General features: G+C 55.0%; 40 protein-coding genes (1 of these 40 running past the window's edge). 32 read left to right on the top strand and 8 right to left on the bottom strand.

Annotated features, from left to right (window positions below; translation table 11 throughout):
• Positions 1–646: 646 nt before the first annotated feature.
• From NHH03_RS16070 to NHH03_RS16100, 7 genes are all read left to right on the top strand, one after another.
• The gene (locus NHH03_RS16070; protein WP_253157953.1) at positions 647–1,141 is read left to right on the top strand and encodes a hypothetical protein; all 495 of its coding nucleotides are present in this window, start codon (positions 647–649) and stop codon (positions 1,139–1,141) included.
• A 101-nt stretch (positions 1,142–1,242) separates the two neighbouring features.
• Positions 1,243–1,629 (top strand): hypothetical protein, encoded by a 387-nt coding sequence (locus tag NHH03_RS16075; RefSeq protein ID WP_253157955.1) that lies wholly within the window; start codon positions 1,243–1,245, stop codon positions 1,627–1,629.
• Positions 1,630–1,867: 238 nt separating this feature from the next.
• Positions 1,868–2,254, top strand: a complete 387-nt coding sequence (locus tag NHH03_RS16080) for a hypothetical protein (RefSeq protein WP_253157960.1) — start codon at positions 1,868–1,870, stop codon at positions 2,252–2,254.
• A 498-nt stretch (positions 2,255–2,752) separates the two neighbouring features.
• On the top strand, positions 2,753–3,133 hold the full coding sequence (locus tag NHH03_RS16085) for a DUF6896 domain-containing protein (protein WP_390895575.1): 381 nt from the start codon (positions 2,753–2,755) through the stop codon (positions 3,131–3,133).
• 526 nt (positions 3,134–3,659) lie between these two features.
• Positions 3,660–4,574 (top strand): tyrosine-type recombinase/integrase, encoded by a 915-nt coding sequence (locus NHH03_RS16090; RefSeq protein ID WP_253157964.1) that lies wholly within the window; start codon positions 3,660–3,662, stop codon positions 4,572–4,574.
• A gap of 14 nt (positions 4,575–4,588) precedes the next feature.
• Positions 4,589–5,977, top strand: coding sequence for an IS91 family transposase (locus NHH03_RS16095; protein WP_449339329.1), 1,389 nt, complete (start codon positions 4,589–4,591; stop codon positions 5,975–5,977).
• Positions 5,978–6,147: 170 nt separating this feature from the next.
• Positions 6,148–6,600: a hypothetical protein gene (locus tag NHH03_RS16100; protein WP_253157968.1), complete on the top strand. Its 453-nt coding sequence runs from the start codon at positions 6,148–6,150 to the stop codon at positions 6,598–6,600.
• A 942-nt stretch (positions 6,601–7,542) separates the two neighbouring features.
• On the opposite strand, the gene NHH03_RS16105 is transcribed toward NHH03_RS16100, so the two are convergent.
• The gene (locus NHH03_RS16105; RefSeq protein WP_253158113.1) at positions 7,543–8,121 is read right to left on the bottom strand and encodes a transposase; all 579 of its coding nucleotides are present in this window, start codon (positions 8,119–8,121) and stop codon (positions 7,543–7,545) included.
• A 1,054-nt stretch (positions 8,122–9,175) separates the two neighbouring features.
• Between NHH03_RS16105 and NHH03_RS16110 the strand changes: the two genes are divergently transcribed.
• Positions 9,176–9,787, top strand: coding sequence for an RNA polymerase sigma factor (locus NHH03_RS16110; RefSeq protein ID WP_253157970.1), 612 nt, complete (start codon positions 9,176–9,178; stop codon positions 9,785–9,787).
• Positions 9,774–13,304, top strand: a complete 3,531-nt coding sequence (locus NHH03_RS16115) for a serine/threonine-protein kinase (RefSeq protein ID WP_253157971.1) — start codon at positions 9,774–9,776, stop codon at positions 13,302–13,304. Before NHH03_RS16110 ends, NHH03_RS16115 begins: the two co-directional genes overlap by 14 nt.
• A gap of 103 nt (positions 13,305–13,407) precedes the next feature.
• Here NHH03_RS16115 and NHH03_RS16120 read toward each other — a convergent pair whose 3' ends face one another.
• Positions 13,408–17,403, bottom strand: a complete 3,996-nt coding sequence (locus NHH03_RS16120) for a redoxin domain-containing protein (RefSeq protein ID WP_253157972.1) — start codon at positions 17,401–17,403, stop codon at positions 13,408–13,410.
• A complete protein-coding gene (locus NHH03_RS16125; RefSeq protein WP_253157974.1) occupies positions 17,400–17,846 on the bottom strand; it encodes a BlaI/MecI/CopY family transcriptional regulator in 447 nt (148 codons plus the stop codon). Before NHH03_RS16125 ends, NHH03_RS16120 begins: the two co-directional genes overlap by 4 nt.
• A gap of 487 nt (positions 17,847–18,333) precedes the next feature.
• Between NHH03_RS16125 and NHH03_RS16130 the strand changes: the two genes are divergently transcribed.
• The 3 genes from NHH03_RS16130 (at position 18,334) to NHH03_RS16140 (ending at position 20,290) form a co-directional block, all read left to right on the top strand.
• Positions 18,334–18,888 (top strand): RNA polymerase sigma factor, encoded by a 555-nt coding sequence (locus NHH03_RS16130; RefSeq protein WP_261364308.1) that lies wholly within the window; start codon positions 18,334–18,336, stop codon positions 18,886–18,888.
• Complete coding sequence (locus NHH03_RS16135; protein ID WP_253157975.1) at positions 18,885–19,334, top strand: hypothetical protein; 450 nt, start codon at positions 18,885–18,887, stop codon at positions 19,332–19,334. The genes NHH03_RS16130 and NHH03_RS16135 overlap by 4 nt, the downstream gene beginning before the upstream one ends.
• A gap of 149 nt (positions 19,335–19,483) precedes the next feature.
• Positions 19,484–20,290, top strand: a complete 807-nt coding sequence (locus tag NHH03_RS16140) for a hypothetical protein (RefSeq protein WP_253157977.1) — start codon at positions 19,484–19,486, stop codon at positions 20,288–20,290.
• Between the two features lie 26 nt (positions 20,291–20,316).
• Here the strand turns inward: NHH03_RS16140 and NHH03_RS16145 are convergent, their stop codons facing one another.
• The 3 genes from NHH03_RS16145 to NHH03_RS16155 all read right to left on the bottom strand — a co-directional run bounded on the left by NHH03_RS16145 (position 20,317) and on the right by NHH03_RS16155 (position 24,893).
• A complete protein-coding gene (locus NHH03_RS16145; protein WP_253157978.1) occupies positions 20,317–20,994 on the bottom strand; it encodes a pesticin C-terminus-like muramidase in 678 nt (225 codons plus the stop codon).
• A gap of 141 nt (positions 20,995–21,135) precedes the next feature.
• Positions 21,136–24,510 (bottom strand): M56 family metallopeptidase, encoded by a 3,375-nt coding sequence (locus NHH03_RS16150; RefSeq protein WP_253157980.1) that lies wholly within the window; start codon positions 24,508–24,510, stop codon positions 21,136–21,138.
• On the bottom strand, positions 24,510–24,893 hold the full coding sequence (locus tag NHH03_RS16155; RefSeq protein ID WP_253157981.1) for a BlaI/MecI/CopY family transcriptional regulator: 384 nt from the start codon (positions 24,891–24,893) through the stop codon (positions 24,510–24,512). Before NHH03_RS16155 ends, NHH03_RS16150 begins: the two co-directional genes overlap by 1 nt.
• A 171-nt stretch (positions 24,894–25,064) precedes the next feature.
• Here NHH03_RS16155 and NHH03_RS16160 point away from each other — a divergent pair, with 171 nt between their 5' ends.
• From NHH03_RS16160 to NHH03_RS16185, 6 genes are all read left to right on the top strand, one after another.
• The gene (locus NHH03_RS16160) at positions 25,065–25,499 is read left to right on the top strand and encodes a BlaI/MecI/CopY family transcriptional regulator (protein ID WP_253157984.1); all 435 of its coding nucleotides are present in this window, start codon (positions 25,065–25,067) and stop codon (positions 25,497–25,499) included.
• Positions 25,496–30,859 (top strand): M56 family metallopeptidase, encoded by a 5,364-nt coding sequence (locus NHH03_RS16165; RefSeq protein ID WP_253157985.1) that lies wholly within the window; start codon positions 25,496–25,498, stop codon positions 30,857–30,859. Before NHH03_RS16160 ends, NHH03_RS16165 begins: the two co-directional genes overlap by 4 nt.
• 9 nt (positions 30,860–30,868) lie before the next feature.
• On the top strand, positions 30,869–32,170 hold the full coding sequence (locus NHH03_RS16170; RefSeq protein WP_253157992.1) for a DUF1800 domain-containing protein: 1,302 nt from the start codon (positions 30,869–30,871) through the stop codon (positions 32,168–32,170).
• 29 nt (positions 32,171–32,199) lie between these two features.
• Positions 32,200–33,453, top strand: coding sequence for a DUF1501 domain-containing protein (locus NHH03_RS16175; protein WP_253157993.1), 1,254 nt, complete (start codon positions 32,200–32,202; stop codon positions 33,451–33,453).
• A 155-nt stretch (positions 33,454–33,608) separates the two neighbouring features.
• Entirely contained in the window at positions 33,609–33,995 is a 387-nt protein-coding gene (locus NHH03_RS16180) for a BlaI/MecI/CopY family transcriptional regulator (RefSeq protein WP_253157994.1), read from the top strand.
• The gene (locus tag NHH03_RS16185) at positions 33,992–37,486 is read left to right on the top strand and encodes a M56 family metallopeptidase (RefSeq protein WP_261364309.1); all 3,495 of its coding nucleotides are present in this window, start codon (positions 33,992–33,994) and stop codon (positions 37,484–37,486) included. Before NHH03_RS16180 ends, NHH03_RS16185 begins: the two co-directional genes overlap by 4 nt.
• Positions 37,487–38,272: 786 nt before the next feature.
• On the opposite strand, the gene NHH03_RS16190 is transcribed toward NHH03_RS16185, so the two are convergent.
• Positions 38,273–38,677, bottom strand: a complete 405-nt coding sequence (locus NHH03_RS16190; RefSeq protein ID WP_253157998.1) for a hypothetical protein — start codon at positions 38,675–38,677, stop codon at positions 38,273–38,275.
• A 760-nt stretch (positions 38,678–39,437) separates the two neighbouring features.
• Between NHH03_RS16190 and NHH03_RS16195 the strand changes: the two genes are divergently transcribed.
• The 7 genes from NHH03_RS16195 (at position 39,438) to NHH03_RS16225 (ending at position 47,226) form a co-directional block, all read left to right on the top strand.
• On the top strand, positions 39,438–40,604 hold the full coding sequence (locus tag NHH03_RS16195) for a hypothetical protein (protein WP_253157999.1): 1,167 nt from the start codon (positions 39,438–39,440) through the stop codon (positions 40,602–40,604).
• Positions 40,605–40,699: 95 nt separating this feature from the next.
• The gene (locus tag NHH03_RS16200; protein WP_253158001.1) at positions 40,700–41,281 is read left to right on the top strand and encodes a hypothetical protein; all 582 of its coding nucleotides are present in this window, start codon (positions 40,700–40,702) and stop codon (positions 41,279–41,281) included.
• 46 nt (positions 41,282–41,327) lie between these two features.
• Positions 41,328–41,627, top strand: coding sequence for a hypothetical protein (locus tag NHH03_RS16205; RefSeq protein ID WP_253158003.1), 300 nt, complete (start codon positions 41,328–41,330; stop codon positions 41,625–41,627).
• Positions 41,628–41,764: 137 nt separating this feature from the next.
• A complete protein-coding gene (locus NHH03_RS16210) occupies positions 41,765–41,929 on the top strand; it encodes a hypothetical protein (protein ID WP_253158005.1) in 165 nt (54 codons plus the stop codon).
• An 865-nt stretch (positions 41,930–42,794) separates the two neighbouring features.
• On the top strand, positions 42,795–43,274 hold the full coding sequence (locus NHH03_RS16215; RefSeq protein ID WP_253158007.1) for a hypothetical protein: 480 nt from the start codon (positions 42,795–42,797) through the stop codon (positions 43,272–43,274).
• 292 nt (positions 43,275–43,566) lie between these two features.
• Entirely contained in the window at positions 43,567–46,830 is a 3,264-nt protein-coding gene (gene drmD, locus NHH03_RS16220) for a DISARM system SNF2-like helicase DrmD (protein ID WP_253158008.1), read from the top strand.
• A gap of 39 nt (positions 46,831–46,869) precedes the next feature.
• The gene (locus NHH03_RS16225) at positions 46,870–47,226 is read left to right on the top strand and encodes a four helix bundle protein (RefSeq protein WP_253158015.1); all 357 of its coding nucleotides are present in this window, start codon (positions 46,870–46,872) and stop codon (positions 47,224–47,226) included.
• A gap of 415 nt (positions 47,227–47,641) precedes the next feature.
• Here NHH03_RS16225 and NHH03_RS28395 read toward each other — a convergent pair whose 3' ends face one another.
• Entirely contained in the window at positions 47,642–48,004 is a 363-nt protein-coding gene (locus tag NHH03_RS28395; protein ID WP_253158016.1) for a hypothetical protein, read from the bottom strand.
• A gap of 529 nt (positions 48,005–48,533) precedes the next feature.
• On the opposite strand from NHH03_RS28395, the gene NHH03_RS16235 reads away from it, so the two are divergent.
• The 7 genes from NHH03_RS16235 to NHH03_RS16265 all read left to right on the top strand — a co-directional run.
• Entirely contained in the window at positions 48,534–48,854 is a 321-nt protein-coding gene (locus NHH03_RS16235; RefSeq protein ID WP_253158115.1) for a four helix bundle protein, read from the top strand.
• 734 nt (positions 48,855–49,588) lie between these two features.
• Positions 49,589–51,928: an Eco57I restriction-modification methylase domain-containing protein gene (locus NHH03_RS28205; RefSeq protein ID WP_390895577.1), complete on the top strand. Its 2,340-nt coding sequence runs from the start codon at positions 49,589–49,591 to the stop codon at positions 51,926–51,928.
• On the top strand, positions 51,928–52,839 hold the full coding sequence (locus tag NHH03_RS16245) for an ABC-three component system protein (RefSeq protein WP_253158020.1): 912 nt from the start codon (positions 51,928–51,930) through the stop codon (positions 52,837–52,839). The genes NHH03_RS28205 and NHH03_RS16245 overlap by 1 nt, the downstream gene beginning before the upstream one ends.
• On the top strand, positions 52,836–53,081 hold the full coding sequence (locus tag NHH03_RS16250; RefSeq protein WP_253158022.1) for an ABC-three component system middle component 6: 246 nt from the start codon (positions 52,836–52,838) through the stop codon (positions 53,079–53,081). The genes NHH03_RS16245 and NHH03_RS16250 overlap by 4 nt, the downstream gene beginning before the upstream one ends.
• Before the next feature lie 221 nt (positions 53,082–53,302).
• The gene (locus NHH03_RS16255; RefSeq protein ID WP_253158024.1) at positions 53,303–54,829 is read left to right on the top strand and encodes an ABC-three component system protein; all 1,527 of its coding nucleotides are present in this window, start codon (positions 53,303–53,305) and stop codon (positions 54,827–54,829) included.
• 199 nt (positions 54,830–55,028) lie between these two features.
• A complete protein-coding gene (locus tag NHH03_RS16260) occupies positions 55,029–56,306 on the top strand; it encodes an SIR2 family anti-phage-associated protein (protein ID WP_253158025.1) in 1,278 nt (425 codons plus the stop codon).
• Positions 56,299–57,671, top strand: the 5' portion of a protein-coding gene (locus NHH03_RS16265; RefSeq protein ID WP_253158027.1) for an ATP-binding protein. The gene runs 373 nt beyond the window's last position; 1,373 of the gene's 1,746 nt are visible here — the first part of the coding sequence; its start codon is at positions 56,299–56,301; its stop codon lies off the right edge, out of view. The genes NHH03_RS16260 and NHH03_RS16265 overlap by 8 nt, the downstream gene beginning before the upstream one ends.

Raw genomic sequence — 57,671 nt, forward strand, 5'->3', positions numbered from 1 at the left:
AGCGGCTTTCTTGAACCATCGGATGCACGGGAGACCTCGGCGCAGTCGATCCTGAAGTCAGGGTCAACTGCTCGGTCCCCGTGATCCGTAACGTTCGCGGTATCAACCAACGCCTGACTCGCCACGTCATCTTTCGTGTTTTTCGTGTCTTTCGCGGTTGCTCTCTTCTGCGTTGTTGCCGGTTTTGTCGGGCGCCTGACATCCCGACCGCGATTGTTGCGCTCCAGCGGCGACCATCGAAATTCATCCGGCCTCAGTTTCCTGGGATTCACATTTGATGTCACGGTTTGATTGGTGCGCGGTCGACTCGGCTGAGGAAGACAAACCGGCGCCTGAGCATCGAGTACGAGTACCGCCATGCTGAGTACGAGTGCAAGTACGACTCCCGACAGTCCGACGCCTGAATGCCGACTGCTCATTGGGACGCAGGATTTCCTTTGGCGATTCCAATCAAGTACATTGGCAGTCCGCGACGATGGTTCATGCCGACGTTCCTGCCGGATGCGCGAACCACACGATGCACGCCCAGTTCGCTCATCGTTGCGATCCACAAACTTTCCCCCGTGACTACGATCACTCCGCTGCCAACCCAAACCCAGTTGGACCGCGAACGGGGTGATCGTCGACGTTACCCGACATAAGAATCATGGCTCCAGCTTCACGCGATGATTGGAACACGCTTGATCCACCGGCGATTCGTGAACCGCTGGACTACTCCGCGAGCTTTGACATCGGCCGCGAAGGCGAACTGTCAGCCGGGCTAATCCCGGAATGCATGGAGGACAAATGGTTCATCTACCGCGATGGTCACTGGCTATACCTTCACCGCAGTTGGACTGGGGCTTTGATCTACTGGCTGAGGCTCGACTACGACGCGCAATCCATTTTCGTCTCTGAATCGTGGGTCAACCGCGAATCTGAGCAATATTCCTCGACTGACGCTGCGTACGACCGGGCTTTAGTTGACTACCTGATCCGTGGGTTGCTGCTCAAAGAGCAAGTTCCATTTCCAATGCCGAAGATGCGGGGAATCCGTGGGTTGCTTTTTAAGCTTGCTGGGAAGGCTATGATGTTTCAGCATTCGATCGTGGGGTCTAGCAACGTACCGACTCGCACGGTCGATGACTCAAACGGCGGGTAACCATGCGATGATACGGAGCGGCGGTGGTCGCCATTTTCGCAATGGTTGAGTCGCTCGCCGCCGCCCGCATATCGCTAACGTTCCCAGCAAGACTACGACCAATGATGAAACGCCGCCGATTGAAAGTTTCGATACTCACCGTGCTTGCTCTCGTTGCGCTTTCTGCGATCGTCTTTGCTACTTTAGCTGCTCGACCTTCGGAGACGATCCGTATCATGGCGCATGGGAATGGCGACTTCACATTTGAATCTCAAACGTACTCATCGAGCGAACTAAAGGATGCCATTTCGGATGCAATAGAACTCCGGAAACGTTGGTTCGTTAATTCCAGGACTCAAATCAATTTTGAGCCTGGGGTCGAGTTTGCCACCGTCCCACAGGTAATGAGCCTCGTGGCTTCAGCGGGTTGCGAGGATGTTCAGGTTGGCCTTCCGCCTGAAATGTCCGGTAGACTTTCGCACCCGGAACTCACCTCCGAGCCATGGTAAACTGCATTGCGGCAACCGAAGAGCTGGGAACCATGCCGTGCACCGAAGGACGGCTTGCGCGGTTTTTGAAGTTGAAAATCAATCGTCCGTCCTCGGTGACGGCTACCGTTCTGGCACTGTGGAGACACTCGTGTATCGTCTGCTCACCTTTTGTACGTTGCTTGTATCGGCCGTGCTTCAATGCAGTGCGACCGGGGTCGAGGGAGGCAAACCGAAATTCCCGGCTACGATTCGCATCGTGTCAAATATGACAGACGACGAAGGGCGACTTCGGATTCGAGTACGTCTGCTGATAGAGGATCACGTTGCGATTTACGCGCATCCCGTTCGCGCTCCCGGCATGGACCATGCTTCGGCACGCGTTACGGTTTTCAATACGAACCGAAAGCCGCAACATGCGGTCGTGACCTATCCTGCTGGCGACAAGCTCCAAACTGAGTTCATGGGCGACTGGTACTTGTACCGTAATTCCGTTGACATAGAGATAGTGCTAGCGGACAATCCACCGCTGCCGTTGATCGTCCGCGCCAAGATTGCCGGGTTTAACGAGACCCGTTCGTTTTGCCTCGGATCAGCTGTGCTTGAATCGCAACTCAAACCTGTGGACAAAAAGCCAGAACCATGAAATGCACGTGAGAACGGGAGTTGTGTTATTTGGTCTGCTTGCGAGTCATTCGCCCGTTCCCCGTGATTTCTACCGTTCCCGTGAATGGTGAGTGGCGAAACGAGCTGGACGTGGATGCTGCCGCTGGCGGTGATGGGTTTGCTTTTATCTGCGACCGAAGCATTGTTGCACCACGGCTGCCCGATGCACGTCCACGAACCCTTCGTAAACAGGCTGAAGACCAGCGCGGAGGTTGTTGCTCGATCCAGGCTGGGGTTGCGACTTGAGCTGAGGCTGCTGCCCAAGCTGAAGTTGCGACTGCGGACCAGGCTGGAACCCGACTCGATCAAGCGATACGCTGGGGACCGTTGTACTATAAAGAAGACGGGAACCAGACGATGTTCCGGAATCGCGAATCAGGTTTCTGTCTGAGTTCCAAATCAATCGTCGCGATCTCGGAAATCGCTAACGTTCTGTCGATTAGGAGACGCTTGCATCGACCCCACTACAATACGTCAGTTGATCGCTGATTGGATGTCGCATCGCGACGCTGCGGTGAAGCTACTGCTGGACGAACTCAAGCTTGAATGTCCACGCGACGTATTGCGTCCTGAACATCGGGGGCGTCACGACCTCGTGGGCACGGGATGGTCCTACCGAACACACGGCAGAGGTGTTGACGTCACTCGAACAAACGGGCATGGCGGAATCGATTTTGATTTCTCAACATTGGATGGGCAACTGTTTGATCCACCAGATTTTTGGCGACTCGTATTGTTCGCAAAACGATCCGTTCATGACCGGGCCATTGATTCCGACAAATACAAACCGATAATTGACGATGCGGAACTTTACCGCGACCTGATTGAAGCCGAACTCGCACACCAATTCCAAACGTAACGAACGCGACAGAACAAATGGATGCACGACGAGCGGCGAAGTCAGGTGTTTTGAAGTGGTTGGTCGGTCGTCGCCGCCGCGTGATCCTGAACGTTGAACTTAATCGAAGTGCTTTCCGCTGCGTCGTTGGAAGTGTGTTCTCGTAGGCTGGAGCGGGTAGGTGGAACGCTATTGGCCAGCGTCGCATCCTTGCCGACCCCAATGTTGATCCCGCCTGGTTCTTCCCCCGGGATCGAGCAAGTCTTCTGACTATCCCGACTGCCTCAGCGCCCGCTGGCAGTCTTGCGATTGCAGCGCCCGAGCAGCGGAGTCTTTCAAACGTGAATGATCGGGCTTCGCCCGCAGCTTTTTTCATTCTTTGTTGTTGCGCTGACGCGACAGGTTTAGCACCACTGCTCGGGTCCGGTTGTAGCGAACGTTTCGATTAAATGGCTCTTGCGCTTTTGTGTTTTGCAAGCACTGTAGGAGGTCTATCGCCCACCCATTGTTGCGTGAGCGTTTTCCTGACCCCCACCAAGGTTTGACCATGACGCCTTACAAGAATCGAAAATGCAAGATCACAAAACGTCTCGCAGAAGACATGCTGATACGGCATTTGGCCGAGGCAACCATCGATGCCTACACCTACCACGTGCGAAGATTTGCCGACTTTATCGAAAAACCGCTCGAAAGTGCAACCGTCGAAGACGTTAGAACCTTCCAGCTTTACCTGATCCGAGAAAAGAAGCTCGCCTACAGCACGTTCAATCAAGCTGTCTGCGCGCTACGGTTTCTCTACACACACACCATCCGCGTCCCCTGGCCGGTCGTCATGGTCCCCTTCGGCAAACGTCCCAAGACTCTGCCGACAGTGCTCAGCCGGCATGAAATCGATCAGCTCATCCAGTGCACAGCGAACCTCAAACACCGAACCTTTCTGATGGTCCTGTATTCGGGCGGACTGCGGTTCTCCGAAGCAGCCAATCTCAAAATTCACGACATCGACTCACGCCGGATGCAAATTCGAGTCGCCTGCGGGAAGGGGAAAAAAGAGCGGCTCGTACCACTCTCGCCGAGGCTCCTGAGCGAGCTTCGGATCTATTGGAAGCAGTATCGTCCGAGCGACTTCCTCTTTCCCGGCAAGTCAGTCAACAAGATTTACGCGGGCACGACCATTCAAAAGGTGATGAAAGTGTCGGCCAAGAAAGCGGGGATCCATCGTCGTGTTTATCCCCACGTTCTGCGCCATTCGTACGCGACAGGACTTCTCGAAGCGGGAGTGGACTTGTTGACGATCAGCAAACTGCTCGGTCACGCCAGCTTTGTGACCACGATGGTCTATCTGCACTGTCGCCGCGAACATCTGGTCAATGCGCCGAGTCCGCTGGACTGGTTGCCGGTGCGGCAACTGCCGACTCTGACACCGCCACCGGAGAACGATTCCAATCCGAAGAAAAGCTAACCCTTGATCAAATTTTGCGGATTGGTGCCAATCAGGCCGCAGATGAATCGATGTGCGTTCAAGTTCAAAGCGTGCTGGCAAAGTTATCGGTTTGCCGCACGCACGTGATGGGAGGCCGCAAGTTTCAGTGTGCCGACTGTGACAAAACAAGCTCACTGTACAACTCCTGTGGCGATCGGCATTGTCCTCAGTGCAGTGGCAGCAAACGAATCGACTTCAACGAGAAAGCTTCGAAGTTGTTGTTGCCAGGCGTTGTCTACTACCAAGTTGTTTTTACTCTGCCAAGCGAACTCTCCGAATTGGCACTGGCCAACCAAAAAGAGATGTCAGAGCTGCTTGCCACGTCGGCGTGGAAGGGTCTTTCGAAAAACATCAAGGACGAACAAGGCTACGAGCCCGCTGGGATCAGCGTGCTGCACACATGGAATCAGAAGCTAGAAGCGCACTGGCATGTGCATCTGCTGGTTCCCGGCGAAGGCCCCGGGATTACGACACAAGCTTGGACGCGGGCCGCAGCGCCGCCAGATGCAAAGAACTCCGACGGCTACTACTTGGTCGATGTCGAGCGACTTCGAGAAACGTATCGCAAACGAGCGATTGCCAAATTGCGTCGTCTTCGTGCGTCAGGCAAGTTGAAGTTCGGTGGCAAGTTCGAGTCTCTTCGGAGCAGCGAGAACTGGGAGGTGTTCGTCAAGAATTTAGAATCGAAATCATGGGCGGCTCATATTCAACCGCCACCGAAAGAGACAAGCCATGGCAACGAAGTCGTCAATTATCTGACACGGTACTTGACCGGTGGTCCGATCAGCAACCATCGCATCGTCGCCGCAGATCGCACGCAAGTGACTTTTATGGCGCGTGAAGGGAAGCGGGTGGGCGGTGAACGGCAGCAAGTTCCAATCACACTCAAGATCGGCGACTTCGTCCGTCGTTGGTGCTTGCACATCCAGCCTGAGCAGTTGACCAAGACTCGGTACTTCGGTGGCTGGAGCAATCAGCTTCGCGAAGCCTACATGTCGCATTGCCGAGAAACTCTGGCATCATCGGATCAGTTGACCACGCCTGAAGCCGCTGATCAGGAGTCTGAGTTGGAAGACCCCGTGCATGCCTGCCCACACTGTGGCAGTGACCGGTTGCAGTTGATCTCTCAGACGGCACGCCCCAGTTGGCGGGATTTATTTCGGCGTGAAGATCCGCGGTGTCCGTCGTGGTATGCGGAGCTTCAGTTGCAGGAGTTCCGACAGCATTGGGACGAGGCAATGGGTGCGGGATATAGCGATTGGTACCTGGAAACCCAGGTAGAAGGTGCAAAGGAATCCTCGCCCGCCGCAGCCTCTCCCCCGCTGCAGCTGTCTCTTGTGGGAATGACATCACAGCGATCCTTTGCGATAGAATCATTCTGACGCGGGTCGCTCCCCCGCCCACCCGACCCACGTGATGGTCGACAAAGTTCAACGCCCGATCTATCCGTGTACCTTCGGTACCCGGATAGATCGCATTTCGTTTATCCCACTTAAGAAACCTCGATTGACATGCAACCATGAGCACTTCCGAAGACCCGCTTCCTGAATCAATGGCTGCCAATCTTCACGGCGCGGCTACCGAAGGTGCTGAACTCGTCGGTACATCCGTTGACGCGGAACCTGCCGTGATCGTCGAAGCGATCAACAGTTTCTTGGCAAAACCAAAGAAAGCGGGGTGGTTCGCCAAGGTTGATAACTGGGATGACCGCGCCTTGCCGATCGGCAGCCTGTGGGGACATGCAATTGCACGCAAGTTCGGATGGCAATGGGCTAGCCTGACGCAACACGACCATGACGACTTCAAGGCAATTGCTATCGTCAACGACGACCGTTCGCTTGCCGTGTTTCCGTTTCACTACTGTTTTGGCTGTCTTGAAAACCACGTTCCACCAACCGTCTTGCTTGCATACAATATGCTAGACGCTGCAAAAATACCGCAGCAACCACCTGGTGGGTACATGAATCTGATGGATGGCGTTCACCATATCATCCCGCCTGCGTGAACAATGCTCGACACCGCGTAGGGGATAACCAGAGAATTGCACGCGAGTGGCGGTGGCGTGTTTTTCGAAGTGGATGATCAACTCCCGCCACCGCGTGAATTCCAAAGTTCCCCGACTGAATCGTTGTGACCGCAAACACTCACGTTCTCGATGCTGTTAGACGGTTTGCGTCCGAGCAGTGGACCATCCTACAGGAGCGTGCGTCAAACAACGCAATCGACAGTCTTGCCCGATTGGTACTCGCTGAGCACACAGGATTTGACACAGATCGACTCTATACATCTGGAACTGCAGTCCGCGCTTGGACCTCCGATGATTTGTTCATATCAACTGTTGATGCCAACGTTGTCGCGTCGACCTGCGTGGACAAAAATCATTTTTACATCATGTACGAAAACCCGCTAATTTCGTTCTTCGCCCCCGACGAACCCGCTGTCGTGTTGGTAAACTGTCGTTACGGTCCGCGATGGGGCCGAGGCGGATGGTTTGATATTGCAACTGATTCAACGCCGACATGCTTGCTCGAACGAGACTCCGGCGGATGGACCAAGTAGCGGGGAACCAATAAGAATTTGACATCGCGTGAATGAACAGCGGTGTTGGCGTCGGTTCTCTATCAAGCCTGAAGAGGGGCGGGAGATTTGAGCGGGCGAGCCGATGCTCAAATTCTCTGTTCAAGAAGGCCGGAGTCGGCGATGCACCCTTGGGATTTACACTCGATGCTGCAGCTCGAAGAGTGACTTTCTATATCGCTTGGGAGTGGATTAGCAGGAACTCGCTCGAGTGAACCCAGGCATGTGGGAGCGGGTTGTGGCGTTTTGAAGCGAGGTGACTGCCCCTTGGAAGTCCGTTTCACGCTGATCGACCAGTCTCTGCGCAGACCGGTTGCGTGATGCCGACGGGCGGCAGTTTCGCAGGCTCGGTGGATATGGATCATCTGGGTCATGACAACGGTGGACCTCGTGTGGCGAGCCGAATGTGCCAGATCCATTGGCCATCACTGCCGGTGATCCCTTGCAGCTCAAGCTCGCCACCACAGCGAGTGCACTTCGGTGGTTGGCGACGTGTCACTTCTGGCGGTGTCATTGGATTGGACAGCCAATACGTCCAGCCAAGCCAAAGCCACACCAGCCAGCGCGCATCGGCCAACTGCAGTTTGCAGTTGCCGCTCATGAATCCGTAGTAGCGGACTTTCCGAAAACCGGGCGGCAAGATGTGCTGGGCGAAACTGCGGACGAACGATTCGCCATCAAGCCAACGTGTTTTGTACTGACGCTCCCCTGACGGTTTGACCTTGTAGGTCACTCCACGGTCATCCACCGCCGCGATCCGGTTGTCACAGATCGCGACTCGATAGACGTAGGGTGCCAAGTATTTTAAAACGGCCCCGCCGTCACCGACCGGTTTGATGTTCACCACCCAGTCGAACTTCAACACCCCGGCAGGCAACTGATCATAAAGCTCGGCCTTGCGGAGCGCCTTTACCGCAAGACAGTTTGCCCAACTCGTTGATCCGACCATTGCGAGCGAAATATGGAGCAAGGAAAAAGCGACTGGTGCTCTCAAGTAGGAGGTGCCTGATATGCAAACCGAGGCACCAAATAATGCGACCCAGCCGATGAAGCCAGCTTGTAACTAGGAAACGCAAGCGTCTTCCGGCGTCGGCCGCCGGAGCATCGACCAGAATCGTGAAAACCCGTTTCGGTGTCCTGCACCTCCTGCAGATTGAGATCGCCCAACCTGCTGAGGTTGGTCCAACTGACGGCACTTAGATCAACCTCTAAGTCGCATCGGTCGACCTAATCGATGCGGCGAATGACCGGGCCATTCATAACCTCGCAGTCTCCGCTTCGAATTCCATTCCCACAACTTCTCTGAAAGTTCCAAAAGCTTTCAGACCCACAAGTGAACGAAAGGTCGGCATGAATTTCATGCCGGCCTTTCTTCGTTCTTACGCCGTGTTTTGCGGTGTTTGCGAGTTCGCCGCCAGCAGATCGCGTTCTTCGTTTCTTTGTCGCTGTGGTTGGTGGGGCGACCGCAGGGTTATGGGATAGCGGCGTTTTGGGCCGTTTTCTTTGTTTCTTCGTTTCACTGTCGGTCCGGGTTAAGAGTCGTCCGACTCTCCCAGACGGTCCGGATACGGAAAGGATTCACACGGCAAAACTCTGGGTTTCTAAGCGATTCTCGATTGAGGGGGTAACTGCCGGCTCATTCTGCGGCGGAGAAACAGAGAAACGTCGGGTAATGCGGTTTGGAGAAACGGAGAACGGGTGGTGCAATCACCTAGCGGTTCGTTCGGCGTCCCATCTGCAAACCCAGACGATGAAGCCTCTGGGCCTGACCGCATTGCTCGACTCGTTCGTTCGATGCCTCGCAAACCCAATTGACTACAACGCAAGGCGGTAAAATTGCGTTGCGATTCGCCACTGGCGATTACCCCGCAAACGTCGAGTTGCCAACGCGAATTCCGTGTTCAAGTTATTTGTCGCTTCCTGTGAAAGGTTTTTGAACGCGGTGAGTCTTCTTTGTAGAGGAGCACCGAAGTGTTCGAATCCTTGCCTCAGTCGGATAGCAGATGACCGCCAGCCCACCCGAAACGCGAGCCAGCCTCATTCTGCGATTGCAGAATGCGGGCGACATCGCGGCTTGGGATGAGTTCGCGGAAATCTACGCCCCGGTCATTTACCGGACGGCACGACGACTGGGACTACAACCGGCGGACGCTGATGACGTTGTCCAGGAGGTCTTGTCGGCGGTCGCTCGCAGCGTCACTGGCTGGCTGGAACGGGATGACCGCGGAGCGTTCCGAGCTTGGCTGTTTCGGATTGCTCGAAATTTGTCGATTGACTTCTTGACGCGTCGAAAGCATCGGCCCTGGGGCGTCGGCGGCGACGAAGCGGACAAACAGTTCGACGAAATCGAAGCAGCACGGGATATCTCAAGTCATTTCGACGAAGAAGTTCAGCGTGAGATTTTCATGCGTGCTTCGGCGGTCGTCCGTTCACGCGTGAATGATGCGACTTGGCAAGCCTTTCGACGCACGGCAGTGCTGGGTGAGTCCGTTGAGGACGTCGCAGCAGACTTGGGGATCAGTAAAGGCGGTGTCTATATCGCTCGCAGCCGGGTGATGAAGCGATTGCAAAGCGTGGTCAAATCTTTTGGAGACAATTCTGATGATGAAGTGTGATGACATCGTGTTTGCGGACCTACTCGACGCTGACGACGACACAGAAACGCATGATCCTGAGGTTGCCCATCATTTGGAGCACTGCACGGTTTGCCAAACGCACTTGGCACACTTGGCCGCCGATGACGAGCAATGGGATGCGGCGCAGCACTGGCTGGCAACAAGCGAAACGTCCAGCGTTGAATACGCTGAATCAATCGAAGCTCGCGAGAGATGGAAGCGTCCGCTGGCATGGACGGACACGATGGCGGAATCTCTGCTTGCCGAAGCCAGTCATCCTGAAATGCTAGGCCGGATCGGTCGCTATGATGTCGAACGCTTGATTGGAAGCGGCGGCATGGGCGTCGTGTTCAAAGCATACGACACCGAACTGAATCGTCCCGTTGCGGTGAAGCTGCTGGCACCGTATCTGGCCGGCAGCGGAGCCGCGCGAAATCGCTTTGCTCGGGAAGCTCGGGCTGCCGCAGCGATTGTCGATGACCACGTCGTCCCGATTCACAACGTCGAAACCGATGACGAACGTCCGTTTCTGGTGATGAAGTACATCGCGGGCGGATCGCTGCAACAGCGTCTTGATCGCGAAGGACCTTTGGAAGCTTGCGAAATTTTGCGCATCGGCATGCAGGTGGCAAAGGGGCTTGCCGCAGCTCATTCACAAGGGTTGATCCACCGAGACGTCAAACCGTCCAATGTCTTGCTTGATGAAGGCGTTGACCGAGCACTACTCACTGACTTTGGTCTCGCCCGAGCAACCGACGACGCCAGTCTGACCCGCAGTGGTTTCCATCCTGGTACGCCGCACTACATGTCGCCCGAACAGGTTCGAGGCGAAGCGATCGACGGGCGGAGCGATCTTTTCGGACTCGGCTGTGTTCTCTATGCACTGTGTACCGGCCATCCGCCGTTCCGCAGCGAAACGAGCTATGCCGTTCTGCGACGAATCACAGACGACACGCCGCGCGGAATCCGCGAAAGCAACCCCGACATTCCAGCGTGGCTGGAATCGATCGTGATGAAGTTGCTTGCCAAAACGCCTGATCAGCGATTTGATTCCGCAGAGCAAGTCGGCGAACTTCTTGAAGGCTGTCTTGCTCACGTTCAGCAACCAACAGTCTCACCGCTACCAATGGCCGTTGCCGCACTTTCATCAGGTGGTCGCGAGTTCCCGCCCAGCTTCAAGTTCATCGCAGCTGCTGCGTTTGCATTCTTGATATTCGTCGCCGGCGTTTTTGTCACAATCGAGTTGAACAAAGGCACGTTGACGATTGAATCCAACGCGGATGATGTCCCGATTCGCATTTTGCAGGATGGTGAAACGGTTCAGCGTTTGACCGTCAAGCGATCCGGCGAAACCGTTCGCATTGCAGCAGGGAACTACGTCGTTGTCATCGACACGCCGACTGACGAGTTGAGGATTGAAGACGGCCAGGTCGTGTTGCGTCGGGGAGAAAGCGAGATCGTGAGAGTTGTTCACTCGGCGACTCAGTCTGAACAAGCAAAAACCACCGCAAAGGACGTGGCGTTCGTGCTAGGCGATAGCAGTTTTGAGCCGGGAGATCACATCGAGATTGAGTCAATTACCTCTACAGGTGAGGGGTTCGAGATCGGTGCAACAGTGATCGTGAAAGGGCAGTACACGCTGAAGAGCAACGAACACGCGCATCTGGGCTTTTACTCCACCGTGGCGTTGAAGCCAGGCGAAACACCGGTCGGCACACCCATTCAGCACAGCCAAATGATGGATGCGAAAAAGGGAACGCATCTGTTCACGCTCTCGAAAAGAATCACGGCAATCGGCAGTCCCCACATCACCTTCTATCACCCCGAGACCGGGCAAGGAATGGGCGGCGTCTACTTTGCCGAGCAGGTTGGTAAGGAAGATCTGTCAGAAAAAGTTTTGAAGTCAAATTCGACGCTGCAAGTTGATCCTGACGCAACAACTGCCAACTTACTGGATGGGACATGGGAAGTAGAACTGTCCAGCCCAGCGAAAGCCAAACGCTCTGGCTTTGCTGCGTTCGCGGGGAACGTTGGCGTGATCGGGTCGTCGGACGATGAAACCGCGCCACTGCGATTCACATACGACATCCAACCCCAAAACGAACAACTGTGGATTGACTTGCGTTCTAACGACGGTGCTCCCGACGGTGGACCTTGTCTTTGGCAAGGAATTGTTGAAGCATCTCGCTCCTCAATCACGCTTTGCTTCGCCAGGGAAGACCAAGTCAAACAAGTAGGGCGACCAACGAGCATTGAAGACGCAAATTCCGACGTGTTCGTCACGGTCGCATTCACAAGAAAGAATGCGGCAAGAGCGTTTGTGCTGCCGGAACCACGATCGTTTGGTTTGAGTGCCGGGCAGACACTGCCGCCCTTGCGATTCGGAAATTCGCCCGTCGCTTTGCCGACGCAGATCGGAGAAGTCGACGCGAGTCAATCAGCTAGGCTCGACAATGGAAGTTCCGTCGATTCGCTGCCGTACAAGTTCGGTTCAGGGAAGTTAGTACCCGTTGAATCACTGAGTGGTCAGATAGAGAAACTGCTCGGTTCTTGGCGTGTCATGACGATGACCGACGAGAAAGGGAGCAATGTCGTCCCTCACGAGAACATGGTTTTGACTTTCGATGGCTGGACGTTCAGTTGGCTCACGGAGCCGGACGAACTTTCTCGGTACATCTATCGCCAATCCGCTGGAAACGCGATCTCGTTTGTGAATAACCACGACTCGATCGCGGACATGCCAAAAGGGTCAATCGTCTACTCGTTTGAGGACGACAATCACTTGCAGATCAAAATTTTCAACAGCGATCCCTCAGGCCAACAAGGATGGCGTCTTAAACTTGAACGCATCGTTGGCGACGAACAAAACTCCGCTTTTGCATTTCGCACAATCGCTGTCGATGTTGCCGAAACATACGGCTGGAGTGATGGCAGCGTCGTTGACACGCATGCAATGCTCGTCCGCAGCCCCGTTCTTCTCGGGGCGATTCGCTGGCCTGATGACATCGAAATTCTGCCCACCGATGTTGGCGAACGCCTTGTCTGGTTGAGCCGAAATTTGGAGGTCGAGACAACCGAAGGCAACGAGTTCGTGTTTGGTATTCATGGTCACATTACGACCAAAGAGCAACGTGAGAGAATTGTTCGTCTCGTTGCAGATGCGTACCACTCAAAGATCAGTCGAGCAGACACGCCCGACGGCAGGCTGGAAATCGAACGCCTGATTCGCGAGCACAGTGACACCTGCGTGAAACGCGAGAAAGCTGAAGCAGCTTATCGAGCGACAATCGAAGCCAACACGGTTGATGCCGGACGCCAATCCGATTCATACAGAAAACTGAAAGAGATCAATGATTCACTCACGGACTTGCAGGAACAACTTCTTGGGTACGGAGTGCCTAGGATTTCTGGCTCGCTCGACCTGAGCATCGAAAGGGCCACACGCGGAACCCCAGCCGGCGAGAATCCGGACGCCGCGCGGGCAATGTCCCTACCGGCGAAACCGTCGGTCGAATGAACACCGGACGATCGATACTTCAAAAGAGACGGGATTGATGCGATTGCCCGCAAATCAACCCCGTCCCGCTATTTTTTCGTCCCGCTATTTTTTACGAGTTAGTTCACTTTTCAACCAGCTTTTCGTTGATCGTCTTGATCAGTTCATCGCCTCGAACGTCTTTCGCGATGATCGTTCCGTCGGGACCGATCAAGAACGTCGCCGGAATACTCTGCACGCCGTAGTCGGATTGGACGTCGCTGCTGTCGCCCAAATGAAGCTGCGTCCAAAGCATCGAGTTTGCGCTCAAGTAGTCGCTCACCGTTTCGGCTTCCGCGTCCAGGCTCAAGCCAATGATGACCAAGCGATCGTCGCCGGCATACTGTTCTTGGAGTTTTTTCAGGTTCGGCATCTCGGCCAAACACGGCCCGCACCACGTCGCCCAAAAATCCAGCAACACGTACTTAGCAGCATAGTCGGCCAGTTGGACCGATTCACCGTCAACCGTTTTTGCGGTGAACGCCGGTGCGGTATCGCCGACATTGATGAACTGACGCAGCTTCAACGTCAACTCGCCGAGGTCCATAGGCTCGTCGCTGCGTCCGCCGGGCATTTCCGGAATCGTGAAGCGATGCACGAGGTTGCCGAGTGACTCGCCGAATCCGCATTGGTCATTTGCCGTCGCCGCGTTGATCGACATCGACAACGTGTAGTCACCGGCGGGGATGTCCTCGACACGAACCGCGTTGTCCTCTTCAACGACCACGGCGTACAAGCGGCCTTGTTTCTCCGCGTGCGCGATGCCCTCGTCTGTTTTGCTCCACTCGTCGTACCACTGCTGTTTTTCCTCGTCGGACATCTCGTCCACCTCTTGAAAAAACGCAAACTTCGACGTGTCCGGCATGATGACGTTGAAACCCCAATCGTACTTCGCATCCGTTTTCGGAACGGCGACTCGCCAGACGACCGGACGGCCATCGCCACCGATCGCAACCTCGTGATCGCCGCCCGGCTGCGTGGCGACTCGCACGGTATGCGAATAGACAGTGCCCTGTGGTTTTCGCGGGATCACACGTTGCACCGAAAACGTTTCGCCCGGCAGGACGCGATGGAAAACGAATCGGCCTTCGTCATCCGTGGTGCCGTGTCCCTCGATCTGGAATCGCGGTTGACCGTAGGGGGCGGAGTCGACGTGATGCAGCACCACATCGGTTTCGGATGCCGGTTTCTTTCCGATGCGAACGGTGCCACGGATCGTCGCCCATGGCGGCAGGGTCACGCTCTGGCCGGTTTCGAACGCATCGCCCGCAACCAGTTTGGCACCGGATTCGTGCAAGAACAACAACCGGAACGCGTCTTCTTGCGAGGGCAATTCGAAGCGTCCTTCTTCATCCGTCACTACCATTAATTGATCTTCGACATCGGCCAGACGACCGTTGACGATCTGCACGTACTGCGAAGCCAACGCGATGACGACTTGCGCGCCGGCGGCCGGTTTGCCTTCGCTGGTCATCACGACACCGCGAAGAGGCTCGGACGGTTCGAGTTCAAAGGACAACGAAATGCTGCCTTCGTTGGATCGGATCACGCGTGAGATCGCCGGGGCGTAACCGATTGCTTCGATCCGCAGCAAGTGCCCTGGTCGCGGGTAGTCGAACGTTGTCTTGAACGCTCCTGCCCTGCCACGTTTGCTGCGTTCTCGCTCCCAAGTGATCCGATCGCTTTGCTCGAACTGAATCCCGTCGATAATTTCAAACTCGTCGATGGGTTGTTTCGTTTTCGCATCGACGACCGTCGCGGTGACCGACAGAGGAAAGCTGAACGTGATGATTTGCTCTTCGTCGCTAGCCGAAAGTTTCGTTTGCCGTTTGTCCAAGAAACCTTTTGCCAGCATGTCGAAGGCGACCTCATCCTGCGGCGCATTCTTCCAAACAAATCGCCCTTGCTCGTCGGATTTCCGACGAGACATCGCATCGACCAACGAGCGGTGACCACGCCAAGAGTCCGCTACGATCAAGACACCGGGCAATGGGTTGCCGGCCGCATCGACGGTTCGCAGCCGCAGCGTTTTGGCGGGCGATAACACGACCTCGATCGGTTTGAACTCCGCCGTCACGTCGACCTGCCGGAGTTCCGGTGCGAAGGTGTCGGCGGCGATCGTCAGAATCATCTGTCCGAGTTTACTGTGTGGGAACGCGAACTCACCCACCGCGTCGGACTTCGTTTCCGGGTAATCCGAACCGAAGCGATCGCTGCCTTGATAAACCGTCACGCCTTCGATCGGGTTGCCGCTCGTGTCCACGATCTTGCCCTTCACGGTGACGCCTTTCTTCAACACCATCCGGTGCGTTCCCTCGATCAACTGATCGACGGGCACTTGGCCTGCCGTTGCGCCGAACATCGAATCGCTCGCATAGTCGGGATGGCTGAGTTTCAACCACACCTCGGAGAATTCGGCGGGCATCACGTCGCAAACCCATCGACCGCTGGCATTGGTTTGCACCTCGTATCGATACACACGACTTTGCGGACGCACACGATCTTTCGCTCCCGTCGCATTGAGCACGGAAATAGTGGCACCTTCGATCGGTTTATCGGCTTCGTCGAACACGTGGCCGCTGACGGATCTGCCGAGCGGCAAACGGAATTCAAACGTATCCGCGAGTTCCGTTTTCATTTCTTCTTCCCGCCACGTCGCCATGTGCGGAACCCGTTGTGGTGCCTTCACGTCCAACCGCAAGAACCGAGCGTCGTCAGGAAACACGATTTCGTAAACGCCCTCGTCAGTCTTTTCCGGCTCGATTTTCTCAGCGTTGTACCACGCGTTAAACTCCACGCCCGCGACCGGTTTGCCTTGCTCGTCACCGACGCGAACGGTCAAGGAACGCTCGCCCTGTTTTTCGGCGTCTTCTTTCTTAGCAACCTCCGCCCCATCCTCTTTCACGTTTTCTTGAGCTGGCGGTTGAGCATTCACCAACCGAAACGTTCCCAGCATCAGAAACACGAGTGAGGCTACAGCAACGGAAGCGGTGATTTGCCTCCGGGTCAGTGGCAGCAGACGAAACGTTTGCTTCACGCGATCGATTCGCCGGCGCACATCGCTGACACGTGCCATCGCCAAACCCACAGAACGTTGCCCGCGGCGAATGGTCAGTGCCACCTTTGCGAGTGTTTGTGAGTAAAGCTCGGCTTCCCCGATCCGGCGCGCGGACTCCGCATCGGCGGCATCTTCGCACGCTTGTAAATGCGTCGATCCAATCCGCCATGCAAACGGATGCGGCCACAACAACCCCATGACAACTCGTACAATACGGTTCCAAACCAAATCGCCCGATCGCAAGTGCGATAATTCGTGAATCAAGATCGCACGAATCTCCTCGCGGTCGGCGCTCGATGTGAGCGATTCCGGGATCACGACGACGGGGCCGCCGAGGGTCATGCACAAAAACGGCGAGCCCTGAATCGCGGCTTGCACCGTTCGGCATCGTCCGACGGCCAACTCACGCCGCAAACCGTCCGCCTGTTCTTGAACGAGCGTGGGTGGTGGAGACGCATGACGAACAATCGCATGAACACGAATGGTTCCGATCAGCCAACGCAGCGTCAGGAGACACAACCCGGCGATCCATCCCGTCAACAAGATGTTCTCAATTGCCCACGCGGAACCGACCGACGGTTGCAAAGCGGCGTCTGCGGCGGACGATGGTGTCGACACCTGCGATTGCGACGCCACCCAAAAATCGTCTTGCGGAACGGCGTACACCGCTGGCACGTACACGCCTGGCACAGAGCCCGCCTGCGCCGTCGCGGCGTTTGATAAAACGTTCGACGGTAGCGTCACTTCAGATTCAGACACCTGCGTCAGTTCCGCAGCGACGGGTGAAGCCACCTCCCAAGACAACGCGGCGATCCGCACCGCATCGAGCGACGCGACCGCGATCACGCCGACAATCGCCGAACGCCACAAGACAACACGCCAACGTGGGTTCGTTTGACGCAGCAGAAAATGCATTACCCACGCGACCAACAACACGATCGTGATTTTGACCATCGCCGTGACGAGCCATGGCGCGTCGACAGCCGATGAAACCCAACCAGAAAACACAGATACGAGGCTCATGATTTCTTCCGTTTTGGGGAGGAGGAGGAGGTGTCTTTGGCGAGTCGTTCTAATTCCGCGATATCATCATCAGAAAGCTTTTCGGACTGCACGAGATTGAACAACAGTGTGCGGGTGGAGCCCTCACAAAACTGATCGGCGAGTTCGGCGATCATGCTGCGGAAGGCGCCGTTACGCCGCGTCTTGGCGTGGTAGACAAACGCCTTGCCGACTTGTCGCCGCGTGACGTGGCCTTTTTCGAGCAGAATCGCCAGCACCGAACGAAGTGCTGCGTTCTTGATTTCACGTGGAAACACGGCCTGGATTTCCGCCGGTTTCTTCGCACCGTGTTCCCACAAAATCTGCATGACTTCGAGTTCGCCGGCTGTGAACTGCGGCATCGATTTGGCTCCCGTGGCATGAGCTGTCGAAGTGAATCGACACAAAAGTGAGGCGTCGAACATGCAGATGCTCCCACACATTGAGACCCCTGTCGAGACCCCAAGTGCAGAAGGATCCGCATATTTACATCGCTGGAAACGCCCGTCCTGACGGATCGCGGACAACTTCCGCGTTTTGTCAAACCATGCCTTGAGCAACGCCAAGTCGGCCGTTTCAGTTCGTTGGGGGTGGAACCGAATGTGTTGAGTCTTTGCTCATCCTCGACGGTTGGATCGGGCAACGGGTCCATGAGTCGCATTGGGTTGCTCCGCTTCGAATGTCCGTCGAACAGAAAATCGGAATCGGGCTAGTTGGCCTCGGCCCGAAACGCATGGTCGCGTGCTCGCTCCGGGTGGTGCTGACGCCTACGAGCGCGTCGCTTGCGTTGGATCAGTTCTGCGTTTTCTGCGGAAAATCTTCAACTCTCTGCAACCTTTCTGTCGCTGAGGCAACTTCCTATGGTCAACGGGACACGCCTGCGATAACGCGACAGCCAAGTAGAGAAAGCAATTGACCGCATCTTTCACCCCCGGAACCGCAGAACGCCTCCGCAGGCGTGATTCCCAGGCGATTGAGTCGGTCGTCGAAGCATTCTTAGCGCCGGTTTATCGGTATTTGCTGTGTCGCGGATGCTCACAACCAGAGGCCGAGGAATTGACCGCGGAAACCTTCTTCCAGGTCTTGAAAAGCGTCTCTCGCTTTCGCGGGGGCGATGGTCAAATTCGCGCGTTCGTTTACGCCACCGCGAGACATGTTCGAGCCGGCCACTATCGAGCCTGTTCCAGAACGAAGGCGAGCGATGTGACCTGGTCGACCTTGGAATCAGAACAGGAATCGCCGCAGGATTCGCTGCTGAAAGAAGAACAGAAACTGCAGATTTCATGTGCAATCGCCAAGCTAGAAGAGCCAACAAGAGAGGTCGTCATCCTTCGCTTCATCAATGAGCTTTCCATCAAAGAGATTGCCGTAGTCTGTGAGATGCCGATTGGCACGATCAAGAGCCACCTTCATCGCGCCAAAATTGAACTTAAACAACTTTTAGCTGATTCAGGACCAACGCAATGAACCGCCACAACGAACCAGGGGATGACGACGACCAAGCTCTTTCCGAAGAGTTTCGTGTTCTCCGAGAAATGGAACCGCCGCCGGGCTTGCGTGAAAAGTGCCTTGCCGCCGCCAATGACGCCGCTCCGGTAACGCCTCATCGATCGGTCAATCTCAGCGCGATGGCTTGGCCGGGCATCCTTGCATCGGCTGTCGCTGCCTCGTTGCTCGTGGGCATCGGCATCGGTTGGAGCCTGCGAGGAGAAACCAAAACTTCTGGCACGAACGAGCAGGTCGCCCAAGACTCTGATTCAGTTCCCATGGGCGAAATCGCGAACGCCATGGCAACCAGCGCTGTGAACGACCTCGAGACGTTAGACAAAACGACCTTTCGCCAAGAAGAAACCTACCTGTGTGGGGTGGGCCGGATTAAATCGAAGTCGATGATTCAACTCAGTGGAGAATGAAAGTGAAACGATTCAGCAGTTTGATTGCAAGTTTGACAATTTTGGTGACATCATCCTCCGTCGTTTTGGCGGAGGACTCAGTCGCGAACAAAGATCCCGGCTACTTTCCGACCCTGAAGGTCAGCATTCGATCTTGGGATCCAGAGGACGTGAAGGCGACCTACCGCCAACATAGCTCAGGTTCATGCAGCTACGGCGGAACTGTCGGGATTGGCGTCGGCGGAACAAGCGGATTCAACGCAGAAATCCAATGTTTGCCCACGAATGACCGGATCGCCGCGGCGGTGTCAATCGAGCCCTCGAAAGCGAACGCTGGAACCCAGGCGAGCAAGTCGGAAGTGGATGTGTCTGACATGCGGCCGGACTTCATCGAGGTGGCGAAGAGTGACGATGGCCGCGTCTACTACCTGATCATCGAACCGGAAATGGTCAAGATTCAACTACCGAAGGCATTTACCGTCGATGATCTTTCCCCCTTTGATTGGGACTTTCCTCAGAGCCCAGTCGTACTAAACGACAACATTTATGTCGGACGGATTGGGATGGGCGGTGGATCACTCATCGGCGTCACCATTGCTGGCGTCGCAGACCTCGAATTTTCACTACGCGAAATCAAGAACTCCGAGCCAATTGGAACGCTACAGTCAGGCAGATTGTCAATCAAGTACGGCGACGATCAAATCGTCATTTCAGGCGTACGCAATGGTGCCAACAAAACAAATCTTGAAGGGCCGTACAAAGTTTGGGTGCGATCCACCGATGCAGACGTCACGGGCGAGGAGTACAAGCGTCAGATGGCCGAACAGGTGAAAGCCATTCAAGAGATGAAGGATAAGGGAGATGTGACCATCACCGATGACATCATCAAGCAATTCAAATCCTTCGTTAACGACAACCGTCCGATGTTGATTGGTTCGTCATCGAGAGAAGTCCAAGATCGTGACTTAGTGAAGTAGAATCTCGGATCGACGACGAACCAGCCTCACTCTTGCTTCTCAAGAAACAGCTTTCGTCGATTGAAACGGTCCTCGGGGACGCTGGGCCAGTTGGCTTGGTTTGTTAACGCGGATTTGAATGCGTCCAAGTCGTTGCCTGCAATAGGCTTCTGGATCAACTTTCTTGACTTGGGCGTGTAGTCTCCTCGAAATCGAAGGTCGACCAGGACATCCCGAATCTTGGAATCAAGCTTCGCCCAGTCCGTTGCCCCGTATGCCTTCACGACGTCGGCTTTGCTGCAAATTCGCTTGACGTCCTTTTCAATCTGCTTGTAGGTGATTTCGAAGAGCGATTTTTGCTGTTCCGCCGTGATCTCGACTAGATCGTCTTTGTTGGCCTTGATGAAATCCTTGGCTTTTTCACCGGATAGACCAGCAGCCTTGGCGTACGCATTGACATTTGCCTCGGCAAGACCGGCCGCGGTCAGGTCCGCCTTGATGCCGGACTCGCTCCGCTCCTTCATGTCGTAACCGCGGCCAATTGTCAGGCCCGAAGAATTGCTGGGCACATGGGGCGTTCGGCTGTGATACGGACCACCTTCTTGGCCTTCCGCGTCGAACGTCAACTGGCCCCGCTCGACTTTGAACGCATCGTTTGCCTGGCAAGTCGATGCGACCACGAGTGCGAAGGCTACAACAACCGAAAAGTGGTGAACGAACCGCATTCCTAAAACCTGACTCTCTGAGCTGGGAAGCGTGTATGTGAATGAACCTGCAGCGGAGGGGCGAAGCCCCGCGTCGTTGGTAACACTCCCAAGCATATCGCATTGGCCCGGCCAGTGACCGAACGAGAACCAACTTGACGCTCAGTCCTGGGAAACGTCGATCACAATGTCCCCGAGGTCACGGTTCTCGCCAGGCTGGATCACCAGGGATCGGAATGCGTGTCCGATGCTTCGATTGCCTTTGCTGACTCGAGCTGAATACCTCCACTCTGGCGATAGGCCGAGGATCTCGAAGCGTCCGTCCTCGTCGGGAATGAGCACCGATGGGTTGATGCGTTTTCCATCGACGCGAGCCCACACCGCGAACTCTTCAGCATCTTCGGAGTCGCCGAAATTGGCCCAGATGCTGGCATCGGAAACGGATTCACCGTCCGCATCGACAAGTCGACCGTGCGCCCGTCCAGCTTCCGACAACTTGATCGTGAATTGCTTTCCTGCTCCATGCTCGACGATGGTGCCGCCGACCAATCCACGACTACGATCAAACGCAAATACTTTTCGACGTCGATCATCAAGAAGATCTTCGACGATGAGTCCTTGCGGCATTTTGTCTTGCCACCCATAGCGTTCATTGGCGCCGTAGACTTCTAGCTCCGTTGTCGCGGGTTTTCCATCGGGATTGAGTATGGTGATAGGAATCGGCTTGGCTTTACTGATCGGCAAGTCGACATGCACGACAAGATGTTTCGGCTTTGGATCAACAAGACCCAAACGGTTGTAGTTGTCGGGCATCACGATGGTTGGAGCCGTTACGTAATACGGAAAACCGGCGTCCGGCTTCCGATACTTCGCCAGTTCCCATTCGCCGTAGCCGCTTGAATATGCCGACATCCGTTGTTGATCACGATTACCGGTGCTAAACGCGATGATGCCTGGTGTAGGCAACACGGGAATTCGAAAACGTCCGTCGTAATCGGTGAAGTAACGACCGTCGAAGTAGGCTCGGAAGACACCTTTATACTCCGCTTCCAGGTCGCGATTGCGGAACCAGTAGTAGGTGAGCGAACCGTAGAAAGGTTCGTCGGTCTCGGCGTCATAGACGCGGCCTTCCGCCCAAACGCCCTTCTTCAGTTGAAAATTGAGTTCGTGGACAGTTTCTGTCGTCTCGACTCTATTTGACCCATCAGTTTCACCGGCGACCGGCAAGTAAGGATCGCTGTTCGGGCCGAAGACGACAACTTTGTTTCCATCGCCCGCTGGCAAACCATCAATTCGATAATTTCCCGCCGCATCGGTCGTCGCTGTCCAATGTTCGCGGCCTCCCGTCGTGGTTATTCGCTGAGTGTTCACGAGAGTGGTTTGCACAAACGCACCAGCAATCGGCTTCCCCGTATCGGTATCAGTCACGGTCCCCAGGACGGGAGTCGAGGGGCCAATGACGGCCTCGAAATCAGCCGGATAAACCTGAGTCGGTGCGCTGCTCTTGAAATTCTCAGCCTGCGGAACAGATACGACTTCTTCATCGCCATAGTTTCGTACGACCAAGTCCGACGACTCAATGCCTTCCCGCTCGACGAGAAGCCGGAAGTAGCAATCACTCGGCAGCTCGGTAAGTCGAAAGCGGCCGTTGGAGTCGGAAACGGTTCGCGGTAGTGCGTCACTGAGCGGTAAGCCGTTGTCGCTGTGGACCACGCTAGAAACGTCTCGAATTCGATCTTCTTCAGTTTCAGGTTCCGATTTGTTGTGAACGAGATATTGAGGGCCAGCCTTCATCCGAAACGATCGCTTGTGAAACCCACGAATTCGGACGCTGGCACCCTCGATCGGCTGTCCTTCAATGTCGATCAAACGTCCGCTCACGGCGGTGCCTTCGGGTGCTAATTTCAATGGCGCGCCGGGGCCGATTGCTTCAGGATTCTTGCCGGGCCAATCGGGATCAAACGGGATTGACGCTCCAAATTGTCGAGGCCAGGTGTACTCAAACGCATAGCCTTTCGCTCGAACCAACATGGCCTCACGCATGTCCCAAATCGCTGGATCGTTTGGGTTCGGGGGCGTTCGCGTGATCTCAAATTGTCCTTTCGCGTCCGTTGTCACGCGAACCGGGCTCATCGGTTCCACCTCAAACGATCGCGATCGCCACCAATAGACTTTCGCTTTCGCGATCGGTCTCGAATCACTCAGGATTGTGCCTCGAACGGGATCCCGCGGCCACGCTTGTTCAATGAACGGTCGCACGTCCGGCAAGTCATCGTTGGTTGTCTCCACATTTGGAGCCTCGGCAGGCGAACTCGCGGGCGGTTGCGCGGACAGTGAGCTAGGAGGCGTCAACAACAACCCAATCACAAGCACGACGATGGAGGTGGTCAATCCGCTCACGATTGCTGCATGCAAGCTGACTCGCAACGAGAGCCGGCGACCGTCTTCCATGATCCGTTTGACCCGGTGCTGGAGCATGCTATTTCCCGATGCAATTCCGACGGCGGAGCCGGGGGGGAAGTCGCAACGTTCGGCCAAGTCGACCAGCCGCCGCGCATAGCATTGACGCGATGCACCAAGCCCCAGAGCAAAGTCGTCGCAAACGTCTTCGGCGGTGCCCTCGATCCAATCCACCAATCGCCACAACAGCGGTTGAAAAAACAGCAGCGACAGAACCGCGTGATTCATCATCCGCACGATCAAATCATGACGCTTCAAGTGAGCGAGTTCGTGGGCAAGGACATCGCGGACTTCTCCGTTATCGCTGGCCTCCATGACGCCGTCGTCGTCACTACACAAATGAATGACTGGAATCCATACGCCTGACAGAAACGGACTCTCGAAGTACGGACTACAAACGACTCGTGGTGATTTTACTTGAAGGTCACGGGCCATCTGGTCGCAGACAGCTTGGATCTCCGAGCTTGCCGGCACGCTGCGTTTCAGGGATCGCCTCAATGACAAGAAGGCTCGGCCATGCCGGATCAGCAAAGCTAGCGACACGACTAACCACGCCGTGACTGCAATTGTTTTGCAAACGAAGACGGCTCTGGCGTCGGCTGTCGCTGTGGCATCGCTTGTGGTCAGTGTCATTTCATCGCCAGCGGCTTCGGCACGGGCAAGCTCGCTTGGTGGAACATCAAACACTGGCAGCGAGTCCACAGCAGCCACCACGACCGGTTCATTGAACATCGTGTCGTTGTCGATTCCCTGGTATGGGTCTCCACCGGTGGTCGCAAAGTCATTTGGCATCGGTATCGCGGGCGTGGAGAACGACACCTCCGCCTCGGCCGACGCTTTCTGACTTGGCTTGGCAGGCCACCAGCCGTCGACATTCGCTTGTTTCATGCCAACGGTCACCATTGGCGACACGACGACAGCCACCATTGTGAAGCGATAGATCATCGACAGCACCGCAGCGTCGCGAATGCGGCAAAGACGGACAACTGCCATCACGCCCAGGATCAGAATCGTTGACTGCATTGCGTACAGCATTCCGATTTGCCAAACCGACTCAATCCAACTTACAACGTTCATCACGATCCCTTCTTCTTGGCTTGGCGGTTGATCAGTTTGCGAAGGTCAGCGAGTTCATCCGCTGAAACGTCTTCGCTTTGCAGCAAGTGGGCGACCAACCCTTCGACGCTGCCTCGGAAGACACGCGTGAGCAAATCTTGGGTCGCCGATTGCTTGAAGTCCGCTTCGCCAATCAGCGGAAAGAACGTGAAGGTGCGTCCCTCGGTTTCATGGTCAACCGCTTGCTTCTCTTCTAAGCCTCGCAGCAACGTTTGCACGGTGCTGTGAGCGATCGGTTCGGACTGATTGATTTGGTCGGTGATCTCACGAGCGGTCGCCCGCTTGTTTTCCCACAGCACCTGCATGATCAGCAGTTGCACTCGTCCCAGTTGCGTCGTGTTCATCAGCACCCTCGATTGGCTCGCTTCATTTACTCCACTAAATCTATTGCGGTAAACAATCGGCGTCAATCGACATCAAGAATTATTCTTGCAAAAACGCTTGACTTGCCTACGTCGCGTCGGCAAGAATGCCTACGCACAGTAGGCAGACAACGCTTTTGAGGGAAACAGGACATGGCGAAGCCGGACACGACACCGCTGACGCAGGCACAGCGGGAGATCATGGAGGTCGTTTGGGACCAGGAGGAGGTCACCGTCACGCAGGTGCGAGACGAACTGGCAAAACGACGCGAGGTCGCTCGCAATACGATCCAAACGATGATTGTCCGCCTGGAAGAACGCGGATGGTTAAAGCATCGGACCGAGGGCCGAACGTTCTGGTACTCCGCCAACCGACCTCGCACGGCTTCCCTTGGGGCCAAGGTCGCTCAGATGGTGGACCGATTGTTCGCCGGTTCGCCCGAAGAAATGGTGACGGCGTTGATGGAGTACCGCGGTCTGTCGGCCGATGAAGCCGATCGGATTCGCGAGATGATTGACGCGGCGGAGACGAAGCCGACCAAGATGGCCAGTCAAAAGCCAAGCAAGAAACGCGGAGGTCGATCATGAATCTCTTCTCTGACCAGTTGGTCCTGTGGGTGATCAACGTTCTGATTCACTCGACCGTTTTGACAGCGGTTTTGTTGTGCGTTGCGATGTTGTTTCGCAAGCGAGCCGCCATGCGATATTGGATTCTTTGTTGCGGTCTGCTGTTGGTGTTGGCCAGTCCTGCCGTTTCAGCGTTCGTTCAGTCTCAAGGCGGTGGCTGGTTGGCACTCGCTTTGCCAAGTGAAGCCGTTCCGACAGCAACGGTTGCCGTCAACGAGCAGCCAACGTCGGCAAACGACTCACCGATGCAAAGCTTGCCAGCATCCCAACCCAACACGTCAGAAATTCAAGTCCAAGATTCTTCGTTTAACCGCGTGGGCAACGCCCCGCGTGCACCGGCGAAACACGAATCAGCAATGAATTCCAACGTTGAAGCCGATGCTCCCGTCAATCCTTCCGCAGCCACGCCCGCCGTGAAAGACGCTCGCTTACCGATGCAGTGGCTGGCGATCATCGTGACCATCGCCACGGCAGTTTGGGCAGTGGGAGCCATGTTGTTGCTGTTGCGAATGACGATCGGCTGGAGCCGGCTGGCAGGGATATTGCGCCGAGCGGAACCCATCACCGATCCTGACTACGTGTCAGCATTCACGAAAGCCTGTGCATTGGCCGGTTGCCATGAAGAACGCAAGCCTCGGTTGCTTGCGTCCGATGAAGTCTCCGGCCCGCTTGCAGCGGGTATCTTCGCCGGCTCGGTTGTCCTTCCCAAGCGTTTGATCTCGGAGTCGAACCCGGTCGAACTTGCTGAGGTTCTTGTTCATGAAGTCGCCCACGTCGTCCGGCGAGACCAAATTGTGGTCTTGTTACAAAACCTCGTCGCCGCGATCTACTGGCCACATCCGCTGGTGCGAAAGCTCAACCGCGAACTTGCCAAAGCCCGCGAAGAAGTCTGCGACAATTTTGTGTTGCGGGCCACCAACGCCCCCATCTACAGCCGCACTCTGCTTTCGCTTGCCCAGCTTGTTCAGCGTCCCGAAACGATCCCCGGCAGCGTCGGCTTCTTCGCGTCGCGTTGGAAATTGGAACAACGCGTGGCTGGACTGCTCGATGAAAGTCGCGACACGCAAACGATGTTGAGCAAACGCGGATGGGCGTTTGTCCTCGCGTCGACGGTTGGCTTGTTGGCCGCGATCTGTGCTGGAACGGTGACGATCGCGACGGCACAAGTTGCTTCTGAGCCCGCACCGGAAGAAACGGCCAACACAAAGCAGGCCCCGTTTCGATACACCGGGCGCGTCACCGATCCAGATGGCAAGCCGATTGGAGGAGCCGAGATCTATCATTGCGGAATGCTGGGGAGGATAGCAGACGATGAACAGCAAGCGATGCCAGTGGCGACGAGTGACAACAATGGCGATTTTGATTTCACCGGGCCAGCGTCTAAGAAGGTTGAACTCTATGGTGATCGGGTGCTGCGATTCGGCACGGTGGTGGCGATTCGAGATGGCTTCGCTCCTGCTGTCACCAACATCCATGACAACAAGCTTGGCGATCCTCTGCAACTGCGTCTTGTTGCGAACGATGAACCCATAGCAGGTCGGATTCTTGATCTACAAGGTCAGCCCATTTCTGGGGTGAAGGTGTCTTTCAACTCGCTAGAAGTGCCAACACCCAATAGTTTCGGTGTCAGTGCTTGGCGGAAGATGCTCAACGATCGACCGGACGGAATGGCGGTTCAAAGGAAATTCTTCTCATTCACGATTCTGCCGTCATTCTTTAAAAAGAGGCACGTTCAAACGAATGCCGAGGGCCGATTTGAGATTCCGAGCTTTGGCTCGGATCGAATCGTGGCGATGTTGATTGAGAGTCCGACGATTCAAACGCAAGAGATTCGCGTTGTCACTGGAACTCCAATCGAACCCCTTTCGGTGCCTTGGTATGAGAATGCACCGGCGTTAGGAACGCTTCACTATGTCCCAAACAATTTTGATTTTGTTGCGGGGCCGACGCGTCCTATCACCGGTGTGCTGAGTGATTTAGATACGGGAAAGCCGCTGAGAGGTTTTCGGATCTCCGGCGGTACGGCTGGGAATCCAATGAATGAGATTGCCACGACGACCGACGATGAAGGTCGTTTCCGGTTGACGGGCGTTCCTGTGAGTGGAAAGCAAACGCTTACCGTTCTGCCACCGGAAGACAAGCCCTACGTTGCGGTTGAGCGGCGAGTTGAGATTCCTCCAGGTGAAGATCCTCTGACGATCGATCTCAAGGCACCACGAGGCGTTTGGGTGGAAGGTGCAGTCATTAATCAACAAACCGGCGAAGCTGCAGGTGCCAATCTCTCCTATTTTGTATTTGAGAAAAACCAAGCCTATCGGCAACTCGGGAAGAATGGATTGGATTTACGCCGAGATATGTCGGGTGTGTCGACGAATGATGACGGGATCTTTCGCACCGTCATTTTTCCCGGCAGCGGAGTGATTGCGGCAAGAGGTTTTCGCGAGGACTACATGATGGGGGTCGGTGATGAATTGATCGTTGAAGGCCGACAGTCCGAGGGTGACAGTTTCTTGAGGACCGCCCCGTTTCTCTGTTCAACGAGCAACTATCACTCCGTTGTGCAGGTGAGCCCATCGGATTTGGATGACAATTTGACAGTTACGATTGGACTCGATCCTGGCTTGACAGCCGAAGGGCGTCTTGTCGATTCGGAAGGCAAGCCTGTCGCCGGAACATCCATTCGCGGAACACGCCCCATGTCCTACTGGCGTGAGAGTGATACTGCAGACTTCAAGGCAATTGGATTCACCAAAGGCACGTCGCGACAACTTCTGTTTTGGCACGAAGATCGCAACTTGGCTGGGCAGACTGTGATCTCGCCTGGAGCAAGAAACGAAACGATCAAGCTCCAGCCAGCAGGCGTCATCACTGCGCGACTACTTGATGAAAGCGGTGTCCCTATCAGGGATACTCCAATTGTTTCGTACAACCATGGGATCAATGAAGAAAGCGATGTCGAGCATGATTTTGTCAGCGTGCCTCAAACGCTCGACATTCGGACCGACGACGAAGGACGCTTTCGGGTGCCGAGTTTGATTCCTGGGTTGAAGTACGATTTTGGATTTGAAAACGAGCCAAACCATTTCCCTGTCCTTTGCATCAAGGGAGTGACCCTCCAGCCAGGCGAGACGCGGGAGCTCGGTGATTGCAAGCCGCTTCCTGGTCCGCATGAAATGGAAACAGCTTCGCAAAAGAAAGAGGGAGAAACGTTGTCCGGCCAAGTCGTCGACCCCAGCGGAAAGCCGATTGCTGGGGCGAAAATTTGGTTGGCCGTCGCGTCGCATCGGTACGTTGGCGAGGCGAATCGTTCAAACAGGCAGGGACAGCTGCGTGAGCTGGGGACGGCGGATGCTCAAGGGCGGTTTGAGTTCGTGCTGGATAAAGCAACGACCGACGTGATTCGGAAGCGAATTCAACCTACTCAGGCGTTGGTTGTGGCGACGGCTACGGGCCACGGTCTGGACTGGATGCCGCTGGATGTGTTTGAGGACAATCCGACTTCAAGCGACGAGAGGGACACGCTGGAAACCCGAGTCGACAAGTCGCTCGGAGACGGACGTTTCGCTAGTCGGACACTCAAGTTGCGGCCTGAAACGCAGAGCGTGCGAGGGCGGTTGGTTGATCTGGAAGGCAATCGGCTGCCGAATGTGAAAGTGTCGGTGGAGAGCCTCCAGCAGCCGGACGTCGCACGATTGTTGAAGGCGTTTGAGATGTCGTTGAAACGGGAGGTAAACGAGGCATTGAGCGCTACGAGTGTTGGAGGACTCGCCAGGAGCGAATTGCAAAAACTAATCCCGTCGGTGACGACGGACGCAAACGGTGAATTTGAACTTCGCGGAATCGGCGACGATCAACTGGTCACCCTTGTTTTCGATGACGATCGTGTTCAGGCCAACCCGTTGAACGTCCTCGGTCGCAACATCAGGGCGGTCAGCCTGCCGCACATCAAGTGGAATCCCAACGGAGCCAAAGACGTTTTTGTAGGACGGGACTTCACTCATGCCATCGGCCCGTCTGTTCCGGTCGAAGGTGTTGTCAGGGACGATGACAACGGCCAACCGGTCGCCGGTGCGCTCGTGTATGTCGAGCGATTGTTTAAGGAAGGGAGTGCCAATGACTCGCAATTGCGACTCGATACGGATCACATGCGGTCGGTGACCGATGATCAGGGGCATTTCCGCATCACGGGCATGCCTCCTGGAGAAGGACACGTTCTCGAATGCATCCCACCGAAGTCCGAGCCGTACCTGATGACGTCGGATGACGTCTCTTTAAGTCTTGACGATGGAGACGCAAAACGCATCGACTTTCAGGTGAAACGGGGAATCTGGATCGAAGGCCGTGTCACTGACAAGAAGAGCGGCGAACCGCTCTCGGCCACGGTCGACTATATTGCACTGAAAAAGAACCCTCATTCGCTGGAAAAACTTGGGCTGGGTCAGGCCTGGACCGAGCAACGCTACGGTACGGACAGTGACGGTCGCTACCGCATACTCGGTCTGCCGGGGCCTGGTGTGTTGTTGGTGACATCGCAGGTTACGGGCTATCCATTGGCATCCGGTGCCGAAACGATTGACGGTTACGATGCATCGGACAGGACAATTCCCACTACACCCTTCCCATTGCAGCTAAACTTCTCAGGCTCCAACTGGCACCTGCTCAAACAGATTGATCCAGCGTCCAACCAAAACAGCGAAGCGAGTTCATTCGCTTGTGATCTCGAGTTAGATGCCGGCCTCTCCATCCCCGGTCGCGTGGTCGGACCCAGCGGAGAAAAAATCTCTGACCTGCATGTGCTTGGCCAGACTGCGGGGTACAAGTGGTGGAGGCCACGACATGATGACAAGGTGCTCTTGACCGATCGCTTCACCGTCAACGGCTACGACGGAACCGGCCCACGGCAACTGTTCTTCAAGACAAAAGACGAATCGCTCGTCGGTCAGTACCGCGTCGAAGGAGACGCCCCGGATGAGATCGTTGTCACGCTCGAACCGTCCGTCCGAGTGACGGGACGGTTGATCGATAGCGGAACCGAACTTCCCGCACCGGGTTACTTTATCTCCTGCAAGGAATGTTCTCTCAACGAAAAGGATCCGCCAGTGAAGTTCATGATTCACTGGTGCCACACCGACGACGAGGGCCGCTTCGAGATCAAGGGCCTGATGGCCGGTCTGACCTACAAGATGTACGCGCTCGACGAAAGCAACAACATCAACAAAGACAACACCTTCACGATTGACCTAACCACAGCCAAACCCGGTGAGACAATGGAAATTGGCGATGTTCCGCGTCCAATGAATGATGGCGATTCCCAAAACTGAGCGACTACGATGAACGAAATACACATCGACTCAGCATGGATGCCTTATGAGCCGGACAATGCCTCTCCGTGGAACCTCCGTCGCGTCCACCATTTGCATCGACGTGCCGGGTTCGGAGCGACTTGGGAGGAATTGCAACGGGATCTTCAGGCTGGGCCCGAGGTCGCCGTTGATCGAGTCTTGCGAGGCGGGAACGCGACGGATGATTTTGATTCGCTCCAGCGACTGATCGGTGACGCTGCGGTAAGTTCCGGTGACATCAATCGGCTGAAAGCTTGGTGGTTCTATCGGATCCTGTACTCGGGTGATCCGCTGATCGAACGCATGACGTTGATGTGGCATAACCACTTTGCGACCAGCAACTTGAAAGTCGCCAACGTGGCGATGATGAAGCGTCAGAATGATTTGTTTCGACAACATGCGTTGGGAAAGTTCGGTGATCTTTTGCGAGGTGTCATCAAGGATGCCGCCATGATGATTTGGCTGGACGCGAAGGCGAATCGCAAAGGCAAACCGAACGAGAACCTTGCTCGCGAGTTGATGGAATTGTTCACACTGCGTGTCGGTCATTACAGCGAAACTGATGTGAAAGAAGTTGCCCGAGCACTGGCGGGCTGGACGGTCCGCGGCGGAAATTTCGAGCAGGTGGCGGCGTACCACGATGACGGAACCAAGCAGGTACTCGGTGAACAAGGCGAATTCGATGGCGATGATGTATTGGCGATCTTGCTGAAGCAGGAACCGCTCGCCCGTCGGATTGCGATGCGATTGTGTGAAGTCTTTTTTGGCGAAGATGTCATCACGGATGATGCACTCGACGAACTCGCCAGCGGTCTTCGCGACCATGACCTGGATATCGGCTGGGCCGTTGAAACGATCCTCCGTAGCGAAGCGTTTTTTGCCGACGACAACATTGGCAATCGCGTGCTCGATCCGATCCAGTTCATGATCGGACCGCTGCGAGGGTTGGAAATGCTCGATCCGCCGCCGAGCACGTTGTTGCTGGCGGAGTGGGCGGCCAAACTCGGCCAAGATTTGTTCTATCCGCCCAACGTGTTTGGCTGGCCCGGCGGTCGATTGTGGCTAACGACCCGAACGATGATCGGCCGTGCGAACTATGTCTCCGCACTGTGTCAGGGCGAATTGCATCGCCCGAATAAGCCACCGAAAATCCAGGCGTTGGCGACAAAGCACGGTTTCTCGACACCGACCAAGCGAACCAAGTTCGCGAGCATGTTGCTCTTGGGTCACGAGAATGCAACCGGTGATATGGAAGCGATGCTGCGGCGACCCTCGTCGCAACTCGGCTAGTTGAATTCACAAAGACATGGGAATGAACGATGAAGACGAATCGAAGACGCTTTCTTGGCCAGAGCTCCGCCGTCCTGTTGGGAACAATGCCGTCATTGGTGAGCCGGGCAGTAGTGGCAGACGACCGGGCTCTGACGGAACGTGACGGGAAGATCTTGGTCGTGATCCAGATGAGCGGAGGCAATGACGGGATCAACACGATCGTTCCGTACGCGGACGAAGGTTACGCCAAGCACCGCAAGAAACTTCGATTGCCGACTGATCGGCTACTCAAGATTGACGACTCGATTGGGTTCCATCCGTCGATGCGTTCTGCGGCAGATCTGCTTGAACAAGGCAAGCTTGGTATCGTCCAAGGTGTCGGCTATCCCAACCCAAGTCGATCGCACGACACGAGCATGGCGATCTGGCACTCGGCCCAGGTTGGCGGCGAAGACATGCTGCGATCTCATGGTTGGCTTGGCAGAACGATGGACGACGCCGGCATGAGATCGGATGACCCCGACATGATTCTGGTCGGCGACGAATCGCAACCTTTGGCCATCCAAAGTCGTCGCTCGACCGCGGTGACGCTATCGAGTCTGACAGATTTGCAACTTCGTGATTACCAAGACACTTCGCAAGATGAGCTGACGGCGCTAGCCGCGGGTGGCGACGGGAACCCGCGGCTAGCGCCGTCGGCTCACTCCAAGTCCTCGCTTGCCCAATTCGTCGACCAAACGATGCAAAACGCGATTGCCACGGCGAATGTCTTGGAGCGAAACAACGAAGGCGGAACCGACGCCGGTGCCAAGTACCCATCCACAAGACTCGGCGGGCGCATGCAAACCATTTCGGCCATGGTCAAAAGCGGATTTCAAACACCCATCTTCTACGCGATCCAAGATGGCTACGACACCCACGCGGCTCAATTGCCGTCGCACTCACGGTTGTTGCGAGAGTTCTCCGATGCCATCAAAGCATTCCTCGACGACGTCGAAGCATCGGGATTATCCGATCGCGTGTGCGTGATGGGCTTCAGCGAATTCGGTCGTCGAGTCGCCGAGAACGGTTCGGAAGGCACTGACCATGGAACCGCCGGCCCCGTCTTCCTCGCCGGCAGCCAAGTCCGATCCGGGCTGATCGGACCAACGCCCAACCTGACCGACCTCGTCGACGGTGATTTACAGATGGGCATCGACTTCCGAAGCGTGTACCGGGAAGTCGCCCAAACTTGGTTGGGCGGCACATGGAAATCAACCGAACCACCGCAGCCTTCGCCCATCAGCCTGTTTGACGCGTAGAGCGAGATTAAATCGCTTGCGTTGATGGCCAGCCTCAACATGCGATTTTCCACGTCAGATAAACTTGACGTGACGAATTCGTTCGCTACACTGATCGAACGGTTGGCGAATTCGTTCGCCATCTTGGTTTTCGGTTCAATTCGGGTGGGTGGTTTATGGCACGGCACGTTTCTTCGCAGCCGACCGAGGTCGAGCTGCGGATCTTGCGAATTCTGTGGGACGATGGTCCGAGCATCGCTCGGCACATTCACGATTCGCTTCAGCAATTCAGGCAGACCACCTACTCAACGACGGTCAAGATGCTGTCCGTGATGCTGGACAAAGACTTGCTGAAACGTGATGACGAGGCGAAGCCGCAAATCTACCGTCCTGCTAAGCCACAGCAACGAACGCAGAAGCAGATGCTCGGCGAGTTGATTGACAAAGTCTACGACGGTTCCGCCGCACAATTGATGCTGCACGCTTTGTCGAGCAAAAGAGCAACGCCGGACGAGATCGCCCAGATCCGCGGATTGTTGAGCGAGATGGAGGACGAGTCATGAACGCTTCAGCTCTTGAAACGGTTGGCTGGCTTATTGTGCATTCCACTTGGCAGTTTTTGCTCGTAGGGCTCGTATGCTGCATGGTTGCGGATTGGCTACTGCGTCGTAGTTCACCATCGTCGCGATACACGGTGTTCCTGCTTGGCATGTTTGCCGTTGTCATTTGCCCCGCTGCGACGTTGGCGTGGCTGGTCGATCACAAGCCGGCGAACCAGACGCTATTTGAGACCAGTCGGATCGAGGAAGCGACCAGTTCAACGGCGCAGTACGCTCTGAACGCTGACAGCGATACGATGTTCGATATGCGGGCATATCAAGCGAATCCGGTTCAACCAACCGTCGCGGCGTTGCAAACGCCATTTGTTCAAGACGAGTCCAGCTTTCAAGAATCAATCGCGGCGATTGTCCAGCCATGGCTGCGAACAATCGTCGTGCTTTGGTGCGGGGGTGTCCTGATTCTCGCAATGCGATTGTTGTTCGGCTGGATTCGCGTCGAGCAAATCAAACGAAGCCGAAAAGACCCGCTTGAGCCAGCACTGGTTGAAGCGTTCGATCGGGCCTTGGGAAAGCTGCAAATTCGCCGATACGTGCATCTGTTCGTCAGCGAACTGATCGAGTCGCCGATTGTTGTGGGGGCGATCCGAAGTGTGATCCTGGTTCCGGTCAACTTCGCAAGCACGATGACGCCTGAACACATGGAAGCAATTCTGGCGCACGAACTAGCTCATGTTCGACGCTACGACTATTTGGTCAACCTATTTCAGTCCGTCGTCGAAACTCTGTTCTTTTATCATCCCGCTGTCTGGCTTGTTTCGCATCGAATGCGAACACTGCGCGAGCATTGTTGTGACGACATCGCCGTAGCCGCAATGAAAAGTCCCGCAGTCTACGGACGTGCCTTGGTCGCGATCGAAGAACTTCGGGGCAGCTACCCGTCACTCGCTGTCGGTGCTCGTGATGGCGATTTGGTATCACGCATCCGCCGGCTGATAGGTCAGTCGAGACAACGAGATACGATTGCACCTAGCGGGCCGATCGTCGCTGGGATTATCGCGAGTCTTTCGCTGATCGCATCAATTGGTGTAATGTCCTTGCGTGCGGAAGAACCCGTCGATGAGGATCAAGGTCCCGACGCGTTCGTAGCAAAAATCAGCGAGCAAGTTTCCGTTGAGCTGGTAGCCATCAAGCCGCATGATGGACCGTTGACCGAAGCGTGGAATCCAAACGGGACGAAGTCGAGCCAGCCGATTGAATTTGCTCATTCGGGCGATCCCGCAGGATTCCAAATTGATGAACAAGCTGCCCATGATCTTCTGTTTCGGTATGAAGGGCTTTCCGGAGGTGAGAGTCCAATCTACCGAGTCGATGGCGCACGCGCTCACACTTGGCGAACACCGTATCCCGACGGTGAAGCATTTCTGATCGTGACAGAGCGTGAACCGTCCGAATCCGCTAGCCTCACGATTGGAATACCTGATCCCACCTGGGGGCCTTGGAGGAAGGTTGACACGAATGGCGACGACCTCGAACCAGTAAGAATTGAATCGCGGTTTCAAGAGGCTTACCAGACGATGCGTCCGCTGGATGTGAAATCGCGAGGTACGCGGTCGATGCTTCGTTGGGCGCAAGACACGTCCGACGACGACCTGGCGCAGTTCGAGTTGGTTGCCATCGACGACGACGGAACACGGCACTCTAATTGGGGGCGAACCTTTTGGAGTGATTCCGAGGATGCCGATCGTTCCGCGGAGATTTTTGACGTGCCGATTGAGAAGATTGATCGCGTCGAGTATCGACTGCGACCGATCCGACACTGGGTTACGTTCGCGAACATTTCGCTTCGGCCAGAACAGAAGACGAACGTCGACGTATCCATCCTCAGTGTGCCAATTCCTGAACTCGCTAGCGATGCCGCCGCGATCGAGCGGCCCGCACCGGATCCGGCGGCGCAGCGTCTTGGCGAACAAGTTCACCAGCGATTGGCTGCCGTTAGTGGACTGCCTGCATTTTCCATATCGACGAAAATTGCCACGTCCTATTATGGTGACCCCGACGAGATTATCGGCCTGAAGGACGAAAGATCACTCGAACATCTTAAAGAGGCGCTTGCCATCCGCGAGTTCGATGAAAGCCTGTCAGACGCGACCGAGACTTGGGCTTGGAGAAACAGCGAAGTTTTCGCAACAAGGCGGAACGTCTATACGCTCAGGAACAAGCCCTACGATCAAGCATCAGTGAGAACGTGGGATGGCCAGCGTGGATGGTACAAGGACTCGGGCGATCAGTTTGGGCGATACCGCAGCTTTGGTGAAACCTTTCGCAATCACTACTTCCGGCCCACCGGCTATCTTTATCTCGGCGACCACCGTTTCGCATGGGCGGACACCGGAGAATACCCAACGTTCTTTGTGAGTTCGACGATGCCAGTCGAGTTTGCAAATTTTCAATCGCTGCCGGACGAAGTCTTCGCCGGTGAACCCTGTCGAGTGATTCGTTCGATTCCTCGCGCGGAACAGTTGTGGATTGGCAAGAAATCGGGGCGTCTGATCGGCTGTTTAAGGTTCATCAGTCAGGGAAAGTTTCAGCCTCTCTATCAAATGGCGTCCCTCCACACGATCGCTGGCAGAACTTTTCAATCAGAGCAGGAAGCTCAGCAGTGGCTCGAGAACGAGGCCACAGAGGTGCAGAAGCGACAAGTCTCAATGGATTGGGCCTATCTGCACAAAGCAAATCAGCGTCCTAGAGGATTGGTTGAGTTGTCGGACTATCGCGAAGTTGCACCGGGCGTTGAGTTGCCACATACCGAATGGAAGTCGCATTGGCTTCACGAGGGTGAGCGATTCAAGTATTGCGTTGTTCGATCCCAAGTTATTGACACCGACACAGGTCCCGATTTAAGCGAACTGGTTACTCAAGCTCTTCCTGTGAAGGGTGACACGATCAACGACTGGCGGTTTTCAACGCACGTGATGTACAAGTTTGACCCGGACATGCCAGAGTCCAAGATTCACGCGTTAGTCGACGAGGCATCGGCAGAGCTTCGCAAGAACAAAGCCACCATGGATCATCGACTCAAGCCACTGAGAGAAATGGTGGGTCAAAAAGCACCCAACCTGGCTGGTGAACCGCTGCCAGGAAAAGAGCTTCCAGAGATCAACACCGACGGTAAAACACTGCTGCATTTTTGGGCGGTTTGGTGTGGTCCATGCAAAAATGATGTGCCGATCCTGAACAAGCTTGCGAAGAACGGATTGAATGTGATCGGAGTGCATGCACCGGGTACGGATGCATCGAAAGTGCAACAAGCTATTGCCGAGATTGGATTGGAGTACCCGGCTTTCATCGGCAGCGAAACGAAAGGTGTCGGGATTCAGCCAGGCAGAATTGCCGGGTATCCGATAACGATGTTCCCATGCAGCGTGATGCTAGACAAAGACGGAAACGTCGAGGTTGTCGGATCGCTGAGCGAGGTATTGCAATTCGGTGATTGAACCGATTGCCATGAAGCTATTTAGTTGGCGACAGTCGCGAAAGTGTGTCGCCAGCGTCTGAACCTTTTTGAGCAATGATCAAGTTCGCGCCATCGGCCGGTTCGCGTCAAGGCAGGACTGCAGCTACAAAGATTCACTCTCGCCGAGCACCACCTGTTGGGCAGCATCTTCGGTTCACATCAACGGTCGTGTTCCAACCCATATCACCGCCGCAGAGTGTTGCGGCACCGGTCGCTCGGTCGCGAGTGAAAATCCACTGCTCGCCAAACCGGTTCTCAAAGTAACCAACAAATTGATCATGCACAGTTCCGTCGACAATGGGTGGGTCACCGCAACCGGCTGCGTGGTGATTTCGAATCGTAAGAAGTGGTGCAGACATTAAAATCAAGCTCCGTCAATTGCTAGTTGGGGGTACCGAACAACGATCGAGTGTCGCTGTGAACACCGACGTGGAATCCACGTGCGTTCAGCGAGTCGACTTTCCGAAACTAGCGAGAGGGTCAGGCACGGGCAAGTTGTTAACGAGCTTGCCTCACCGTTTTTCTTCAGAAACAACCGCCGATCTACATAACCGAGTGTTCCAACCACGGGTCAGGTAGGGGGACTAAACCGTTATCAAACTTTTTGACCCTGGGGTTATCTCCGATGAGCGTCAACGAGCTCTCATCGTTCTCATGGGAGTCGAAATGGGAACAACAAATTAGCTAATGGCAAACTGTGAAACGAAAAACGGCTGCATTGGATTGTCCAATGCAGCCGTGGCGTGAGTTCATTTGTTGTCGACGACTATTTTTCGTCATCTTCGTAGCTCGGCGGCCAGTCGTCGAGGATGCCGGGGTAGCTGGTCCAGTCATCGCTCCAGTCGCCGGGATGGACGACGGGGTAGTCCGGCATGCCTGGGTAGGATTCGCCAGGATGTCCTGGTGGCAGGTCATCTGGAGCGGAGTGTCCAGGAGGGACGTGGTACGGGTGATCCGGCGGCAAACGCGGCCAGACGTGGATTGGCGGGTAGGATTCGATCACGGTGGGCTCCTCGGACTCGGGTGGCCACGGGAAGTCTTCGGGCCACCAAGGCGGGCGTGGGCCAAAGTCGTCGCTCGAACCGTCGTCATCGGTGGAACTGCCTTCGGGAACGTACGGCGGTTCGCTGCCGGGCGGATCAAAGGGCGGCACGAAAGGAGGAGGCGGCATGTCGGGCTCGAAGGATCCATGCGTCATTGCAATGCACTCCGTTGCAGAGGATCGGGATGGACGAAGGCGGTGCGTTTGCTGGGGCACAGTCCGCACTACGGGATGGCTTTGGTTTCGATGAGGGTGCGAAGTTCATCGTCGGTGGCGCTGGCGGTGGTCGCTTTATAGTCTCGGAAGAGTTGCCACTGCGGGAGGTCGCGCAGATTTAGCTTCGCATTAAGCAAGAAAAGTTTCCAGGACTCAAAAGCAGTCAAGCGTGCGAGAGCCCGCATAGGGCAAGGCACCGTGAGCCGACGAAACCCGACAAGCTCATCATGTTGCAGTGGGTTTCACCAGTTGGCCAGGGCGCTCCGGCGGCCGACACCGGAGTGGCGTTGACCGATGTTGCGGTCACCTGGATTGAGTCGGTGCGAAGGTCGGCGATTCCTGATGTCCTGCGGAAGAAGGGGCTCTCAGGGAGCTGAATCATTTCTCGAGCACGTCGGCAAGGGTTCGCTTTGGTGGAATTCCGCAGAACCGTGGGACACGTCTGAGTCTTAGAAAGTAGAATAGTCGCGCACAATCAACCGTTGGAGATGGATGTTTTCTCCAGCCTGTCGCTGCCGAATGGTCAAGGCCTTGGGGAGCTTTCATTTTCAGCACCCAGGTCAGCAACCATCTAGAAAGTGGATCTTGGTTTTGCAAATGTATCGAGAAGGCATGTTCGGCACCGTCGCCTGATGCAACCGGCTTTTCCAATCATCTCCAATAACGACAACAAATGCTGATTGCTGAAATCCGCCGAAAGTTGAGCGATATCGACGATTTTGATCTCGATAGTCTCGACAGTGGAAAAGCACTTCGCGAATTACTTTCGTCGCGCAAAGAGGACTTGTTGACCGCTGACGTGTTCGGTGCACTGAAGTACTTGCCGCGACAACCCTACCTTGAGACGTTGTTCCGAACGATCCAGACAGCAAACACGCATGCGTCGTCATTCGCCAAAATTGTCGATGAACTGGAGTTTGGAGAGAGCGATTTCAAATTCCATTTTTGGCCCAACTACGCGACGCCAGTTGGACTCGGAAGCGTGCGAACGGAACCGGATGTTGAAATCACCGGTCCAGGACTCAAATTGTTTGTCGAGGCAAAGCTGCACAGCGATTTTGGTGCGCACCAGATTGAGCGGCAACTCTTGATCGGCTTGGTAAATGCAAAGCCGGACGAGAACTTTTTCATGTTGCTGGTAACCAAGGGGGCGCGTGAACCTCGAATCTGTTTTGACGGAAAGCGAGTGCCGATCGAGACGTATCTCGGCCGTGTGTCTGAGACGTTGGAAATCGCGGATTCGCTTCGCGATCAGTTGGCAAACGGATACAAGAGAATCCTATGGATCAATTGGCGGCGTGTGGTCACGACGCTGAAGCAATGTCACCGGGAGGAAGATCATGATCGCCACAGTCGAGGCTGTCGCGATATGGTGAACGATTTGGTGGCCTTGATGGAGATGCGGTCGATGGCGCCCTTTCACGGGATCTCAGGAGGGCGGCAGTGTGCCGAATGGTCTCGGCCCGTTGTTGCGGCGTTCCTTGGCGGTGAAGGCCAACGAAAACGCAACGCATTTCGATTCGAGAATGCTTGCCACGTTGATTTTTCCGACACCACCGGCTTTGTTTGCCCCCGTCCAAGTCGTCGAAATGGCTTCAACCTGGATCGCACAATTCACAAGTGGGAACTACCCGTCTCATTCGGATGGCGATTGCGATCGAATTTGTTGCCAGTCAATGGAGCCGGTTCTTCCCAAACGAATGCCCCGATACAAAGCTTGGCAATTGACAATAGCGCGTCGGGTCAGCGTATCCCACAGCGATCGTTCGACTTCAAACGATCGATCAGACAGTCCGATTTTACCTTATCTGAAGAATCACCATTTCGGAGCCCTGCATGAGTATTGGAGATTCACCTTCGTCTGACGAAGTCTCTCGACGGATCACCGTCGGTATGGGAATGGTTTACGATTTATACAACGAAGTGAATAGCTTCATGGAGATCATTCGCGAGCAAGTCACATCGTCAGTCGACGCCACCTGCTTGACCAACGATTTCAAGATCCCAGTGGCCCATCCGAAACGCCGAACACCCGCTGACAACCATCTCAACACGGACTTAGGGTTGGTGTACGAACTCGATACGGAGCGCGGGGTCGAAGATGGTGAGGATGACCAGGACGCTCAAAATCCATCTGCCAATGGAATGCAGGTCTCTTCCGATAGCAGGTTTTTGGCAATTCGCGTGCAGCTCTACGATCGAGATCGTTCGTACGAACGTGGATTTCGGCCTACCGTGTTCGGAGCAATGCTCACCGATACCTACAGAACCAAGGCCAGCAAGGGCAAGCCGGACGAAGAGAAACGTGATTTTGGAATTCGACGTGCCGTATTCCTGAAGCTGCTCCGCAAACTGGATGCTTCCATTGTTGCTGAGCAACCTCTGACCATGAAAATTCCAAAGGGCACGATGACGACAACGGTGGCAAGGCTTTATTCCAAACCGCTCGCAGAATTTCAGAGTGAGCAGGCCGTCGCGGATTTCATCCAAAAGCTTTTGCCGGCCGACGAATCATAGAACGCAAAGTGATTGGGCAACAATCTGCGGCCTTGCAGCCTGGAGTATGCCATCGTTCGCAGAAGCTGAGTCGCGTCAGCCGTTCATGGCTGGCGCTGCCGCAATTCCAGGTGACATATCAGCTGAAAAACTGGATGCTGCGATCGAAGAAAAGATAGATCAGCATTTTGGTCGTTGGGATGTTAGCGCCAACGGACCTGGAAAGGGGCGTGGAATAGCAGACCCTTGGTCGAAAGGCATTGGACCACTGTTGTTAGCCCACTACGCGCAAGAAACATCGCGTGCGGAATTTGACCAGGTGATTCCCGCACCAGACAGGAAGACGTTCCGTTTTTCTTGTTTTTGAACACCTTCGGTAGATTGCGTTGACCGTCAGAGTTGACGGGTGCTTCGTGCTCGGATGGCGAATCCCAGCGTCAATCCTTCCGAGACAAGTATTTGCGAATCGAGTTCGGCGCTTCGAGCAACACCAGGAACTTCAAAATGTCATTCCCATTCGACGACAATCAATCCGATTCGATACGGAAGTACGTACAGCGTGAAATGGAGATCTTAAAAACGATGCTGGGTGAACTGGAGGCAACCGTATCCAAATTTGCACAAATGTGCGAGACGATTGAGAGTGAGTTGGATCTGCTCGATCTGTGAGTCTTGAAATTTCACAAGCTTGCTTCGAAACCGACTGGGGAACTTTCGAATACGTCCTCGGCGATCCGTCGAAGGCAAGCCAATGCTGGACTGCAGCATCCAAGTACTGAATCGGCAAACTTTGGCTACACGCAGATTTTGGTCGCAGAGAATCTGCGTTTAGCCGTACTCGGTGAGCATGCGACACGTCACTGTAACTGGCATGGAGATTGACGCCGCTATCACCCATCGGAGTCAAGGCTGTCTTTTGAGATGAATAGCAACCGTACTAGATACGCCGCAGTGCCAACGACGAAATCAACATATCAGCTGATTGCCAACGTCTAACATGAAGCCTGACGCTTAGCAGTGGTGGACGCGCTCCGACAAGACGCTTCCCGATTTTGAACCTCGGTTACAATTCGTTGGCGGGTTCGCTGAGTTCTGCGACATGCCATCGCCGCTGTTGACGCTTGAAACGCTAGCGACGGCCAACGCAGTCGACGTCCGCGGCAGATCTAGTCTGAGTGCGATACAAGTTTGCCTGAGCTGAATTGGAACTGCCAGACTTCGAGGAAACCGACACTAGCTGCAAATCAAAGTCTTCCCCGTCCTCGTGCGGTTGGGGGCCTGGTGGATGATTTTGGTGAATTCTGGAGATTGCCGTGAAATGAGGGAGATCACTTCCTCATTCACACTGTACAACCAAGATGCATCCGCATGGTCACGGCCACGGACGTCGCATCGTCACTTCTTCGCTCGACAAATAGAACATTCGAGTTGCTTAACAATCCGGTGGCCTTGCATTCTTTGTGTCGAGCGCGTCTGCGAGTTCTCTCATCTGCAACGTTAGGAAGATGTACTCTGGGCAAATTCCATGGGAGCCGTGGACGTATTGGTTCCTGAGCCTGGGGATCAAGAATGCGAGGGCGTCGCAATGAGTTTTGGCTTCTCGCAGGCCAGCCTGGATCTGATTGTTGAAAAACGTCTCCACCGGAATAGGTCGCAAATCCGAGAACACCGCATCCGTGACGATTTTTTCGTCGACTGCCAGTTTGAACAAATTGGCGAAAGACTCCGCGGCGCTGGCGAAGTGCAATCGCATTGTGATTTCCAGCCCAAAGACGGACTGGAAAAAGGCGACTGCCGAGAGTTCGTAATCATCTCGCGAAAGAGAAACGAGTTTCCCCGCGACGCGAAAGAACGCAAGACCGCGCCAGTGGAGTTCACGGGCTTCGTCCAGCCAGTGCGCTTTGGTGTCAAAAAACGCTGCGGTCAGCCCCATGTATTCCCATCTCACATCCATGTTGTCTCTTGGGTGCACGTCAAAATTGAGAAGCAGAAGTTTGATTTTTGCTCATTGTAGTTGCCGCTTTGTTGCAGAACAGGTTCGGGTTTGGCAACGTGCTTGGAGTTTGTTCGCGCTAGCTTGAGACGCATGCAAGTTTCCATCCGCTGATTCAGCCGAAGAAACAACGCAGCTCGAATAACCATTTGTCACCATCCAGAGCTTCGCTAGACCACGAGCGCATCGACTGGTACATCCCCCCTGTTCAGCCTGTTAGACTGCTGCCTGCCTGGATGACCAGGAGGCGTTCCCATGTAGGGAGACGCCGACGAACTTGAGATGCATTTTGTGATCTGGAAATGGCGGGCGGATGGGTCAGCAATCAGAAAATTTGGCGGTGGGACAGATCGCTCGGATTCGGCAACGGACCTACTTGGTCGAGCAGATCGTCAAGCCGAAACGTGTCGCAGACAGCACGCTCGTGAAGCTGTCCTGCATCGATGACGACAACCAAGGTGCGCCTCTTGAAGTTCTCTGGGAAAAAGAACTCGATCCGCAAGTGTTGACGAGTGAAGCCTGGGAGTCGATTGCCGCGAAGGGGTTTGATGAATCCAAGGTGTTTGCCGCCTACTTGAACACGCTCAAGTGGAACTGCGTCACATCGACCGATCCGAAACTCTTCCAATCACCGTTCCGTGCAGGCATCCGACTCGACGCCTATCAGCTGGAACCTCTGCGAAAGGCGTTGTTGCTGCCTCGCGTCAACTTGTTCATCGCTGACGATGTAGGTCTGGGGAAAACAATCGAAGCGGGACTCATCGCCCGAGAGCTTTTACTGCGGAAGAAGGTCCGCGAGATCTTCGTTTCCTGTCCGCCGTCGATGTTGCTGCAATGGAAAGAAGAACTTGAATCACGGTTCGGCCTTACCTTCGAGATTCTCGACAAGGAATACATGAAGCGTGTTCGCCGCGAGCGTGGCTTCAGCGTCAACCCTTGGAGCACCCACACTCGGTTTTTGATCTCGCATCGGTTGCTCATTGACGAGGCCTACGCTGGCCCACTTCGCGATCATCTCGGCACCTTCCGCAGCGGCTCGTTGTTCATCCTCGACGAAGCCCATCATGCGGCCCCTTCAAGCGGCCAAAAATACGCGATCGACTCGCAAATCACTCGGTCGGTCCGCGACTTGGCTCCGAGGTTCGAGCATCGGCTATTCTTGTCGGCCACGCCGCACAACGGGCACTCCAACAGTTTCTCGGCACTACTTGAAATCCTAGATCCCCAACGCTTCTGTCGCGGAGTTCCCGTATCCGCCAAGCATCGCGACGAAACGATCGTTCGCCGAATCAAAGAAGACATCCGCGAGATTCAGGGCGGTTTCCCAAAACGCCGCGTCGTTCAGGTGACGATCGACGGGCTGTCCGAAGAAGCACCGGAACTGAAGCTTTCTCGATTGCTGAATGAATATCGACAAACACGAGAAGAGCGTCTCAGCAGTGAAACCAAACGGAAGCAGGCCGCTTCGGGTTTGCTCATCACCGGACTGCAGCAACGGTTGCTTTCATCCATCGAGGCTTTCGCCAAGACGCTAAAAGTCCACCGCAAGACCGTCAAGCGTCAGTGGGAAAAGATGCAGGCCGAGGCGATCACCGAAGCGGAAGCACCGCGTCACGCCGACCTCTTATCCGGTAGCGTCGACAGCGATGACGAGCGTGCATCGCTTTCCGAAGAAGAAATGTCGCGCGAAGTCGCCTCACAAGTGGAAGCGGTATCGGCCAGCACGATGGGGCCGACCGACGACGAGGGCTCCAGGGGGCTCTTCGCTCGCGAGCAACAATTGCTCGAACAGATGACTGACGTCGCCGAACAAGCACGTGGTAAGACCGATGCCCGCACCGAAAAGCTGATCGAGTGGATTCGCGACAACATGTGTCCAGATCTGGGCAAGAAGGGTGCCCAGTGGAATGACACCCGCGTGCTGATCTTCACCGAGTACGACGACACCAAACGATATCTGGTCAGCCGTCTGGAAGCCGCCATCGCCGGCAGCGACCGAGCCGACGCACGAATCAATATCTTTCACGGCCCCACGCCGCCGCCCAAACGGGAGGAGATCAAGCAGGCATTTAACACCGACCCCAAGAAACATCCGGTGCGAATCCTGATCGCGACCGATGCCGCTCGTGAAGGCCTGAACCTGCAAGCACACTGCAGCAACCTGTTTCACTTCGACGTGCCTTGGAACCCGAGCCGCATGGAGCAACGCAACGGGCGAATCGACCGCAAGCTGCAAGCCAAAGACGAAGTCTACTGCCACTACTTCGTTTACAAGCAACGTCCGGAAGACCGCATTTTGCAAGTGCTGGTCCGCAAGACCGAAACGATCCGAAAAGAACTCGGCAGTCTGTCGCAAGTCATCGACGCCAAGCTCACCAAGTCGATGAGCCTGGGTATTCGTCACGGTTCGATCGACGACATGGAAGCCGAGATTGACTCGACCGACATCGAAGACAATCGCAGAGCCGCGATCGAAGACGAACTCGAATCGTCTCGGATGCGGCAAACCGAGCTTCGCGAACAGATCGACCGACTGCGAACGCTACTCGAAAAGTCCCGCAAGAGCATCGGGCTGAGCGACGAACACTTTCAGTCCGCCATTTCGTGCTCGCTCGCGTTGCTTGGCACCGAGACGCTCGACGAAACCAAAGACGACAACGGTGCCACCTGCTTCACCTTTCCCGCCATCGACGAACGTTCCGGTGCCGACCCAACCTGGGCCGAAACGATGGACACGTTGCGGGTTCCTCGAAAGCGAGATCAGAAACTGTGGGAGTGGCGACGATCCTCGCCCATCCGGCCGGTCGTCTTTGAAGACCCCGGCGTCGTCGGCGACGATCTCGTTCATTTGCATCTTGAACAACGCGTCGTCCAACGGCTGCTCGGCCGGTTCACCGCTCAAGGGTTCGTCCATCACGATCTGTCCCGCGCTTGTTTCGCGCAGGCCACCGACTCGATTCCCCGCGTTGTGTTACTCGGTCGGCTGGCCCTTTACGGTGAAGGGGCCGCGAGGTTGCACGAAGAGCTAATTCCCGTCACCGCACGCTGGTCCGACCCAGCCATTCGCAAAGGGCCGCTTTCGCCGTACGCCAAAGACGCAGAGGCAAAAACGATAGGCCTGCTGGACGATTCGCTGCTAGGTGCAGGCGGGATCAAACTGACACCCGAAGTCGTCGAGCAACTTCAACAGTCCGCCGCCGGCGACATTCACGAATTACTACCGCATCTAGAAACCCGCGGCGAAGAATACGCCGCTGATGCGGAAAGAAAGCTTGCCGCCCGAGGGACCGCGGAAGCAAAGGCAATGCGTGAGATTTTGGAAACGCAACGCAAACATATCTCGGACACAATCAAGCGAATCTCCAAGCTCGATCCGAATCAAATGCGATTCGACTTCGGTGAAATCGACGACGAACTACTGCAGCTCGACGCGAACAAACGCTACTGGGCCAAACGCCTGGAAGAATTGCGTGACGAACTCAAGACCGAGCCTGATCGCATCGCGAGCATCTACGACGTCCAAGCCAAGCGGATCGAACCGGTTGGTCTCGTTTACCTCTGGCCAGTGACGGGTTAGTGATTAGTTGTTGGTGATTAGTGATTAGAAGGAGGGAACATGGCAAGACACTATCGGGAACTGATCGCGTGGCAGAAAGCCATGGCGTTGGTGACGCACATTTACTCGATCACGAAAGGCTTTCCCGGCGACGAACGGTTCGGGCTCACGTCGCAAATGCGACGGTGCGCGGTGTCAATTCGTAGCAACATCGCAGAAGGGCAGGCGAGAAACACTACTGGTGAATTCAAACAGTTCATTGGAATTGCACGCGGATCGGTCGCAGAGTTAACAACACAAATTTTAATTGCGGAGCAACTTGGTTTTCTTTCCGCACCCAAGCAAACCATCGAAATGGCGGAAGAAGTGGGACGAATACTCACCGGCTTGTCGCAGTCGCTGAGAACTAATCACTAATCACTACCCACCAATCACTATGGCCAAAACACCCGAAGAATTCGCTCACATTGAATGGATCGGATACGTCCAGCCCATTGGCCTTGTCGTTTCCATTCCGGCGATGCTGGAGGCCCAGTGTTACGTCAACAAGAACATCATGGGCGAACATACCCGGTTCTTGGAATGTCTGCCGACTGACGACGCAGGGAACATCACACCGGAGATTCGTGACCTCCGCGAATTTGTCCAAGCCGTGCTCGGCTGGGAACCCGAAGACCTGATCACGCTTCCCCAACGAGGACCACTCCCCACTGAGCACACCAGCTTGGAAGTCGTCCTGCCCCAGTACAACGAAACCCTGCGACCCACCCACGTCGTCGCGGAATTCGCCCCTCAAACGAACAACCAAGAACCACCCGCTAATCACCAATCACTACCCACTAATCACTACCTCCTGTTGATCCAAGAACTGTCGACCGGTACCGACCTTGATTATGCTGGTGAAGCCGATAGCAGTCGCCATTGGAACGCGTCGCCGCAGGCCAAATTCGAGCGGTTGCTGCGCGAGACCGAAGTGCCGATCGGCTTGCTGTCCAACGGCCGCTCCCTGCGACTGGTCTATTCGCCGCGTGGGGAAACCAGCGGCTACGCGACGTTCAATGTCGACGAAATGTCGCAAGTCGCCGGCCGGCCGATGTTCGCTGCCCTGCACATGCTGCTGTCCGCCGAACGCATGTTCTCGATGGGCGACAACCAGCGTTTGCCCGCGATCCTGGCCAACAGTCGCAAGTACCAAAACACAGTCTCGACGGAATTGGCCGAGCAAGTCCTGGCGGCGCTCTACGAATTGATGCGAGGATTCCAAGCTGCCAACGACGTTCGCGGCGGTGAATTACTCTCCGGCGTGCTCGCCCGCGATCCCAACCAAGTCTATTCCGGGCTGCTGACCGTACTGATGCGGTTGGTGTTCATCCTGTACGCCGAAGACCGTGACTTGCTTTCCAGCGATCCGGTCTACAGCAACCACTACAGCGTCACCGGTCTATTCGATCGACTGCGAGAGGACGACGGGCGGTTTCCGGACACGATGGATCAGCGATTCGGTGCCTGGAGTCAACTCGTAACGCTTTTTCGTCTGGTTTATGAAGGCGGCCAGCACAGCGAATTCAAACTTCCAGCCCGCAAAGGCTACCTGTTCGATCCAGAAAGGTACCCTTTCTTGGAGGGGCGGGTGGCGAGTGGTGAGTGGCGTGTGGGTCGAACTAATCAGTCGGAGCAGAATGATGATTCAGAGTTATCGCGATCTCGAAGTTTGGCAAAAAGCGATGGACCTGTCGGTGGAGTGTTACCGGGTGACGAAGAGCTTCCCGAAGGACGAGCTCTTCGGGATGACCAGCCAGATTCGCAGGGCAGCAGCCTCGATTCCAGCCAACATCGCCGAGGGGCAAGGGCGTCAAGGGACGAAGGAGTTTCTGAATTTCCTGGGGATCGCCAGGGGCTCGCTGATGGAAGTGGAGACGCATCTAATGCTTTGCCAAAGAGTCGAGCTGCTACCGGAGACGGAACTGAAGAAGCTCCTTTCGCTGAGCGACCAAATCAGCCGAATGCTGGCAGGACTTCGCAAATCGTTAGAGAAAAGGCTGTAGGCTTTCACCCTCCACACACCACTCACCACACTCCACCCCAAGTTCCGCGTGTTTCCGACGGCGTCGTTTTCCGGGTCTTGAAGAACCTACTCATCCTCGACGGCGAACGGCTCAGCTACCGAACGCTCGACGTCGAACAAATCGGCAGCGTTTATGAAACCGTGATGGGATTCAACTTGCAGGTCGCGGCCGGCAAGTCGATTGCGATCAGGCCCGTCAAGTCGCACGGTGCCCCGGCGACCATTAACCTCGACGAGCTACTCGAGACGCCGGGCAAAGACCGAGCCAAGTGGCTCAAAGAGTACGCGGACCAGAAAGTCGGCACCGCCGATGCCAAACTTCTGAAGGCCGCAACCAACCTCGAAGAATTACTGACCGCCCTCGACAAGAAGATCGCCAAGAAAGTCACACCGCGCGTTGTCCCGGCCGGCGCGATCGTGTTGCAACCATCCGACGAACGACGCCGCAGCGGATCGCACTACACCCCGCGATCACTGACCGAACCGATCGTCCGCACGACGCTGGAGCCGATCTTGAAACAGTTGTGCGATCCCGAGGCACCCGCACCAGCGGTCTACTCGCCAAGCAAAGAAGACAAGAAACGCTACACCCAGGGCGAACTCGATGCCCGTGTTCGGTTGTCGCAGAAAGCCGTCGAGCATGCGCGGCGGGCACGCGAGATTGGCACGCCGCATCCGTCGCAAATTCTGGATTTGAAGGTCTGCGACCCCGCGATGGGCAGCGGTGCGTTCTTGGTCGAAACCTGTCGCCAATTGGGCGATGAATTGATCAAAGCGTGGTACGCCCATGGCGGGGTGGAGAGCGGTGAGGGGCGAGTGGAGGGTGACGAAAACTCAGTCCAAAACTCACCACACTCCACTCACCACTATCCACCCGTAATCCCGCCCGATGAAGACGAAGTGCTGTACGCGCGGCGGTTGGTGGCGCAGCGTTGTTTGTACGGCGTCGACAAGAACTTCATGGCCGTCGACTTGGCCAAGCTCGCTTTGTGGCTGGTCACGTTGGCGCGGGATCACGCGTTTACGTTTTTGGATCATGCGCTGCGTCACGGCGATTCGCTGGTCGGATTGTCGCGAGAACAGATCATCGGCTTCCACTGGGAACCCAAGAAGCAGAAGAAGTTTGGCGAAGACTTGATCCAACGTCGGCTGGACCGAGCGACCGAAGCCCGCGCCAAAATTCTCAACGCGCGAGAGGACGTCGCCTACCGCGACCAGGAGCAAAAGATGGCGCTGGCCGAAGAAGCCCTCAGCGGCATCCGCTTGCTCGGCGATGCCTGCGTCAGTGCCTTCTTCGCCGGCAAGAAAAAGAAAGAGCGAGAAGACCGCGTCGACCAGTTGTTCGGGATCGCCAGCGCGTACCTGGAAAAGCTCAAAGAGGGCAAGCTCGACCACGAGCTACGCAAGTCACTCGAGGCCGCCGCGACGTCGCTGCAAGAAGGCGAACATCCGATCCCCGCGTTTCACTGGGAAATCGAGTTCCCTGAAGTATTCTCGCGTGAGAATGGTGGCTTCGATGCGTTTGTTGGAAATCCGCCATTTGCGGGACACATCACGCTGGCCTCATGCCATCGAGACTTTTACACCGATTATCTCCGCGAACAGCATCAGGGTTCGGGTGGCAAATGTGATCTTGTCGCCTTTTTCTTTCGGCAAACGTTCACGAACATTCGCGTTGGTGGCACGCTCGGCTTGATTGGCACGAACACAATTCGACAGGGTGCAACAAGAGCGTCTGGTCTTGGGGCAATCTGTAAGTCAGGTGGAAGTATTTTCAATGTCACTCGACGCCTTCGTTGGCCAGGAGTTGCTGCTGTCGTTGTAAGTATTGTTCATATCGCTAAACGGCTCGAAATAGCAGGCAAATTGGTCGACGGACGTGCTGTGGAGAGAATAACCAGCTTTCTATTTTCCGTCGGCCCGGAGACCGACCCACAACCGCTAAGAAGCGAAGGGGTTTATTGTCTTCAAGGAGCAGTCCTTCGTGGAAGCGGCTTCGTTTTTGCAGATGGAAAGCAACCTCCGAATACACGGGAAGATCTTTCTCGCATTTTGGATTCTGATTCAAAATATGCAGACGTATGTCGACCGATTGTCAATACGTCCGACATCTATGGCGAGGCTGCGGTTGACACAAGCAAAATCGCCATCGACTTTGGCGAAATGAGCTTTGAAGCTGCGTCTTCATATCCGCTATTCATGGAAGTGCTGCGAGAAACAGTTGCGAAAGAAAGAACTAAGTCGCAGGCAAAGTCGAGTGGCGCGGCCGCTGCAAGCAAGTACTGGGAATATAGCCATCCGGCAAGCCAGTTGTTTGAAGTGGCCCGAAGGCTTGATCGGGTTATTGCGATCGCAAAGACTAGCGAAACACAAGCATTTGTTTTCGTAGATCCAAATTGGCTGTTGTCGCAGTCACTAATTGTCTTTCCCGACGATTCGATCAGCCTTTTGGGTGTGTTACAAAGTCGATGCCATCTTGAATGGGCGAGCTTCTTCTCTTCAAGCTTCAAAGACGACGCACGTTACACCCCATCCGAGTGCTTAGTAACGTTCCCGTTTCCAGTCTCGTGGCGAGAGAATCAAAGTTTGGAGGAAGCAGCGAGCGTGTTTCTTGATCACCGAGATCGGACAAAGGTGAATTTGAATGAAGGATTAACCGACATCTTCAATCGTTTTCATAACCGGGATGAGCGTGACGCCGGCATTCTGAAACTCCGCGAGCTTCACGACGCGATGGATCGGGCGGTGTTGCGGGCTCACGGGTGGGACGACTTGGCCGAGACGGCTCGCTGTGAGTTCCTGCTGGACTACGAAGAGGAAGAGAACGACGCTCCGGGTGCGAAAAAGTCCAAAAAGAAAAAGCCCTGGCGTCTCCGCTGGCCCGACGAATTCCGCGACGAAGTCCTCGCCCGACTTCTCGAACTCAACGAACAACGACACAAAGAAGAATTGCTGCTAGCGAAGTCAAAGAAGAGCGAAGAAAAGCCAACGCCGGTGACCAAACGTGTCACTCGCCAAACCGAAGATGACTCTTCGCAAACGGAGCTGTTTTGATGGATCGGTTTCAAAGAAGCTACCTTCGTCTGATGGCCCGCGATGACTATCGAGAAAAGAAGCGGCAGGTGTTTCAGGACTGGGTTGGACAATTGTTCAAGAAAGCGCTCATAGGCGACTACGAGAATATCCGCCTGACTCAGGGCGACGGTGGCTTGGACGGGATCATTGTGAGCGAAGCGGCTGTGGTTGCTGTCTTCGCTCCTCGGAGGGCGACGCAATCTGAGCTGGAGAAAAAGATCGCAAGCGATCTGACGAGCGCGGACCAGACGCTGAAGGAGCGAAATGTCCAACTAAAGAAATTCATTTTTGTTCACAATGATGAAGGACTTACCAAGGGAGTGGGAACCTTGATGCTGCACCTTCAACAAGGTAAGCCCGGCGTGACGATTGAAATCTGGACGTTTGAAAGTCTCTGGACGTTGATGGAGACACTGTCGGAAGACGAGATTCAGGACTTACTCGGACTAGCACCGACTTCGGAAATGCTAGAGAAGCTGGAAATGCCTGCTGTTAGAGACGTGATCGAACACTTGGTGTCGGTTCAAGCGGAGCCGCCGGCTGTCGGAGAACTGACAATCCCAGACCCGGATAAGCTGCAATACAATGAACTAAGTGAAACCTGTCAGAATTTGCTTCGTGGCGGACGTTCCAAGCACGCTTTGGTGGCACGATACCTGGAAGGGATGACGGATTTGCGGACTGGTGAGGCAATCGCCGAGGGATTCCGCCAGAAATACGCCTCATGCAGCGAGGGCGGGATGCAGCCCGATGACACATTCGCGACACTTTGGCATTTCGCTGGCGGTAATCACTTCACGACACCAGTCCAGCACGCGGCCGTCACTGCAGTGCTGTCCCACTTTTTCCACACCTGTGACATATTTGAAAACGCACCCGAATCCACATGATCCTTCCAACAAAACACCTGCCGACAGAACGATCGCTGATTGCGATTGGTGCAGACATTGTTGGTTTGCTGGATGAACCAAAGTCGGTGTCGAAGCTCTGGCTGGATTTTCAGGAACTAAATGAACAGCGGAACCTGCGTCTGACGTTTGATTGGTTCACGTTGGCTATCTCGATGCTTTACGCGATTGATGCGGTTGAGCAATCCGATCATCGGCTACGTCGGCGTGGGGTAGCGGAATGATTCATCAAGTCACAAGCACGTTGGATACTTTCAAATCCGTTCGTTTGAAATCGGGGCTGAACTTAATCGTTGCTGAGAAGAGTAAGGGAGCGACAAGCCGGCAGACACGAAACGGTTCAGGAAAGTCGAGCTTTGTTCGGATCATCGACTTCTTGTTGGGATCAAAATGCGATGCCGATTCTATTTTTCGATCGGAGTCGCTAGCGGATGAGCAATTCAGCTTGTCTTTTGATCTGGGTGGTCATCGCACGTCGGCGACACGCGAGGGTAACGAGAAGAATCGGATCGTAGTTGACGGGGTGTTTGGTGACTGGCCGATCGAGCCGAAGCTTCATAAAGAAAGCGGCGTGTATCGGATCAGCAATACGAACTGGTGCAGTGTGCTGGGATCGTTGATGTTCGAGTTGCCAGATGACATCGAGTCCTACGGGCCAACCTTCCGCGCCATGATATCGTATTTTGTCCGGCGCGAATCGAGCGGTGCCTTTCAAGAGGCTCAGAAGCAATCGTCTCAACAGCAGAATTGGGACGTCCAAACCAATCTCTCTTATTTGCTCGAACTCGATTGGACGATTCCGCACGCATTGCAACAGGTTCGCTTGAAGGAAAAGTCGCTCGCAACTTTGAAGAAGGAAGCGAAAGGTGGTGCACTAGGTGCCTTGATCGGCAACGTTGGCGAGTTGCGGACGCGTTTGGCCGTTGCCGAGAAAGAAGCCAACCGATTGAAGAATGAACTCGCTGGCTTTCAGGTTTTGCCCGAGTATCACGAACTTGAGAAAGAAGCGTCTCTGCTTGCGATCCGAATCTCTGAGTTGACGAGCGAGAACACGCTCGACTTGGAGCGTGTGGAGTCGTTGTCGAGCCAACTAGAAACGGAACAATCGCCCGATGATTCCTTGCTGGAGAGCGTTTACCGCGAGGTCGGGATCGTGCTGCCGGAATTGGTGACCAAACGCTTGCAAGATGTTCGCAAATTTCATGCCGCAATCATTCGCAATCGCCGCATCCACCTTCAAAGCGAGATCGACGATGCGCAGGCTTCGATTGATCGCCGCGACTCGGAGAAAGCAAGACTGGATGATCGCCGTCTGGAAATCATGACCACGCTAAACAGTCATGGTGCCTTAGATCAGTTCTCAAAACTTCAGGAGGAACTGTCTCGTCAGCAGGCGACCGTTGAAGAACTGAAAAAGAAAGCTGCTTTGGCAAAACAGCTCGATTCCGAGACCACCGAATTGACGATTGAGCGGGCGAGGATCAAGCAACGTCTAACGACAGACCTCGACGAGAAGGCGGACAAGCTCAACGAGTCGATCGTGATTTTCGAGGAATTCTCAAAGCAGATTTCTGATCACGAAGGAAGTTTGGTCATCGAACCGAAAGACAATGGACCTGAGTTCTCCGTCAATGTGGAAGGCAAAGAGAGTAAGGGCATCCGCAACATGCAAATCTTCTGTTTTGACATGACGCTTGCGGTGCTTTGGTCGAAACGAAAAGCGGGGCCAGGATTTCTGGTTCACGACAGTCACTTGTTCGATGGGATGGATAGTCGACAAGTTGCCCGGGCCATCGAGATCGGTGCGATGCAGTCGAAGCAACATGGGTTCCAGTATGTCATCTGCATTAACTCGGACCAGCTTGAATCTGCTGAGTTTGCGAACGGATTCGATCCGACGGAGTATCGAAACCCTGTTGAGATTACTGACGCGTCAGAAACGGGTGGGATTTTCGGGATGCGGATTAAATGACAGAAAGCTGCTTCGGCGAATTTCTATCGTCGTTACCTTGCATCGTCACCACGAACAAAGCCCCCCAGCTTCTGCTCCCAAGACAAACTCCACACCCGACTCATCCTCCACGGTCGCGAGGATGAAGGGAATTTGTTGCAGCTGACGTTTTGAACTCAGAATCCAGTTTGTTTCTATTGGTTTTCAACAGTGACTTAGCATGGTTAAAAAGAAAGCTCCCGCTCCTGCTGTCGATCCAGACGATGACAGTGGTGCATCCGAAACGGAGGTCATTGCGTTCCGTGGAGACTCGAAACTAGATGAGGAAGCGCTTCGTGCTCATTTAGCGGCTGTACTGCGTCTTGAACATATCGGCGTTCTGCTGGGTGCCGGTGCATCTGTTGGTGTGGGTGGGATGACGATCAATACGCTCTGGGAAGAATTCACAACGGAGTTCAATGATTCCTTTGAGACTCTGAAAGAGCACAGTTTTGTCGAAGATGACGAGATTCCAAATCTTGAGGAGGTAATGGACGACCTGCAAATTGCAGTACTCGATGCCACGCGACGCGAGGCTGTCGAAAAGGAAGATCTTGTTGCTGCGCAACTAGATTTACGTCGAGCAGTTGTTTCGGCGTCGGTTCTTCAACAGGGTTACTGGGAAGACCCGCTCAAGGTGCGCGATATCCCTCCGCAGCTTCAAGATCACTGTCAACTATTGCAAAAGATACGTGGTGCTCGGCAGCCAGGGCAGGCCGCTCCTTGGATATTCACGCCAAACTATGACTTGGCCATCGAATGGGCCGCCGAAGCCGTCGGGCTTGAGGTAATGAACGGGTTTCGAGGTTTGCACAACCGAACATTCTCTCCTCATGCTTTTGATCTTGGGCTTCGCAACACTCTTGCACGGGGTGAAGCCAGGTTTGGTTGCTACGAAGTGTATCTCGCAAAACTACACGGTTCGCTCACTTGGATTGCTTCGGATGACGACTGTGTTGTCGAGAAATCGGGCGAGACCCTATGGCCGAAGATTCGTGAATTCCGAGACAGCGGGGAAGACGATTTTGGTCAGGAAATGGTATTCCCGAGCGCTGCGAAATACATGCAGACCGTTGGGTTCGTGCTCGGCGAGCTGTTCCGACGTTTCACCGAGTTCCTCAACCGTCCTCAGACAGCGCTAATCGTCAACGGTTACTCGTTTTGCGACGATCACTTGAATCGCATCATTCTGTCTGCGTTGCAAAACCCAACGCTTTCCTTGGTTGTATATGCGCCGGCCGCGGTCATCGGAGAAGATGGCCCGGAAGTTGGACCAGAGTACGGCTCATTGCAACGTCTTGTCGCATTGAAGTCTCCGCAGGTTACGATTGTCGGCGGGGGACCGCGAGCCTTTTTTGATAAGCTCGTCGCCGATCTTCCCGACCCAGCAATTTTTGATGAGCGTTCTGCAGAAATCACGAAGATGATCCGTGAGATCAAGGGTGGTAAGAATGCTTGATCGTGCAGTCTTCGGATATGTCGTGTCGATTGACGGGCCGGCCGTTATCTTAAATCTTCGCAGCGAACATCGCGGTTTCGTTGCTTCGCATCGCCAAGGTATTTCCGGCCTACTTGAGAACGGAAGCCTCTTTGGTGTTAGCAGCGGCTCTTCGATTCTCGTGTTGCGTGTCCTTAGCCTTCAGTTCGCTGAGCCTAAAGAAGTCCACTTGCATCTTCGCGAAGCAGCGGCCGATCGGGATGAGCCGCTCAGGAATTTGAAGGCGATATGTGTTGGTCGGCTAAGTAAGAAATCTAAAGCGCTGCAATTTGATGGCGACGCTCTGGCTTCTCCGGCGTTGGGTGCCGAGGCATTTCCACTGACGGACATGGAGCAACGAGCTATTCACTGTTTGCCGGAAGACAGCAGTCCACAAATTTCACTTGGTACAACCCTTCGCGGATCTGGCAGTCTCGACGTCACCCTAAATCAACTCTTGCCGCGCCATATCGCGGTTCTCGGCGGAACAGGTCAAGGGAAAAGCTGCTTTACCGCCGCGATGCTTCAACAAATGCTGCCTTGCGATTCCGCAAGGATAGTTGTGTTCGATATCAATGGAGAGTACGAGCGCGCGTTGCGGCCTTTTTGCAAGGAAGGCGAATTTAAGATCACAAGGCTGGGTGGCGATCCAGACAATGATGGTTATCGGTTACCGTATTTCGCCCTTGGTCGTGCGGGGCTTTCACGCCTTTTGCTTCCGAGCGAAAGGACACAGCGACCCGCACTGAATTTCGCCCTTGAATCTCTGCCGTATGTCGAACACTCAGACGGTGGTGCCTGCCTCACTGGTGAAGAAGAAGCTTGTCTCTTTGACGACTGTCGACCTGGCAAGGAAAATGAGGCGGCACGGACTATCGAGAGCTTGCGTAATCCAAGTGAATTGGACAGGGCGGAAATTTGGCCTCCGATGGCGGCATTGAGTTGCCTAATTGCAGACAGTCAGTGCCTACGCAAGAACAATCAGCAACGATGGGAACGGCAATCATTTCACTATTCCAATGTCGCCCCGCTGATTGATCGTGTTCGCCGCAAGATTGACGATCCAATGTTTACTCAAGTTGTCAATGTTGAAGGTGGAGATCGGGTGAGGGGGAGTTGGGGATCGCATTCAACATCCCTCGTCAAACGGTTTTTCGGCTCGCCGAGATCGACATGGAAAGTTCATGTTGTCGACCTAAGGTTGGTGACGCACGATTTGCTTCCTGGCGTGTTGGGTTCACTGCTAGAGCTCTTCGCTTACGATTTATTTCGGAAAGGGCAAGACGCAACATATCCGACGTTGCTGGTTCTCGAAGAGGCGCATCACTATCTCAGGTCAGTGACGCT

Origin of the sequence: Stieleria tagensis (assembly GCF_024129865.1) — a bacterium.
Classification (GTDB): domain Bacteria; phylum Planctomycetota; class Planctomycetia; order Pirellulales; family Pirellulaceae; genus Stieleria; species Stieleria tagensis.

Bases quoted from the DNA above. Each gene is read 5' to 3' on its own strand.
- NHH03_RS16070 (WP_253157953.1), top strand. From the start codon at position 647: ATGGCTCCAGCTTCACGCGATGATTGGAACACGCTTGATCCACCGGCG.
- NHH03_RS16075 (WP_253157955.1), top strand. From the start codon at position 1,243: ATGATGAAACGCCGCCGATTGAAAGTTTCGATACTCACCGTGCTTGCT.
- NHH03_RS16090 (WP_253157964.1), top strand. From the start codon at position 3,660: ATGACGCCTTACAAGAATCGAAAATGCAAGATCACAAAACGTCTCGCA.
- NHH03_RS16100 (WP_253157968.1), top strand. From the start codon at position 6,148: ATGGCTGCCAATCTTCACGGCGCGGCTACCGAAGGTGCTGAACTCGTC.
- NHH03_RS16105 (WP_253158113.1), bottom strand. From the start codon at position 8,121: ATGGTCGGATCAACGAGTTGGGCAAACTGTCTTGCGGTAAAGGCGCTC.
- NHH03_RS16110 (WP_253157970.1), top strand. From the start codon at position 9,176: ATGACCGCCAGCCCACCCGAAACGCGAGCCAGCCTCATTCTGCGATTG.
- NHH03_RS16115 (WP_253157971.1), top strand. From the start codon at position 9,774: ATGATGAAGTGTGATGACATCGTGTTTGCGGACCTACTCGACGCTGAC.
- NHH03_RS16120 (WP_253157972.1), bottom strand. From the start codon at position 17,403: ATGAGCCTCGTATCTGTGTTTTCTGGTTGGGTTTCATCGGCTGTCGAC.
- NHH03_RS16125 (WP_253157974.1), bottom strand. From the start codon at position 17,846: ATGTTCGACGCCTCACTTTTGTGTCGATTCACTTCGACAGCTCATGCC.
- NHH03_RS16135 (WP_253157975.1), top strand. From the start codon at position 18,885: ATGAACCGCCACAACGAACCAGGGGATGACGACGACCAAGCTCTTTCC.
- NHH03_RS16145 (WP_253157978.1), bottom strand. From the start codon at position 20,994: ATGCGGTTCGTTCACCACTTTTCGGTTGTTGTAGCCTTCGCACTCGTG.
- NHH03_RS16150 (WP_253157980.1), bottom strand. From the start codon at position 24,510: ATGAACGTTGTAAGTTGGATTGAGTCGGTTTGGCAAATCGGAATGCTG.
- NHH03_RS16155 (WP_253157981.1), bottom strand. From the start codon at position 24,893: ATGAACACGACGCAACTGGGACGAGTGCAACTGCTGATCATGCAGGTG.
- NHH03_RS16160 (WP_253157984.1), top strand. From the start codon at position 25,065: ATGGCGAAGCCGGACACGACACCGCTGACGCAGGCACAGCGGGAGATC.
- NHH03_RS16165 (WP_253157985.1), top strand. From the start codon at position 25,496: ATGAATCTCTTCTCTGACCAGTTGGTCCTGTGGGTGATCAACGTTCTG.
- NHH03_RS16170 (WP_253157992.1), top strand. From the start codon at position 30,869: ATGAACGAAATACACATCGACTCAGCATGGATGCCTTATGAGCCGGAC.
- NHH03_RS16175 (WP_253157993.1), top strand. From the start codon at position 32,200: ATGAAGACGAATCGAAGACGCTTTCTTGGCCAGAGCTCCGCCGTCCTG.
- NHH03_RS16180 (WP_253157994.1), top strand. From the start codon at position 33,609: ATGGCACGGCACGTTTCTTCGCAGCCGACCGAGGTCGAGCTGCGGATC.
- NHH03_RS16185 (WP_261364309.1), top strand. From the start codon at position 33,992: ATGAACGCTTCAGCTCTTGAAACGGTTGGCTGGCTTATTGTGCATTCC.
- NHH03_RS16190 (WP_253157998.1), bottom strand. From the start codon at position 38,677: ATGCCGCCTCCTCCTTTCGTGCCGCCCTTTGATCCGCCCGGCAGCGAA.
- NHH03_RS16195 (WP_253157999.1), top strand. From the start codon at position 39,438: ATGCTGATTGCTGAAATCCGCCGAAAGTTGAGCGATATCGACGATTTT.
- NHH03_RS16200 (WP_253158001.1), top strand. From the start codon at position 40,700: ATGGAGATCATTCGCGAGCAAGTCACATCGTCAGTCGACGCCACCTGC.
- NHH03_RS16205 (WP_253158003.1), top strand. From the start codon at position 41,328: ATGCCATCGTTCGCAGAAGCTGAGTCGCGTCAGCCGTTCATGGCTGGC.
- NHH03_RS16210 (WP_253158005.1), top strand. From the start codon at position 41,765: ATGTCATTCCCATTCGACGACAATCAATCCGATTCGATACGGAAGTAC.
- drmD (WP_253158008.1), top strand. From the start codon at position 43,567: ATGGGTCAGCAATCAGAAAATTTGGCGGTGGGACAGATCGCTCGGATT.
- NHH03_RS16225 (WP_253158015.1), top strand. From the start codon at position 46,870: ATGGCAAGACACTATCGGGAACTGATCGCGTGGCAGAAAGCCATGGCG.
- NHH03_RS16235 (WP_253158115.1), top strand. From the start codon at position 48,534: ATGGACCTGTCGGTGGAGTGTTACCGGGTGACGAAGAGCTTCCCGAAG.
- NHH03_RS28205 (WP_390895577.1), top strand. From the start codon at position 49,589: ATGGGCAGCGGTGCGTTCTTGGTCGAAACCTGTCGCCAATTGGGCGAT.
- NHH03_RS16245 (WP_253158020.1), top strand. From the start codon at position 51,928: ATGGATCGGTTTCAAAGAAGCTACCTTCGTCTGATGGCCCGCGATGAC.
- NHH03_RS16250 (WP_253158022.1), top strand. From the start codon at position 52,836: ATGATCCTTCCAACAAAACACCTGCCGACAGAACGATCGCTGATTGCG.
- NHH03_RS16260 (WP_253158025.1), top strand. From the start codon at position 55,029: ATGGTTAAAAAGAAAGCTCCCGCTCCTGCTGTCGATCCAGACGATGAC.